Source organism: Streptomyces sp. NPDC058685 (assembly GCF_042714725.1).
In the GTDB taxonomy this organism is placed as follows: domain Bacteria; phylum Actinomycetota; class Actinomycetes; order Streptomycetales; family Streptomycetaceae; genus Streptomyces.
The window spans coordinates 1-57,671 of the sequence record NZ_JBHXSL010000044.1 but is presented as its reverse complement, the minus strand read 5'-3'; the positions used below and the strand labels follow the sequence as shown (position 1 = coordinate 57,671).

Below are 57,671 nucleotides of genomic sequence, written 5' to 3'. Positions count from 1 at the left end.
ACCGACGATCGGGTACCTCTCCCAGATCGCCCGCGCCGCCGAGGACCTCGGCTTCACCGGCGCGCTGACACCGACGGGCGCATGGTGCGAGGACGCCTGGCTCACCACCGCGATGATCAGCCGCGAGACGGAGCGGCTGAAGTTCCTCGTCGCCTTCCGTCCCGGCTTCGTCTCGCCGACGCTCGCCGCGCAGATGGCCTCCACCTACCAGAGGCAGTCGGGCGGCAGACTGCTGCTCAATGTCGTCACCGGTGGTGAGAGCCATGAGCAGCGGGCGTACGGCGACTATCTGAACAAGGACGCCCGCTACGCGCGCACAGGTGAATTCCTGCACATCGTGCGGGACTTGTGGGCGGGCCGGTCGGTCACGCTGGACGGGGAACACCTGCGGGTGACGGACGCGAAGCTGGCCCAGCTGCCGGATCCGGTCCCGCCCGTGTACTTCGGCGGCTCCTCGGCCGCCGCGGGTACGGTGGCCGCCCGTCACGCGGACGTGTATCTGACGTGGGGTGAGCCGCCCGCCGCCGTGGCGGAGAAGATCGGCTGGATCCGCCGGCTCGCGGCACGGGAGGGCCGCACCGTGCGCTTCGGCATCCGGCTGCATGTCATCACCCGGGACACCTCGGACCAGGCCTGGGCGGAGGCCGACCGGCTTCTCGACGGTTTCGATCCGGCGACCGTGCATGCGGTCCAGGACGGGCTGGCACGCAGCGAGTCGGAGGGACAGCGGCGGATGCTCGCACTGCACGGCGGCCGGCGCGACGAACTGGAGATCTCGCCGGGCCTGTGGGCGGGTATCGGTCTGGTCCGCGGTGGTGCCGGTACGGCGCTGGTCGGCAGCCATGACGAGGTCGCCGACCGGATCGAGGAGTACCGGGCCCTCGGCATCGAGGAGTTCGTGCTGTCCGGCTATCCGCACCTGGAGGAGGCCTACTGGTTCGGCGAGGGGGTGCTGCCGCGTCTGCGGTCGCGCGGTCTGTGGACCCACCCGCAGGCACCTGCCGAACAGGCCGTCTCCCAGGTGCCGTTCGCGACGGCCGGGGCCCGCTGACAGCGGAGGGCTGTCGACGCCCCGGCCCGTCAGACCAGGGCCGGGGTCTCGCAGTCCGTGCCGCGGATCTCGTGGAGGTGCAGCTCCACCCAGTCGCGCAGCCGGCCGAGAGGTTCGGCGACACCGCGGCCCAGCGGGGTGAGCGCGTACTCGACGTGCAGCGGCACGGCCGGGTAGACGGTCCGCTCGACGAAGCCGTGCGCCTCCAGCTTCCGCAGGGTGTTGGTCAGCACCTTGGGGCTGACACCCTGGAGCCGCCGCTGTACGGTGCCGAAGCGCTGCGGGCCCTCTTCCAGGGCGCCGATCGCGAGGGCCGACCATTTGCCCGCGAGCAGGTCCAGGACGTCCCGGCACGGGCACAGGGACGCGTACACATCGTGGTCCGCGTGCTGGCCCGTGGTGCAGGGAATGGGCATGGACGTCTCCTCTGTAGGGCCGTGACCTCAATACTTTCTCAGGGATAGTAGACGCCCTTGCGGGATACCACTACCCCGCGGGTAGCTTTCCGGCGTTATCGATCAGCTCGCCGGGCCGTGCGTCCGCACCCCGGCACCTCTCTCAGGAGATGTACATGACCAGCAGCCCGACCATGCGCGCGATCACCCAGGACACCTTCGGCGGTGCTGATGTGCTGCGCCTCGCCGAGGTGGCGCGGCCGGAGCCGCTGCCCACCGAGGTCCTGGTGCGCGTGCACGCGGCCGGTGTGAACCCGGTGGACTGGAAGACGCGCGAGGGCGGCGGCATGGCCGGCGTCCTCGGTGAGGCGCCGTTCGTCCTGGGCTGGGACGTCTCGGGCGTCGTGGAGGCGGTCGGCTTCGGCGTCCACACCCTGGAGGTCGGCGACGAGGTGTACGGCATGCCGTGGTTCCCGCGCCAGGCCGGTGCGTACGCCGAGTACGTGACGGCCCCGGCACGGCAGTTCGTGCGCAAGCCGTCGACGGTCGGCCACGACGTGGCTGCCGCCGTGCCGCTGGCCGGGCTCACCGCCTGGCAGGCCCTGGTCGACGCCGCGCGGATCGAGCCGGGGCAGCGGGTGCTGATCCACGCGGCGGCGGGCGGCGTGGGCCACTTCGCGGTGCAGTTCGCCAAGCACCTCGGTGCGCATGTGATCGGCACCGCGCGCGAGGCGAAGCACGACTGGCTGCGCTCGCTCGGAGCGGACGAGCTCATCGACTACACCGCGGTCCGGTTCGAGGACGCGGTGAAGGACGTGGACGTCGTCATCGATCTGATCGGCGACGGCGTGGAGGAGACCAGCACCCGGTCGCTGGAGACCCTGCGCCCCGGCGGGACGCTGGTCGCCGTGCCGTCGGGCGTCTCCCCCGAACTGGTCGCCGCCGCCGCGGCCCGGGGCCTGGTGGCGAAGCCGTACCTGGTGGAGCCGGACGGCCCCTCGCTCGCCCGCATCGCCGCGCTGATCGACGAGGGCACGGTCCGGGTGGAGGTCGAGGACGTACTGCCGCTGGCGGAGGCGGCAGAGGCGCACCGCCGGGGCGAGCAGGGCCGCACCCGCGGCAAGCTCGTGCTGCGCGTGGCCGGCTGACGGCGGTTCCCGACGGGCTCAGAGCAGGGCGAGCCTGCCGACCAGCTTGCCGACCTGGTTGCGCGGTCCGACGAAGCTGACGGCGAGGTAGGTCAGATCCTCGCTCTTCGTCCCTGCCAGCCGGTCGAGGTATGCGTCGTAGACGCGTAAGGTCTGTGCGGCTTCGGGCATGTCGGCGACGAAGAAGCCTTCCTTGCCGACGGCCCTCTCCCGCAGTTCCCGGACGGTCGCGGCGTCGGCGGCGAGCACGGAGCAGCCCGCCCAGGGCAGACCGGCGTGCGGGGTGCCGGAGCCGTCGCGGCCGTCGTCGCCGAGGAGATCGGGCAGGGCCTTGCCCACCGCCGCGGCCATACAGGCCGCGGCGTTCGCCGCCCTCCCGGCGGGAAGGTCCTCGTCGACGACGACGACCCATTTCAGCGGTGCCCGGCGGGTCGGGATGTCGGTGCGTACGTCGGTGCGGGGCAGCCGGGCGGCCGCCGCGTCGTGGTGATCGGTCATACCGCGAAACGCTAAGCACTCATGCGTACTCTGGGGAGTCCTGCCGAACGTCATCAGGCAAAGGAGAGTATTCATGGAACTTGATGCGCTCGACTGGGCTCTTCTGCGGGAGCTGCAGCACGATGCACGGCAGACGAACCGCGATCTGGCGGCCAAGACCGGTGTCTCCCCCTCCACCTCCCTGGAGCGGGTCAAGTCGCTGCGCGAGCGCGGCGTCATCGGCGGCTATCACGCGGCGCTCGACCTGTCGGCCGTCGGACGGCCGGTGCAGGCCCTGATCTCGGTCCGGATCAGACCGCCGTCCCGTCCGGTCATCGAGGGGTTCCGCGAATGGGCGGCCCAACTGCCGGAGACGATCGGTCTGTTCGTCACGTCGGGGCCGTTCGACTTCCTCATCCATGTCGCCGTCCCCGATGTGAACGGGCTGTACGCCTTCGTCATCGACCGGCTCACCGAGCGCCGTGAGGTCGCGGACGTGCAGTCGACCATGGTGTACGAGCATGTGCAGTCCCGCGCCATCACGGCTCCGGCGGCCCGGCGCCGGACGGGGTGAGCACGAGGCTGCCGGCCCGGAGCTGCTCGGGTCCGCTGCCGTCAGCCGTTCCCCCGGGCAGCGGGTCGGTCAGGAACCGCCCCGCCAGGCGTGCACCTCCTCGGTACCCGCCGAGCTTCCCCAGGTCCAGTCGGCGATCTCGGGCATGTCCGTTCCGTGCTCACGGATCCAGTCGTGATGGCGGCTGCGCATGTCGGCCATCGCCTGGCGCAGCGCGATGAGCCGGACGGAGAGCCCCGGGACGCGGTCCACGACGTCCATCACCAGCCGGTAGCGGTCAAGGTCGTTGCGGACGACCATGTCGAACGGCGTGGTGGTGGTGCCCTCCTCCTTGTAGCCGCGGACATGCAGGTTGGCATGACCCGCGCGGCGGTAGGCGAGGCGGTGGATCAGCCAGGGGTAGCCGTGATAGGCGAAGACGACCGGCCGGTCCCGGGTGAACAGGGCGTCGAACTCGGGGTCCGTCATGCCGTGCGGGTGTTCCTCGTGCGGCATCAGCCGGGCCATGTCGACGACGTTGACCACCCGTACGGCCAGCTCCGGGGCATGGCGGCGCAGCAGTTCCGCGGCCGCCAGCGTCTCCTGGGTCGGTACGTCGCCCGCACACGCGAGCACCACGTCGGGTTCGCGGGTGCCGTCCTCCGTACCGGCCCACGGCCACGCTCCGGCGCCGCGCGCGCAGTGGGCACGGGCCTCCTCCATGCTGAGCCAGTCGAAGGTGGGCTGCTTGCCGGGGACGATGACGTTGACGTAGTCCCGACTGCGCAGGGCGTGATCGGCCACCGACAGCAGGGTGTTGGCGTCCGGCGGGAGGTAGACGCGGACGACTTCGGGGCTCTTGTTGAGGACGTGGTCGACGAAGCCCGGGTCCTGGTGCGAGAAGCCGTTGTGGTCCTGCCGCCAGACATGCGAGGTCAGCAGGTAGTTCAGCGAGGCGATGGGCCGGCGCCAGGTCAGCCTGCGGGAGGTCCGGAGCCATTTGATGTGCTGGTTGACCATGGAGTCGACAATGTGGGCGAAGGCCTCGTAGCTGGAGAAGAGGCCATGGCGGCCGGTCAGCAGATAGCCCTCGAGCCAGCCCTGGCACAGATGCTCGGAGAGGACCTCCATCACCCGGCCGTCGCGGGCGAGATGCTCGTCGGTGGCGTACACCTCGGCCTGCCATGCCTTGGCGGTGACGTCGTACAGGGCTCCGAGACGGTTGGACTCGGTCTCGTCGGGGCCGACGACGCGGAAGTCCCGTCGTTCGGCGGTCGCCCGCATCACATCGGCCAGCAGGGCACCGAGCACCCGGGTGGGCTCGTGGAGCGTGGTGCCCCGCTTGTCGACGGCGACGGCATGCTCTTCGAGGGCGGGCAACGGCAGTTCGCGGACGAGGAGCCCGCCGTTGGCGTGCGGTGTCGCGCCGAGCCGCCGCCCGCCGCCGGGAACGCAGGCGAGCACCTGCGGAACGGGCCTGCCCGCGGTGTCGAACAACTCCTCGGGGCGGTAGGAGCGCAGCCAGTTCTCGAGATGCCGCAGATGCTCGGGGTTCTCCCGGACACCGGACAGCGGCACTTGGTGGGCGCGCCAGGTGTTCTCGACCGGCAGGCCGTCCACTTCCGCGGGTCCGGTCCAGCCCTTGGGCGTACGCAGGACGATCATCGGCCAGTGGGGACGCGCCTGCACGCCGTCCCTGCGGGCGGTGCGCTGGATCTCCTCGATGCGGTTCAGGGCCTTGTCCATCGCCGCTGCCATGGCACGGTGCACGGTCGCGGGGTCGTCGCCCGTGACGTGGAGAGGTTCGTGACCGTAGCCGCGCAGCAGGTCGTCCAGTTCGGCCTCGGGCAGCCGGGCGAGGACGGTGGGGTTGGCGATCTTGTAGCCGTTGAGGTGCAGGACGGGAAGGACGGCGCCGTCGTGGACGGGGTCGAGGAACTTGTTGGAGTGCCAGGACGCGGCGAGCGGCCCGGTCTCCGCCTCTCCGTCGCCGATCACGCACGTCACGACCAGGTGCGGGTTGTCGAAGGCCGCGCCGTAGGCGTGGGTGAGCGAGTAGCCGAGTTCGCCTCCCTCGTGGATGGATCCGGGCGTCTCGGGGGCGACGTGGCTGGGCACCCCGCCGGGGAAGGAGAACTGCCGGAACAGCCGTTCCATCCCCTCCGCGTCACGGCTCACGTCGGGGTACGTCTCCGAGTAGGTGCCCTCCAGCCAGGAGTTGGCGAGGACGGCCGGGCCGCCGTGGCCCGGTCCCCAGACGCACAGAGCGTCCAGGCCGCGGGCCCTGATCACCCGGTTGAGGTGGGTGTGGACGAGGTTCAGCCCGGGTGAGGTGCCCCAGTGGCCGAGCAGCCGCGGCTTGATGTGCTCGGGACGCAGGGGTTCGGTGAGCAGCGGGTTGGCCAACAGGTAGATCTGACCGACGGCGAGGTAGTTGGCTGCCCGCCAGTGGGCGTCCAGGGCAGCCAGTTCCGTGTCGCTCAGAGCTTCCGCGGCGGCGGATGCGGTGGCGTCGTCCATGGGTGTGGGCTCCTGTCGGCGTCAGCTCGCGCGGTCGGGTGCTGCGCCGTGCCAGATCGTGGTGATGTTGCAGAACTCGCGGATGCCGTGGTCGGAGAGCTCCCTGCCGTAGCCGGAACGCTTGGCGCCGCCGAAGGGCAGTGCGGGGTGGGATGCGGTCATGCCGTTGAAGAAGACGCCACCCGCCTCGATGTCCCGCTCGAAGCGGCGCACATCGCTCGCGTCCCGGGTCCAGGCGTTGGAACTCAGGCCGAACGGGGTGTCGTTGGCGAGCGCGACGGCCTCCTCCGCGTCGGCCACCCGGTAGACGGTGGCCACCGGACCGAACGCCTCCTCGCGGTGGATGCGCATGTCCTCGGTCACATCGGCGAGGACGGTGGGCTCGTAGAACCAGCCGCGGTCCTGCCCCTTGGGGCGTCCGCCGCCGCACAGCGCGGTCGCGCCGCGCTCCAGCGCGTCGTCGACGAGTTCCTCCACGTCGGCGCGCCCCTGCTCGGTGGCGAGCGGTCCGACCTGCACGGACTCGTCCATCGGGTTGCCGACGGTGAGTTCGCGCATCCTGGAGGTGAAGCGTTCCACGAAGGCGTCGTAGACGTCGGTGTGCACGATGAAGCGCTTGGCGGCGATGCAGGACTGCCCGTTGTTCTGCACCCGGGCCGTCACGGCCGTGGCCGCGGCACGGTCGATGTCGGCGGACGGCATCACGATGAACGGGTCGCTGCCGCCGAGCTCCAGAACGGTCTTCTTCACCTCGTCGCCGGCGATGGCCGCCACCGATCGGCCGGCGGGCTCACTGCCGGTCAGGGTCGCCGCGGCCACCCGGCTGTCGCGCAGGATGTCCTCCACGGCGCCGGAACCGACCAGCAGGGTCTGGAAGCATCCCTCGGGGTAGCCCGCGCGGAGGAAGAGGTCCTCCATGTACAGGGCGGTCTGCGGGACGTTGGAGGCGTGCTTGAGCAGTCCGACGTTGCCGGCCATCAGAGCCGGGGCGGCGAACCGCATGACCTGCCAGAGCGGGAAGTTCCAGGGCATGACGGCGAGTACGACACCGAGCGGCCGGTAGCGGACGACGACCCGGGAGGCCCCGGAGTCCTGCACATCGGCGGCGTCGGGGTGCTCGTCGGCGAGGAGCTTCTCGGCGTGGGAGGCGTACCAGCGCATCGCCTTGGCACACTTCGCCGCCTCCGCACGGGCCGCCGCGATGGGTTTGCCCATCTCGGAGGTCATGGTGCGGGCGATCTCCTCCTCGTCGTCGCCCAGCAGATCGGCGGCTCGGTCCAGGAGCTGCGCGCGCCGGCCGAAGTCGGTGAGTCGGTGCTCGGCGAAAGCGCTCCTGGCGAGCGCGAGACGCCGTTCGATCTCATCGGCTCCGAGCGCGTCGAAGGTCCTGAGCGTCTCACCTGTGGCCGGGTCGACCGTGGCGATGGGCATGGGCACTGTCCTCCTCGAACTCGGTTCCTCGACACGTGCGCGCTCGGGCCGTCCGGTTGCCGCGGACAGCCTCCCGGCGGGTGTCGGTCAGCTGCCGCCACTCGACAGCCGCAGCTGTACGTCCTTCTCCTGGTCGCCCGCCGCCATGCCCTGCTCCTGCACGGTGAAGGCGGAGGCGAGGGTCTCCTGGATCCGGTCGACGGCCCAGTAGCCGCCCTGGATCTCGGCCTCGACGGGCTCGGACAGCTGTACGGGCCCGGAGGCCGTGTGCGTACCGGAGACGTCGAACGTCGCCGTCCACACGGTCGCGTGATCGCCCGAGACGTACTGGGGCGCGTCCCCGTCATCACGGTCGGACGCGTGCGACTGTCCCAGCGCCCGGAAGACCTTGTCGGCGTCCTCCTTGGCGCATCCGGTGATGCTCACCACGACAGGTGTGGTGCTCTGATCGGCATTGTTCACCGTGATTCCTCGCTCTCCGTGCGGTGTTCGCGGGGGCCCGCCGAGGGCCGACCGGGCAGGGGTTCGCCGGTCGAGGCGCGATGCCTTTGGCGGCGAACCCGAAGCGTGTGGGGCCCGGGGTGGCATGAGGCCGCCGGCGGTGGTGCGGCTGGTGCGGTACAGCGGGGTTCGGCAGTACGGCTTCGGCGCCGATGGCCGTTGGGAGCTGCCGGGTGGGGCACGGAGGGCGGACCGCCGTCCCTCGCGCCGGGTGGTGTCTGACGGCCATGCCGAGCTTGTGGTCCGGCGACCCGCGCCGACGGCTTGTCGGCGGTCGCGGTGTGCGCCGCAGCGCCCATGGCCGGTGAGCGCTCCTGGCGGGGCCGAGGTCGCGTGCCGGGCTCCGGGCGGCGCCGGTCGCCTGCCGCGAAGGGCCGGGCAGATGTGGCCCACGGGCACTGCCGCGGTGAGACGGTACGGACGGCGAGCGTCGCCGTGTCGGCAGCGCGGTCGGCGAACCCGACGGGCCGACGGTGCGGGCGGCGGCCCCCGCCGATTCGGCGACGACGGTACTCGCGGCGAGCACCGGAGCCGAAGAAAGCCGCCCCTGCCCACGCGACACCAGGTGCTTCGCCCCACTCGTGGCCGGCGGGCCCATGGGCCACCGGCCCCCACCACCCGTGCTCACCGACGACGTCAGCTCGATCACCGGCAGCCTGCCGACGAATCTCGCGGGGCCGCCGAAGTCGTCGACCGTCGCGGTCACCGCGAGGGAGAGGGCCGGCCGCACCGGGCCTGTGCCGGGCGAGCCGCCGAGGACGAGGAGTCCTGCGATGTCGCGCGCCGACCGGGCGGGAGCCTCGATCACGGCCCTGCTCCTGCCGAGCGGATCCGATCCCGTGTGCCGCCGGAACACGCCCCGGCTGCGGATCGGCTCGAACACGCCCATCGGATTCCTCTCGCTTTCCTCTTCCTCCGCTGCGGCTGTGGTGCGGGCCGGGAGGGGTGGCGCCCCTCCAGGCTCGCCCGTCTCGGCGCGGGGTGCGAGCCGGGTCAGCCGGATGGCTCGTCGGGAACGGGCTGCTCGGGGTGGACGGAGCCGCTGCGCGGCTCTCCGGTCCGGCCCGCCCCCGACTCGTCCGCGTCCGGCAGGCTCTGATCGGGCTTGTCGTCGTCCTTGCCGCTCCGGCCGCCCTCCCCGTCCTCGGTCTCGTCGGAAGAGGAGCGAGGGAGGTCCAGCGCGTCCTCACCGCCCAGGTCCTGCTGGTCGGGAGGGTCGCGGGGTACGGGCTGGTCGGGCTCGTGATCGCTCTGCACGGGATCCTCCTGCCGACGGTCCGTCATGGTCGTTCCTTTCTGCCGGGCCTGGCGGCCGGCCTGTCGCACGGTCGGCGGGCGGCGGCCTGCCGGACGGACGGTCCGCGTCGCCTGCTCGAAGCAGGCGGCGGCCGCGGTACAGCGATCACGCACCTCGCGTGCCCCTGGCGGCTCGATCCCCGCCCGGGCCGGTGGCGCCGACGGAAAGCGATCACGCACCTCGCGTGCCCCTGGCGGCTCGATCCCCGCCCGGGCCGGTGGCGCCGACGGAAGAGGGAGATCCGGGTCCTCGGTCACCCGGACCGCAGGCGCCACCTCTCCATCGTGTCCCCGCCGCCCGGACCGGGCGCGGGGTGTCGCGACGGACGGCGCATGTGCTCAACTCCTTCTCGTCCTCGGCACCTCGTTGCGCCCGCCGGGTACCCGGATGCCCACGGAATAACGGCCGAAGAAGAAAACGTTCACTGTGCACATACTTGGCTTGCCAGTGCACACCTCGGTTCGTCCGGCAGGGGCCGGGCGAACGCCGCTGTTCCCCCGCGCCTGGCGCAAGCCGCTGGACCCAGTCAGCCCCCGGAGGCCGCCCGCATGCCGCACACGACAACCGAAGAGCCGGTAGCGGCCGAGCCGGGCGGCGGACCGCCCGGCGCAGGGGGACGGGGCATCCGCGGCGTCGTTCCCGTCCTCGCGTTCGCCGGCATCACCGTCGCGGTCATGCAGACCCTGCTCGTGCCCGTCATCAAGGACCTGCCGGTCCTGCTGAGCACCACCCCGGCCAACGCGACCTGGGTGATGACGGCCACCCTGCTCGCCGGTGCGGTGTCGACCCCGATCATGGGACGGCTCGGTGACCTGTACGGCAAGCGACGGATGCTGCTCGCGAGCCTTGCCGTGATGGTTGTCGGCTCGCTGATCTGCGCTGTCACCGACGATCTGGTCACGATGATCGTCGGCCGCGCGCTCCAGGGCTTCGCCATGGGCGCGATACCGCTGGGGATCGGCATCATGCGCGACGAGTTGCCGCGGGAGCGCCTCGGTTCGGCGATGGCCCTGATGAGCTCGTCGATCGGCGTGGGCGGCGGTCTCGCCCTGCCTGCGGCCGCTCTCGTCGCCGAGCACACCGACTGGCACACGCTGTTCTTCGCCTCGGCGGGTCTCGGTCTGCTGTCGATGCTGCTCACCGTGGTGGTGGTGCCCGAGTCCTCGCTGCGCGCCAAGGGCGGCTTCGACCTGGTGGGGGCCCTCGGGCTGAGCGCGGGCCTGGTGTCCCTGCTGCTGCCGATCACCAAGGGCGGCGACTGGGGCTGGGGCTCCCCGACGACGCTGGGCCTGTTCGGCGTCGCGGTGGCCGTGCTGCTCACCTGGGGCGTGTGGGAGCTGCGCAGCTCCGCGCCGCTGGTGGATCTGCGGACCACCGCCCGTCGCGAGGTGCTGCTCACCAACCTGGCGTCGATCATGGTCGGCGTCGCGTTCTACGCCGTCTCGCTGGTCCTTCCCCAACTGCTCCAGCTGCCCGAGTCGACCGGCTACGGTCTGGGCCGCTCCATGGTGGTGGCCGGACTCTGCGTCGCGCCGCTGGGTCTGACGATGATGTTCGTCGCCCCGGTCTACGCACGGATCTCCGCCCGGCGCGGACCCAAGGCGACCCTGCTGATCGGCATGCTGGTCATCGCGATCGGATACGGCGCCGGCCTCGGCCTGATGAGTGCCGCCTGGCAGACCGTCGTCATCTCGGTCGTGCTCGGCGCCGGCATCGGTCTCGCGTACTCCTCCCTGCCCGCCCTGATCATCGGCGCGGTCGACCCGTCCGAGACGGGCGCGGCGAACGGCCTGAACACACTGATGCGGTCGATCGGCACGTCGGTGTCGAGTGCCGTGATCGGCATGGTGCTCGCGCACACCGCCGTCCCGATGGGCGAGGTGCTCGTGCCGAGCATGAACGGCTTCCGGATCTCGTTCCTGATCGCCACCGGCGCAGTGCTCGCCGGGCTGGTGCTGGCCGCGTTCCTGCCCTCGCAGAAGACGTCGGGGCGGCTCACCCTGCGCGCCCGCGGCGACGAGCCGGGCGCCGCTCCCGCGCTCGACGGCGAGGCCGCCGGTGATGCCGGGGCCGCGGGCGTACGGGGTGCTCAGAGGGCCACGCGCGGTGCCGCGGGCGGCTGAGGCCGCCGCCGTACCCAGGCGAGCAGGACGACCGAGGCGACGGCGGCCAGGGCGCACCAGGTGGAGACGAACTCCTCCCGCCACAGCAGGAGGCACACCGCCGCGCCCACCCCCGCCACGACGCCGAGCAGCCGCAGCGCCGTGTCCCGGGCGAGGAGCAGCGCTCCGACGGTCGCGATCAGATAGCCCGCGATGATGAGCGGCGAGCGCGGCAGATCGAGGAGATAGCCGACGGTGTGGCCGCGGATCTCGGCCGTGACCGTCCGCGTGGCCAGGCAGTAGGCGAGAACAGCGGCGGTCGCGAGGCCGGCCGCGAGGGGGACGACGAGCCGCTTGCGCACCTCGGCGGGCTCGGCGAGCAGGACTCCGATCGGTACCCACAGCGGTAGCAGGGGCAGAGCGATGGCGGCCCAGGCGTCGGTCGCCGCACCCGACCCTCCACCGCTGCGCCAGACGAGCGACTCGATGATCTGGTGCGCCCCGAGGAGGAGGGGCAGCGCGGCCAGCGGCAGATCACGGACCCTGCGGACCCGGGTCACGCAGACGACGCCGATCGCGGCGATGCCGGTGCCCGCCACCAGGTCCGCCGTCGCACTCCAGCACATGGGGTAGGTGGTACCCGAGAGGAACGGATTCGTACCCGCGGACCACGGAGCCCGTGGTAATTTCGGTATACCCGTTGTATGCAACCAAGTGGGGGTAGCCGTGGCGTCGGGCCGGGACAAGGCGTACGCGTATCTGAAGGACCATGTCCTCACCGATCCCGACATGCAGGGCACCTTCCTCTCGGAGCAGGACCTCGCCGACCGCATCGGGGTCTCCCGCACTCCCATCCGGGAGGCGCTGCTGCTGCTCGCCGCCGAGGACCTGGTGCGACTGGTGCCCAAGCGCGGCGCACAGGTCGTGCCGCTGACGGGCCGTGAGATCACCGAACTGATGGAACTGCGCGGGATCGTCGAGCGGTACGCGGCCGAGCAGCTCATCTCGCGCGGCGGCACTCCGATGCGGGAGCTGACCGACATCCTGGAGCGCCAGCGGACGCTGAGCACGCCCGACCAGGCCCGGGACTTCATCGCCGTCGACCATCTCTTCCACGCCACGATCGTCTCGGCGGTGGGCAACACGCTGCTGGACCGGCACTACGACGGGCTGCGCAGCCGGCAGATCCGGGCGGGCGTGGTGGCCCTGTTCAACCAGCACGGCCGCCAGGCCGCGGTGCTGGAGGAGCACCGGGCGATCCTCTCGGCGATCGCTTCCGGTGACGCCGAGGCGGCGTGCGCCGCGATCGACACCCACCTGGAGACGACGCTCAAGGTGCTCCTCGCGGGCTAGACCGTGCGTGCGGGGCCCGATCCCGAAGGTCCGGACCCCGCTCCCACCCGACCGGCGTCAGGCGCGCAGTCTGCGGTTGGCCAGGACCGGAATGGCCCGGCGTACCGCCGCGACCTCGTCGGGGTCGATGTCCGCCACCAGCAGACCCGGTCCCGCGTCGAGCCGCTGCCGTACGGTCCCGTCCGGGCCGACGACCGCGCTGTGGCCGATCCCGGTCGGCGCCTTCGAGGTCACCGTCCCGCCGGACGCCACCGGGTCCGCCTGGCCGACGGCCGCGACCCACAGGGTGGCGTCGAGCGCCCGGGCGCGGGTGAGCAGTTCCCACTGGTCACGCTTGCCGGGACCGGCTCCCCAGGACGCGGGCAGCAGGGTGAGCACGGCTCCGGCGTCGGCGTGCGCCCGGAACAGTTCGGGGAATCGGACGTCGTAGCAGGTGGCCAGTCCGACGCGGACGCCGTCGACGTCGATCGTGACCACCTCCGACCCGGCGGCGACGGTGTCGGACTCGGCGAAGCCGAAGGCGTCGTACAGATGGATCTTGTCGTAGGCCGCCTCGACGCCGGGGCCCGTGGCCAGCAGCGTGTTGGTCACCTTTCCGTCGGCGGCCGGGGTGAACATGCCGGCGACCACCACGAGTCCGGCCTCCTCGGCGATCCGCCGGACCTCGGTGGCCCACGGGCCGTCGAGCGGTTCGGCGACCGGGCCGAGGCGGGTTCCGAAGCAGGCCATCGCGGCCTCGGGGAAGACGACGGCACGTGCGCCGGCCTCCGCCGCGCGGTGAGCCTGTTCCCGCAGGACGGCGAGGTTCCGTGCCGGGTCGGGGCCGGTGGTGATCTGGCTCAGGGCGATGCGCATGGAGGTCCTTTCCGGAGTGCTGAGATCAGCCGGCGGTGGTCGTGGCCCGCGAGCCGATGGCCGGCTGCGTGTGCTCCACGGCCCTCGGCGTGTCCTCGTCGTCCGTGCCGTCGCGGCCGAGGAGGAGTCCGGTGACGGTCACGGCGGCGGTCACCGCGACGTACAGAGCCAGCGGGATCCAGCTGTCGTAGGCGTCGAGCAGCGCGGTGAACAGCAGGGGCGCCACGGCACCACCGATCACGCCGGCCAGGGTGTACGCGAGCGAGGAGCCGGTGTAGCGGAGCCGGGGGGTGAACTGCTCGGCGATGAAGGCCGCCTGCGGACCGTACATCAGCGAGTGGAGCGCGAGCGCGACGACCACTCCGACCACGAGCAGCGGCCAGCTGCCGCCGCCGATCATGGGGAAGAAGAGGAACGGCCAGACACCGGCGGCCGCGGCGGACACTCCGTACACCAGACGGCGGTTGACGCGGTCCGAGAGCGCTCCGGCGAGCGGGATCAGGGCGACCTGGAGCGAGGAGCCGATGAGGACGGCCGCGAGGGCGGAGCCGCGGGACATGCCGAGTTCGCCGGTCGCGTAGGTCAGCACGAAGACGGTGAACAGCGCGTAGAGCACATCGGGGGCGACGCGGCTGAGGATCGCCGCGGCCAGGGCGCGGGGATGGGTCGCGAAGACCTCCTTGATGGGCGCCTCCGGGCGGGTCTGCTCGGCCTCCATCGCCTTGAAGACCGGCGTCTCCTCCAGCTTGGCCCGGATCCACAGACCGAAGCCGACCAGCACTCCGGAGAGCAGGAACGCCACGCGCCAGCCCCAGGACAGGAACTGGTCCTCGGTGAGCAGCACGCCGAGGGCGGCGAGCACACCGTTGGCCAGCAGGTTTCCGGCGGGCGGGCCGATCTGGGCGGCCGAGGCGTAGAACCCGCGCTTGCGCGGATCGCCGAACTCGCTGGACAGCAGTACGGCGCCGCCCCACTCACCGCCGACACCGACACCCTGGGCGAAGCGCAGCAGCACCAGCACGATCGGGGCCGTCACGCCGATCGTGGCGTACGTCGGCAGGAGACCGATCAGCAGGGTCGCGGCGCCGATCAGGACGAGGGTGGCGATCAGGACCTTCTTGCGGCCGATCACGTCTCCGAGCCGGCCGAAGACGAAGCCGCCGAGCGGACGGGAGACATAGCCGACCGCGTAGGTGGAGAAGGCCAGCAGCGTTCCGGTCGTGGGGTCACCCGACGGGAAGAAGAGGTCGCCGAAGACCAGGGCCGCCGCCGCGGAGTAGATGGCGAAGTCGTACCACTCCAGGGCGGTACCGGTGAGGCTGGCGAAGAAGGCGCGGCGGACCGCCGACCCGCCGCCCCGGGGCTTGTCGATGCTGGTGCTGGTGCGCTTCACGGTTTCCGTCCTTGTGCGAGGGCGTGATGTCGACCTTCCGGCATACTTCTTGTATACAGGTCGTATGCGCAACCCCCTGGCGCACATTCATCCGCTTCGCTTCCCCCGGTATGGAGAGATCATGGCCCTGCTGAGCTTCGAACTTCCCGACGGATCGACCCGGGAGGTCGACGTCGTCCAGGTGCTCAACGCCGGATACGCCGGCCGCAGCCAGGACGATGTGGCGGCCCATGTGGCCGAGCTCGCCGAGCTGGGCGTGCCCGCCCCCTCGACGACCCCGGCGCTGTACCCGGTCTCCCCCTACCTGGCCCAGCAGACGGGACAGGTGGGCGCGCAGCACGGACGCACCTCCGGTGAGGCGGAGTGGGCTCTCGTCGTCGACCGTGACGGTGAGCTGCTGCTGACCGCCGCCTGCGACCACACCGACCGCGAGCTGGAGGTGCACGGCGTGGCCTGGAGCAAGAACGCGGGCCCCGATGTCCTCGCCCGGCGTGCCTGGCGGCTGGCCGATGTCGAGGACCGGCTCGACACGCTGACCCTGCGTGCCTGGGTGACCCACGACGGCGACGAGCTCCTCATCCAGAACGGCACGCTGGCGGAGCTGCTGACGCCGGCCTACTGGGCGGACGTGCTGCGCGGGCGCGGCGATCTGATTCCGGGCACGGTGCTGATCTCGGGCACGATCCCGATGCGCGACGGCGTGGACCAGTTCGCCGGCCGCTGGCGCGTGGAGCTGGGTGACCCGGCCACCGGCGATGTCATCGACCTCGCGTACGACGTGGTGCCGCTGCCGGTGCCGATCGGCTGAGCGGCCGTACGGGAGGGCGACGGGTCCGAGCGTGGGGCGGGAGGCTCCGGGCGACGGACCCCGGCGGCAGGGCAGCGTCCCCGACGGGCCCGTCAGGCAGGCTCGCCCTTCGGGGGCTCGTGCAGCCCGAAGGGCGATCCCTGATCGTCGTGGCAGAACGTGAACCGGCCGAAGCGGGCCACCGTCTCCTCGTCCCCGCCGACGTCGAAGTCGTCGACGGTGCCCCCGAGTTCGGCGACCCGCGCCAGAGCGGTCCGCATGTCGTCGACGCGGAAGAAGAGGTACGGACCGGCGCCGGGGTCACTGCCGTGCACACCGCCCGGGACGTCCGGGGTGCGGATGGCGTAGCCGCCGCCCTCCGTCGTGCCCTCCTCGAAGGACCAGCCGAAGAGTCCGCCGTAGAACGCACGGGCCTGGGCGGGGTCGCCGACACCCAGTTCGAAGAAGGAGATCTCACCGGTCATAGCGGGCTTCCGCCTTCCTGTGACTGTGCTGTCCACGCTACGGCCGCCGCCGGACCCGCGCACCCGGCTGTCCCCCGGTCCGCGGCGCGTCGTACTCCTCCCCGGCTCGGCCGCCGACCCGACACGAGGCGCACGCGGCACGGACGTTCCCGCACGTCGAACGGCCCGCGGAAATAGGGCATCGCCCGGGAAGGATCAAGAGCGACCGGGAGAGTGCAAGGTCACAGCCTTCTCCTCTGCTGCACAGTTGTGTGCTTGACCTAGCATCTGAGCATGACGGTCCTCCCCGATGACGGGTTCTCACTGGCCGCCGAATTCCCGGATGCCACCCACGAGCAGTGGCAGCAACTGGTCGCCGGCGTGCTGCGCAAGGCAGGCAAGGACACCGCGGACACGGCGGCAGAGGACGCGCTGTCCACAGCCATCGAGGACGGGATCTCCACCCGTCCTCTGTACACCGCGGGCGACGGCGCGTACGACAGCGCCGGCCTTCCCGGATTCGCCCCCTTCACCCGGGGCGGCAGGCCCGAGGGCGGCGCGGTGTCCGGCTGGGACGTGCGCCAGCGGCACGACCGCCCTGATCCGGAGCGTACGAACGAGGCCGTCCTGGCGGACCTGGAGAACGGGGTCACCTCCCTCTGGCTCACCGTCGGGCCGGCCGGTGTCCCGGTCTCGGGCATGGCGACGGCCCTGAAGGACGTCTACCTCGACCTCGCTCCCGTCGTACTCGACGCCGGTGGCGAATTCGACGCGGCGGCACGGGAGTTGCTGCGCATCCACGAGGAGCGCGGACTCGCTCCCGAGGCCGCGCTGGGCAACCTCGGCGCCGACCCCCTGGGGCATGCCGCGCGCACCGGTGCGTACGACGACCTCGCCGGGCACACCGCCGCGGCCGTCGAACTCGCCCGGCTGTGCCACACGACCCGGCCGGGGCTGCGCGCCCTGACCGTCGACGCGCTGCCGTACCACGGGGCCGGCGCGTCCGCCGCGCAGGAACTCGGCTGCTCGCTGGCGACCGGTGTCGCCCTGCTGCGTGACCTCACCGCCGCCGGGCTCTCCGTCGAAGCCGCCTGCGGCCAGCTGGAGTTCCGGTACGCGGCCACCGCCGACCAGTTCCTCACCGTCGCCAAGCTCCGCGCGGCGCGCCGGGTGTGGGCGCGCGTCGCCGAGGCGTGCGGTGCCGGTTCCGCGGGTGCACAGCGCCAGCACGCGGTGACGTCGCCGGTGATGATGACCCGGCGGGACCCGTGGGTGAACATGCTGCGCACCACGGTCGCCTCGCTCGCCGCGGGGGTCGGCGGCGCCGACGCGGTGACCGTGCTCCCCTTCGACCACGCGCTCGGCCTCCCCGACGCGTTCGCCCGCCGTATCGCGCGCAACACCTCGACCATCCTCGTCGAGGAGTCGCACGTGGGCCGCGTGATCGACCCGGCGGGCGGCTCCTGGTACGTGGAGCAGCTCACCGACGAGGTCGCGCAGGCCGCCTGGGCCTGGTTCCAGGAGATCGAGCGGGCCGGCGGGCTGCCCGCCGCACTGCGCTCCGGCCTGGTGGCCGAACGCATCGGCGCGACCTGGGAGAGCCGCAGCGCCTCGCTGGCCAAGCGGCGCGAACCGGTCACGGGCGTCAGCGAGTTCCCCCTGCTCGCCCAGGCACCGGTGGAGCGCGACCCGGCGCCCGCCGCGCCCTCCGGCGGACTTCCCACCGTGCGCCGCGACGAGGCGTTCGAGGCGCTGCGGGCCCGCTCGGACGCGCATCTGGCCGCCACCGGCGCCCGGCCGCGTGTCTTCGTCGCGGCCATCGGCCCGGCGGCCGCCCACACCGCGCGGGTGAGCTTCGCCGCCAACCTCTTCCAGGCGGGCGGCATCGAACCGGTCCACGACCCGGTCTCGGTCGACGCGGCCACGGCCGCCGGGGCGTTCGCCGCCGGCGGTGCGCAGATCGCCTGCGTCTGCTCCAGCGACAGCCTCTACGCCGAGCACGCGGTGCCGGTGGCCGAGGCGCTCAAGGCTGCCGGCGCGCGGCTTGTCCTTCTCGCCGGACGTCCCGGCGACCAGCGTGAGACGTACGAACGGGCCGGGGTCGACGAGTTCGTCGTCGCGGGCGGCGACGCGATCACCGTCCTCACCTCCGTCCTCGACCGGATCGGAGTGGCGTGATGCGGATCCCGGACTTCACGGAGATCGAACTCGGGGCCGGCGGCACGTCGCAGGTCTCCGAGGACCAGTGGCGTACGGCGGTCAAGGAGTCGACCGGCAAGGGCGACACCGACCTGGTGTGGGACACCCCCGAGGGCATTCCCGTCAAGCCGCTCTACACCGGCGGGGATCTGGCGGGGCTGGACTTCCTCGGCACCTACCCGGGCGTCGCGCCGTATCTGCGCGGCCCGTACCCGACGATGTACGTCAACCAGCCGTGGACGATCCGTCAGTACGCCGGGTTCTCCACCGCGGAGGAGTCCAACGCCTTCTACCGGCGCAATCTCGCCGCCGGGCAGAAGGGTCTGTCGGTCGCCTTCGACCTGCCGACCCACCGCGGTTACGACAGCGACCACCCACGGGTGACGGGCGACGTCGGCATGGCCGGTGTGGCCATCGACTCGATCTACGACATGCGCCAGCTGTTCGACGGCATCCCGCTGGACAGGATGAGCGTGTCGATGACCATGAACGGTGCCGTGCTGCCCGTTCTGGCGCTCTACATCGTGGCCGCCGAGGAACAGGGCGTACCGCCCGAGAAGCTGGCCGGGACCATTCAGAACGACATCCTCAAGGAGTTCATGGTCCGCAACACCTACATCTATCCGCCCGGGCCCTCGATGCGGATCATCTCGGACATCTTCGCGTACACCTCGCAGAAGATGCCGCGGTACAACTCCATCTCGATCTCGGGCTATCACATCCAGGAAGCCGGGGCCACGGCCGACCTGGAGCTGGCGTACACCCTCGCCGACGGCATGGAGTACCTGCGCGCGGGTATCGGCGCCGGTCTCGACGTGGACGCCTTCGCACCCCGGCTGTCGTTCTTCTGGGCGATCGGCATGAACTTCTTCATGGAGGTCGCCAAACTGCGGGCGGCGCGCCTGCTGTGGGCGAAGCTGGTCAAGACGTTCGACCCGAAGAACGCCAAGTCGCTGTCGCTGCGCACCCATTGCCAGACCTCGGGCTGGTCGCTGACGGCGCAGGACGTCTTCAACAACGTCACGCGTACCTGTGTCGAGGCCATGGCGGCCACCCAGGGACACACGCAGTCGCTGCACACCAACGCGCTCGACGAGGCGCTGGCGCTGCCGACCGACTTCTCCGCGCGCATCGCCCGCAACACCCAGCTCCTGCTCCAGCAGGAGTCCGGGACCTGCCGGGTCATCGACCCCTGGGGCGGCAGCGCGTACGTCGAGAAGCTCACGCACGACCTCGCCCGGCGGGCCTGGCAGCACATCGAGGAGGTCGAGGCGGCCGGCGGCATGGCGCAGGCCATCGACGCGGGCATCCCCAAGCTGCGCGTCGAGGAAGCGGCCGCCCGTACACAGGCCCGTATCGACTCGGGACGCCAGCCGGTCATCGGCGTCAACAAGTACCGCGTCGAGACCGACGAGGAGATCGACGTCCTCAAGGTCGACAACTCCTCGGTGCGCACCCAGCAGGTGGAGAAACTGCGGCGGCTGCGCGCGGAGCGCGACGAGGGCGCCTGCCAGGACGCGCTGCGGGCGCTCACCGCGGCCGCCGAGTCCGGTCCGGGCGCGGGCCTGGAGGGCAATCTGCTGGCCCTGGCGGTCGACGCGGCGCGTGCCATGGCGACCGTCGGCGAGATCTCCGACGCCCTGGAGAAGGTCTACGGGCGCCACTCGGGACAGATCCGTACGATCTCCGGTGTGTACCGAAACGAGGCCGGGACGTCACCGGCGGTGGAGCGGACCCGGACGCTGGTCGAGGAGTTCGAGGAGGCCGAGGGCCGTCGCCCGCGCATCCTGGTGGCCAAGATGGGCCAGGACGGGCACGACCGCGGCCAGAAGGTGATCGCGACGGCCTTCGCCGACCTCGGCTTCGACGTGGACGTGGGCCCGCTGTTCCAGACGCCGGCCGAGGTCGCGCGCCAGGCGGTGGAGGCGGACGTCCACATCGTCGGTGTCTCCTCGCTCGCCGCGGGGCATCTGACGCTGGTGCCCGCGCTGCGGGAGGAACTGGCCGCGGAGGGCCGCGAGGACATCATGATCGTGGTGGGCGGGGTGATCCCTCCCCAGGACGTCCCGACCCTGCTGGAGGCGGGCGCGGCAGCCGTGTTCCCGCCCGGCACGGTGATCCCCGACGCCGCGCAGGACCTGGTGAAGACGCTGGGCGCCGCGCTCGGCCACGAGTTGTGAGCTCATGCCACCGACGATCGACATCGACAGTTACGTCAAGGGCGTACGTGAGGGGTCGCGCGCGTACATCGCGCGCGCCGTCACGCTCGTGGAGTCCACCCGCGCCGATCACCGGACGCTGGCGCAGCAACTGCTCACCGAGCTGCTGCCGTACGCCGGTTCGGCCCGGCGGGTGGGGATCAGCGGGGTGCCCGGGGTCGGCAAGTCCACCTTCATCGACGCGCTCGGCACGCTGCTGACCGGGCTGGGCCACCGGGTCGCGGTCCTCGCCGTCGACCCGTCGTCCAGCCGTACCGGCGGCTCCATCCTCGGCGACAAGACGCGGATGGAGCGCCTGTCGACGGACCCTGCGGCGTTCGTACGTCCCTCCCCCACGTCGGGCACGCTCGGCGGTGTCGCCAAGGCGACGCGCGAGACCATGATCGTGATGGAGGCGGCGGGCTACGACGTGGTGCTGGTCGAGACGGTCGGCGTGGGCCAGTCGGAGACGGCCGTGGCCAACATGGTGGACACCTTCCTGCTGCTCACCCTGGCGCGCACCGGCGACCAGCTCCAGGGCATCAAGAAGGGTGTGCTGGAGCTGGCCGACGTGATCACGGTGAACAAGGCCGACGGACCGCACGAGCGGGACGCCCGCTCCGCGGCACGTGAACTCGCGGGCGCGCTGCGACTGATGCACCCCGCCGACGCGGCGTGGACTCCCCCGGTGCTGTCCTGCAGTGCGCGCGAGGGCACGGGCCTGGACACGGTGTGGGAGCGGATCGAGCAGCACCGCTCGCTGCTGGACTCCACGGGGCGCCTCGCGGCGAAGCGCCGTTCCCAGCAGATCGACTGGGCATGGACGATGGTCCACGACGGCCTGCGCGACCGCCTGCGCGCGCATCCCGAGGTACGGGCACTCGCGCCCGATCTCGAACAGCAGGTCCGGGAAGGGCAGCTGACGGCGACGCTGGCGGCGGAACGCATTCTGGACGCGTTCTGGAAGCCGCAGGCGTAGGGCTCCCCGGCGCGCGCCGGGCCGCAGTCGCTTGCACGCGGCAAGCGGGGGTCGCGGACGGCGGGCCGGGGGTATTCGCGGGGCGGGGAGGCGGTTGGTCCCGTGCGCCGGGCCCGGAGCGGTGGTCGACCGAGGGCGGGTGCGGTGATCCCGGTCGCCGAGCCGGTGCGGCCGTCTCGACCGCCGGGCCCAGTGGTGTCCGGTCGCCGTGAGGTGGTCGTGGGCGCGAGCATGGGCGCCGCCGAGCGTCAGCCCGGAACAGTGGTCCCAGGCACGGCTCCCGGTTGTGGTCCCCGCACGCGCGGTGGACGTGGCCACGGGCGGCGGCGCGGAGAGGCGGTCGTGGGCGGGCACGAGCCCGCAACACCTGTCCCGGGCGCCGACCCGGAGCGTTGCCCTCGGACGGCGGAGCGACAGCGGCGGCGGGCACCTGCCCATGGTGGCCGCGGGCGCGAGCCGCAGCATTGGTGTCGAGCGTCAGCCCGGAACAGGGGTCCCAGGCAGGGCCTCCCGGTTGTGGTCCCCGCGCCCGCGGTGGTCGCGGGAACCACAACCGGGGCGTCGGTCCCGGGCGCCGGCCGGGAGAGGCAGTCGCGGGCGGGCACGAGCGCGCAGCGCCGGTCTCGGGCGCGAGCCCTGGGCGGTTCCCGGTGCGGCCTCGGAGCAGTGGTCCCCGTACAGAGCCGAGGACTTGTGTCGCGCGCGGGCTCAGAACGGCGTCGTCCGGCGCGGGCGCCCGCCCACCGCGGGAGCGGCGAGCACCGGCGGATGCGGTGGCCCCGAGCGCGAGCCCGCAGCACCGGCCGCGGGCGCGAGCCCGCGCGGCGACCCCGGCACGCGGCCGGAAGAGTGGTCCCGGAGCCCAAGCCGGAGTCGCGGGCGCGTGCCGGCGCGGTGGCCCCGGCACGCGGCCGGAAGAGTGGTCCCGGGCGCCGGCCCGCAGAGGCGGTCGCGGGCGGGCGGGCACGAGCCCGCAGCACCTGTCCCGGGCGCGGGCGCCGGCCCGGCGGTCTCGGGCACGCGGCAACAGCGCCGCGCGGCGGAAGGCTCACGCCCCCCTCCGCCTCACCTCACCGACCCGACGCCTTCGCGCCGCCCGTCTCCCCGACCTTGATTCCCGAGCCGACCACCCGCGCCGTGATGCCCTCCTTCTCCACCCTGATGTCCTGAAGTCGCAACTCACGCAGCGACGAGGGCAGTTCGAAGGACAGAGAGAGCCGTTCCGACAGCTCCGGGGGCCTCAGCGCGAGCAGGCCCTTGATCAGGGCGGGGTCGATGCCGACCTTTTCCAGGAGTTCCGGGTGGGCGACCACCACGTCGACGAGGTTGACCTTCATCAACTGCTCGGCGAATTTCGGGGCGCCCGTCAGCCGGTTCAGTTCCTTCTCGCTCGCCAGCGCCCGGCGCACCTGCGCGTCGCTGACGCCGAGTCGTTCGACGATCGCCGGCACGGAGAGCAGCGCCTTGGCGCGGGCGGCCTCGCGGCTGATGAGGTCGGCCGTCTCGCGGTGCAGCCGCAGGCCGGAGTGTTCGGGGTCCTTGCCCGGCCGGTAGACGGCGACGCCCGGGATGTCGAGCTGCATGCCGTCGATGGTGGTGGTGAGGGCGCGGCCGTTGTCGCGGGTGAGACGGGCATGCGCCCGGACGCTCAGATCCTGTCCGGCGACGGCGAGTTCACCGTTGACCCGGACGGCGTCGTCGCCGCTGCCGGTGAACGTCAGCTGGGAGGCACCGAGTTCGCGATTGAGATCGTCGAAGGAGAGCAGGACCTCGCCGTCGAGACGGCCGATGACCGCACCCTGGATCGAGGTGGGAGCGTCGCCGACGATGCGGACGTCTCGCACGCTGGCCCGTACCTCGGCCAGCGAGACACGGTCCGCCGAGACGTCCGGGACGGTGACGTCGACACGGTCGACGCGGTCGCCGAGCACCTGGGTGAGGAACGGGAAGCCGTGGATGTCCACGTCCGGCCGGGTGGCGAGACCGAGCGATTTCTGTAGCTTGTCGGCGGCCTTGCTCTGCGCGTACGACTCGGCGAGCCGGTCGGCGAGCAGCAGACAGACGGCGAACAGACCCGTGACCAGGACCAGCTTCACCAGGGCGGGCAGCGCTGCGAAGCGGCTCCTGCCGCGGTGGTTGGGCGGCTGCCAGTCGTCCTCGTCGTCCGTGTCGGACCGCAGTCCGAGCTCCAGCGGATCCCTCGGAACGTAGTCGGTGTAGTCGGGCTCCGGATCTGCCAGTTGAGCGAGTTCCTCGTACGGATTTCGCGAATGCGTCGATATGCGTGTGGGGGGTCGCATCGGCTCATCCCACCATGCGGGCCACCCTCGAACGCAAGTCCGGCCGCCCTTACGTAGGGGTTTGAGACAAAGATCGGCGCTGCGGCGGCGCCCGGACCTCCCACGACACCAATAATCTGTGTCCATGGTCACGTCGCACGTTCTCACATGGGAAGTCACCCAGAGCCGCGGATACGAGACGGCGTGGGTGGATCTCGGGCATGCGGATCTGCGGGCGCGGGGCCGCGCCGTCGGCATGGTGCCCGAGCCGTACTGGGTCTCCTACGAGCTGGAGACCGACGCGGGCTTCGTGACCCGCGAGCTGCGGGTGACGGTCGAGTCGGCCGACGGGGTGCGCGCGCTGCGGCTGCGACGGGACGGCGGCGGCGCGTGGCAGGCGAACGGAGAGCCGCTGCCCGGGCTCGACGGCGCGCTCGACTGTGATCTGGCGCTGTGTCCGCTCACCAACACGATGCCGGTGCTGCGCCATGGACTGCACACCTCCGCGGGTGAGCAGAGCCTGGTGATGGCGTGGGTGTCGGTGCCCGATCTCACCGTGCACGCCTCCCCGCAGACCTACACGCACCTCGGCCCCGCGGAGCACGGCGCGCGCGTCCGGTTCGTCTCGGAGGACTTCCGCCGCGACGTGGAGTTCGACGCGGACGGATTCGTCGTGGACTATCCCGGACTGGCGCGCCGCACGAGCGCGCGTCACAGCGACCGCAGCACCCACGACCAGGTGTAGGTGCCGGCCCCCACGAGATACGGCGGCAGGGTGTCGGGCCCGCAGGAGGCGGTGCCGAGTCCGCGGTGGGCCGCGTCGATGCGGACCACGGGGCACGGGCGTGGCACGAGCTCGTCGTGGTGGGCGGCTTGGGCGAGATCCTGGTCCCGGTAGCGCCCCACTCCCACCTGCCGTGGGCTGTCCAGCCGGACCGCGAGGCCCGGTCCGCCGTCCGCGGGCCGCAGGGCGAAGCCGCGGACGCCATGGCGGCCGCCGCTCTCCTGGGGCCGCAGATACGGGGTGAACAGCGCGTCGATGTCCGCTCCGTACCACCCGACGGGAGCCGCGCGGCGGTCGGGGTAGGACTCCCAGGGGCCCTGCCCGTACCACTCGATCCGGTCCAGCCCGGCGACCGTCTCGAAGACCGAGCCGACGCGGGCGACATCCGAGAGGCCGTCCGGCAGCACCGCCCTCTCCTCGATGAGCAGTCCGTCCGGGACCGGCGTGAGGATCTGCTCGTGCACGACGGTCCCGGCGCCGGTGTCGTACGCCGAGCGCACCGACACCTTGGCGCCCTCACGGCTCACCGACAGCGGCTTGCGGACCGGGGCGTCCAGGCCGAGTTCGCGCCACAGGTCCGCGGCTCCGCCGAGCAGATCGTTGTCGGTCGGCGCACGCCACAGGTTCAGAACGGGCGGCGCGGTGAGCAACGGGTGCAGAAGAAGTCCGTCGTCGTCGACCTCGGCACGACCAGGGGCTGGGGTGGTGTCGAACGGTACGGTCCCGCGCTCGCGCAGCCGGATCTGCGGTGTGCAGATCTCGGTGCCGCGCGCCGCCCAGGGTTCGTCTTCTGCCGTGGTGACCCGCAGCGTCAGCCAGGTCTCCCCGCCGTCGGCGGGCAGCGCGGTCGTCAGTTCGGCCGGCACGGGGAGTTCGGCACAGCCGCCGGGCGGCAGGGCCGGCAGCGCCGCCGGGGCGGTGGTCTCTCCCCCGTCCTCGCAGGACAGCAGCCACTCGCCCGTCAGCCACGACAGGTCCCTGAAGTGCTGGTGGTTGTGGACGGTGACCGTCCGGCCGTCGTACGACAGCCTTACGGGCGCGGCCAGTTCGCGGTGCTCGTACATCGCCGGCTTCGGCGTGCGGTCGGGGAAGAGCAGCCCGTCCGCGCAGAACGCGCCGTCGTTCGGAGTGTCACCGAAGTCGCCGCCGTACGCCCAGCGGTGGCCCTCCCCCGCCACGCCGTCCGCGTAGGCGCCGGCCCCGGCCCGTCCGGCGGGCCGGCCGTCGGACAGCCGCTGGAGGATGCCGTGGTCCCACAGCTCCCAGATGAAGCCGCCCTGGAGACCGGGCGTGGACTCGATGGCGGCCCAGTGGTCGGCGAGAGTGCCGTTGCTGTTGCCCATGGCGTGCGAGTACTCGCAGAGGATCAGCGGCTTGGTCTGGGTGCCGGAGCGCGCGTGCGCGACGATCTCGTCGAGGGAGGCGTACATGGGGCAGACGATGTCGCTCGCGATCCGCGTCGACGACCAGTCCGTCTTCGCGGCACCCTCGTACTGGAGGGGGCGCGTCGGGTCATGGCGGCGCAGCCAGCCGGCGGCGGCGTCGTGGTTCGCGCCGTAGTCGCTCTCGTTGCCGAGCGACCAGACGACGACACTCGGGTGGTTCCTGTCGCGCAGCACCATGCGGGAGACGCGGTCGACGAAGGCGGGCAGATAGCGCGGGTCGTCGGCGATCTCGTGGGCGTGATCGTGGCTCTCGATGTCGGCCTCGTCCACGACGTACAGGCCGAGTTCGTCGGCGAGGTCGAGCAGCGCGGGGTCGTTCGGGTAGTGGGAGGTGCGCACGGCGTTGAAGCCGAAGCGCTTCACCGTCGCCAGGTCGGCGCGCATCTCCTCCACGGTGAGGGTGCGGCCGGTGAGCGGATGGAAGTCGTGCCGGTTGACTCCGCGGATGAACACGCGCTCGCCGTTGACGAGCAGGTCCCGGCCGCGGATCTCGATGTCACGGAAGCCGATGCGGTGCCGCGAGCGGTCGGCGACGGTGCCGTCGGCCCGGTGGAGCCGCACGGTCAGCCGGTGGAGCGCGGGTGTCTCGGCCGACCACGGCCGTACGCCGGTGACCGTGGCGCTCAGCCGGGCCTCTCCGAGGAACTCCGAGACGCGCTCGTCGTCCCGCATCGCCGCGTCGAAGGCGGTGTCCTGGGCGAGTTCGCCCCAGCCCTCCAGCTCGCCGCTGACGAACCAGCCCGGCGGGAGCGCTCCGCCGGCCAGGCGCACCTTGCAGTCGATCCGCAGCGCACCGTCGCGGCCGGCCCGTACGGCGACATCGGCGAGGTGCAGCGGATCGGTGGCGTAGAGCAGGACGGATCGGGTGATGCCGCCGTGCCACCACTGGTCCTGGTCCTCGATGTGGGAGCTGTCGGACCACTTCACGACGGTGAGGCGCAGGGTGCTGCGCTCTCCGGGACGCACCACGTCGGTGAGGTCGAACTCGCTCGCCAGATGGGAGTCCTTGCCGATGCCGACGGCCTGCCCGTCGACCTCGACGATCAGCACGCTCTCGGCGGCGCCGACCTGGAGGACGATCCTGCGGCCCGCCCAGTCGGCGGGAATGTCGATGTCGCGCTCGTGGACACCGGTGGGGTCGGCCGCGGGCGATGCGGGCGGATGGTGCGGCCAGGGCATCGTCACATTGGTGTAGTGGGGCAGATCGGGCGCCCCCGCGTCCTGCATGGTCCAGACGCCGGGCACCTCCAGGGACGACCAGTGGTCGGCGAGCGGGGCGTCGGGCGCGGGCAGCAACTGGAAGCGCCAGATGCCGTCGAGGCAGATGCTGCCGGGGCGGCGGTCCACGGCGTGCATCGGCAGCCGGCGCCAGGAGGTGATCTCGGGCGATTCCCACGGACGGAGCGGCAGCATCAGCGGATGGCTCCCTTGGCCAGGTCGGCGATCATCTGTCGGGCACCGATCAGGAAGATGATGAGCAGCGGGATCAGCGCGAGGACCGCACCGGCCATGACCATGCCGTAGTCGGTGTTGCCGTGCACGCTGTTGAGCTGGGACAGGGCGACCTGGAGGGTCACGTTGTCGGGATTGATGAGGGAGATCAGCGGCCACGCGTAGTCGTTCCACTGTGACATGAAGGTGAAGATGCCGAGGAAGGCGAGTCCGGGCCGCACCACCGGCAGTGCCACGTGCCAGTACTGGCGCAGGAATCCGCAGCCGTCGAGCCGGGAGGCGTCCATCAGTTCGTCGTGGATCGCTCCCCTCATGTACTGGCGCATCCAGAAGATCCCGAAGGCGTTGGCCGCGGCGGGGACGACGAGTGCGGTCAGGGACCCGATCCAGCCCAGCTTCGCCATGATGACGAACTGCGGGATGGCCTGGAGCTGGGCCGGCACCATGAAGATGCCCATCATCAGCACGAACAGCACCCGGCGGCCGGGGAAGGCGAACTTCGCGAAGACGAAGGCTGCCAGCGAGTCGAAGAACAGCACGAGCACGGTCACGGACCCGGCGACGATCAGCGAGTTGAGCATCGAGCCGAAGAAGTCGATGTTGTCGAAGAGGTTGCGGACGTTCTCGCCGAAGTGCGAACCGGGCAGCAGTTTCGGCGGGTACTGGAAGATCTCGCTGGACGTGTGCGTCGACATGACGATCGCCCAGTAGAACGGCAGCAGCGAGAGGATCACGCCGATGAGGAGCGATCCGTGGAGGGCGACTCCCGGGGCACGGGCGCCCTTGACGGCCTTGTCACGGTGCACGGCGGGCCCCTCCTACTTTTCCCTGCGCGCGACCAGGCGCCAGTTGACGATCGAGAAGATGACGACGACGAGGAAGATGCCCCAGGCGACGGCGGCCCCGTAGCCGAAGTCGTTGTTGTCGAAGCTCTGCTGGAAGAAGTAGAGGACCATCGTCTGGCCCGCGTTGTCGGGACCGCCCGCGAACGTCGAGGTGTTGGACGTCGTGGACAGCAGCACCTGCGGCTCGGAGAAGGACTGGAGCCCGGTGATGGTGGAGACGACGAGGGTGAAGAGGATGACGGGGCGCATCAGCGGGACGGTGATCCGGAAGAAGGTCTGCACGGGGTTCGCGCCGTCGACCCGGGCCGCCTCGTACAGCTCGCCGGGGATGGTCTGCAGGCCCGCGAGGAAGATGATCGCGTTGTAGCCGACCCACTGCCAGCTCATCAGGGCGGCGATGGAGACCTTGATGCTCCACGGTGTCTGGAGCCAGGCGACCGGGTCCAGGCCCAGTCCCTGGAGTACGGCGTTGACGAGACCGAAGTTGGTGGAGAAGACCGAGCCGAAGACGATGGCGACGGCCACGACGGAGGTGACGTTCGGCACGAAGAAGGCGAAGCGGTAGAAACTCGTCAGCCGCTTCGCGGAGTTGATCATCACCGCGACGAGCAGCGCCAGGAAGAGCATGGGGAAGGTCGCCATCGCCCAGATCACGAGGGTGTTGCCCAGCGCGTTCCAGAACTGTGTGTCGGAGAGCAGATAGCGGTACTGGGCGAGGCCGGCGAACTCCATGGAGCCGAGGCCGTCCCAGCGGTGGAACGAGAGGTACAGCGAGAAGCCGACGGGGATCAGGCCGAACGCCAGGAAGATCAGGTAGAACGGCGATATCGCGGCGTACAGCCGCCAGTGCCGGAGCACCGAGCGGGCCTTGGAGCGCGGCGGCCGCTCGGGCGGGGCGGGCCGGTTCGCGGTCGCCCGGTCGAGGGCGGGTGCGGTGGTCACACGCTCACCCCCAGGTGGTCGGCTATGCGGCGGCAGGTCTTCATGGCGTCCTTCCAGGCGCGCTTCGGATCCTTGCCCGCCTGCGAGACACGGGTCAGTTCGTCCCTGATGGGCTGACCGAGGGCCACGTCGTACGGGCTGTTGTAGGCGACGGGGATCTTCTCGGCGGCCGGTCCGAAGACGTCGACCGTGCGCTGGCCGCCGAAGAAGGGGTCGGGGTCGAGCATCGCCTTCTGCCGGTACGACGCCGGGGTCGAGGGGAAGAGGCCGGCGTCGACGAAGCCCCGCGTCTGGTTGTCGGCCCCGAGGAGCCAGGTGATGATCTCGAAGGCCTGCTCGCGCTCCCGGCACGCCTGGGTGATCGACAAAAACGAGCCGCCGTCGTTGGCGGGGCCGCCGGGCATCTGCGCCACGCGCCATGTCCCCTTGGTCTTCGGCAGGTTGAGCTTCAGGTCGCCGCCGACCCAGGAGGCGCCGAGCTGGTCGGGCAGCAGTCCCTTCTCGGTGGCGGCGATCGCGTCGGGGGTGCCGGAGAGCATCGGGGAGACGAGGCCCCGGCGGCGTGCTTCGAGCGCCAGGTCCCAGGCGCGGCGGACATGTTCCCCGTCGCCGATGAAGTGGCGGTTCTCGTCGACGAAGCGCCGGGTGCCCTGGCCGATCGCGTAGTTGTAGACGGCGATGATGTCGACGACCCAGTACGCGCCCTTGATCTTCCTCTGCAGTGTCTCGCCCGTCGCGAAGTACGCCTCCCAGGTCGAGGTCCGGGCGGACACCTCGGCGGGGTCGGTGGGCAGTCCGGCCGCCTCGAAGGTGTCGGCGCGGTAGAACTGACCGACGGGACCGGCGTCGATCGGGAAGCCGATCAGGCTGCCGTCGGGCGCGGTGCCGGCGTCCCACTTCCAGGGCAGGTACTGGTCCTTGAACTTCTCGGCGCCGAGGGTGCGCAGGTCCACGAACTGGTCGGCGTTCGGGAGGTAGGACGCCATGTCCTCCCCCCGCAGACCCGCGATGTCGGGGATGTACGCCTGCCCGGTCATCGTGGTCATCAGCTTGGAGCGGTAGTAGCCGCCGATCTGGACGGGTCGCAGCGACACGTCGGTGAAGCGGCGCTCGGCGTCGGCGACGACCTTCTCGCTCAGTCCCCCGGACCAGTACCAGAGGGTCATGGTGCGGCCGGTGGAGCCGCGGGGGACGGCGCAGCCTGCCGCGGTGGAGCCGAGCGCGGCGGCGGCCGTGGTGGCCAGCCCTGCGCGCAGCAGCCCTCTTCGGGAGAGGTGCACTGCTCCTACCGCCTTTCGGGGTCGGTGTGTCCGGACGGATGGTCAGCGGGGGGTGACGGGCGCCTCGTGCGGGGCCGGGCCGGGGTCGGCGGGCAGCCGGTCGGCCAGGAAGGCGTAGTCGCGGGCGAGCCCGGGGGTGCGTGAGCCGGTGGTGTGCCACCAGTGGGCGATGCCGTGCAGGCCGGGTGCGGCGAGCGCGCCGGTGCGGCGTTGGACGGAGAGGCCGGCGGCGAGGGTGGCGAAGCGCAGCCGGTCGGCGAGGGGCCAGCCGCCGAGGCTCGCGGCGACGAAGCTCGCCCCGAACACGTCGCCGGCTCCGGTGGCGTCGATGGCAACGATGTCGAGGGCCGGGACCTCGGCGTACTCCCCGGTGAGCTGGTCGACGGCGAGCGCGCCCTCGCGTCCGCGGGTGATCACGGCGACGGGGGTCAGTTCGGCGAGCGCACCGAGCGCGGCGGCCGGGGTGTCGGTGCGGGTGTAACTCATGGCCTCCGTGTCGTTGGGCAGGAAGGCGTGGCAGAGGGAGAGCTGGTCCAGCAGCTCGCCGGACCACTGTTCGCTGGGGTCCCAGCCGACGTCGGCGAAGATCAGGGTGCCGGAGGCGGCGGCCTTGCCGAGCCACTCCTGGCGTTCGGCGCCGAGATGCACGAGTGCGGTGCGGGCGGGCGGCGGGTCGGGCAGCAGCTGGTCCTGTGTGTACGGGGGCGGTGTGCCGTGGGTGACCAGGGCGCGGTCGTGGCCGTGGGCGAGGGAGACGGTGACCGGTGTGTCCCAACCCTCGGCCGTGCGGGAGCTCGTGAGGTCGATGCCCTCCTGCCCGGCGAGGGTCTCTCTGAGCTGTCTGCCGTACAGGTCGTCACCGAAGACGGTGGCGAGCGAGGTGGTGAGTCCGTGGCGGGCGGCCGCCACGGCGAGGTTGGCGATCCCGCCCGGGCCGCAGCCCATCCCGCGGGTCCAGATCTCCTCCCCCGGCGTGGGCGGCTTGCCGAGGCCGGTGAGGACGATGTCGTGGAAGAGCAGGCCGGTCAGGAGGACATCGGCCCTCGGCTCCTCGTCCACGCGCCCGCCCTCTCGTCAAAGACCTGCAAGCTGTGCACAGGATCGTGCGCCCGACGAACAGAATTGGCAAGAGTTGAGCACGAAGATGCATGGAAATGCTTGAGATTGACGAGTAGCGTGCCCGGTGTGCTGGCTGAGCGACGACATCAACTCATCCTGCGGGCCCTGAGATCAGGCGGCCCCGCAGCCGTAACCGACCTGTCCGAGCAGCTGGGTGTGAGCGCCGCCACCGTCCGGCGGGACCTGGTCAAGCTGGAGGAGGAGGGTCTGCTCACGCGGGTCCACGGCGGGGCCGCCGTGGACGAGGGCGATCAGCCCTTCGCCGAGGTCGCGGAGATCCGGGTGCCGGAGAAGGACGCCATAGCGGTGCGCGCCGCCGCGATGGTCGAGGACGGACAGTCCGTGCTCCTCGACATCGGCACCACGGCCTACCGGCTGGCCCGGCAGCTGCGGGGCCGCCGGCTCACCGTGATCACCAGCAATCTGGTGGTGTACGAGGAGCTGGCCGACGACACCGGCATCGAGCTGATACTGCTCGGCGGCATGGTCCGCCGGGAGTACCGCTCCCTGGTCGGCTTCCTCACCGAGGACAATCTCCGCCAGTTGCACGCGGACTGGCTCTTCCTCGGCACGAGCGGCATCCGCCCGAACGGCCACGTCATGGACACCACCGTCGTCGAGGTCCCGGTCAAGCGGGCGATGATCGCGGCCGCCGACGCGGTGGTCCTGCTCGCCGACGCCGGCAAGTTCCCCGGCACCGGCATGGCCAGGGTGTGCGGCCCGGACGCTCTCGACACCGTGGTGACCAACACCCCCGCGGACCCGGCGACCGGCGCCGCCTTCGACGAGGCAGGAGTGAAGGTGGTGGAGGTATGAGGCTCACGATCCTCGGCGGTGGCGGCTTCCGGCTGCCACTCGTCTACGGCGCCCTGCTCGGCGACCATGCCGCCGGCCGGGTCACCGACGTCGTCCTGCACGACCTGGACGCGGGCAGACTCACCGCCATCGCGCGGGTCCTGGCCGACCAGGCGGCCGGGGTGCCCGACGCACCGCGGGTCACCGTCACCACGGACCTCGACGAGGCGCTGCGCGGGGCCGACTTCGTCTTCTCCGCCATCCGCGTGGGCGGGCTGGAGGGCCGCGCCGCCGATGAGCGCATCGCCCTGGCCGAGGGAGTGCTCGGGCAGGAGACCGTCGGGGCCGGCGGCATCGCGTACGGTCTGCGGACGGTTCCCGTCGCCGTCGACATCGCGCGCCGGGTCGCGAGACTCGCGCCGGACGCCTGGGTCATCAACTTCACCAACCCGGCGGGGCTGGTCACCGAGGCCATGGCCCGTCACCTGGGCGACCGGGTCATCGGCATCTGCGACTCACCGGTGGGCCTCGGCCGACGGGTGGCGCGCGCCCTGGGCGCCGACCCGGACAGCGCCTGGATCGACTACGTGGGCCTCAACCACCTCGGGTGGCTGCGCGGACTGCGCGTCGAGGGCCGCGACGAGCTGCCCCGGCTGCTCGCCGACACCGCGCTGCTCGGCTCCTTCGAGGAGGGCAAGCTCTTCGGCCCCGACTGGCTCCAGTCCCTCGGCGCCATCCCCAACGAGTATCTGCACTACTACTACTTCAACCGCGAGGCGGTGCGCGCCTACCAGGAGGCGAAGCAGACCCGCGGTGCGTTCCTGCACGAGCAACAGGCCCGTTTCTACGCGGAGATGGAGCGGCCGGACGCCCCCGCGCTGGAGACCTGGGACCGTACGCGCGCCGAACGCGAGGCGACGTACATGGCGCACAACCGCGAGGCCGCGGGGGCCGGCGAGCGGGACGCGAGCGATCTCGAGTCGGGAGGCTACGAGCAGGTGGCGCTCGCACTGATGCGCGCGATCGCGCACAACCAGCGCACCACGCTGATCCTCAACGTCCGCAACCGGACGACCCTGTCCGTGCTGGACGCGGACGCCGTCGTCGAGGTCCCCTGCTTCGTCGACGCGAACGGCGCGCATCCGGTCTCGGTCAGTCCGCTGCCCGCCCATGCCACGGGCCTTGTCCTCGCCGTCAAGGCCGTGGAACGTGAGGTGCTGGCCGCGGCCGACAGCGGGTCACGGGCGGCCGCCGTCAAGGCCTTCGCCCTCCATCCCCTGGTCGACTCCGTGACCGTCGCCCGCCGTCTCGTCGACGGATACACCGGCGCCCATCCCGCACTCGCGTATCTGACGTAGGAGCCGAACATGCACGACGAACGCCGCCGTATCGAGGAACGTGTCGAGCGGATCCTGGAGCAGCGCATCCGGCACGCCGTCCATGCCGACGCGGTGCCCTTCACGATCGAGGCCTGGGAGGCGCCGGGCGAGCCGGTGCCGTTCGAGGAGGCCGCGGCCCAGTCGTACGAACCGTTCGTGACGGGCACACCGTGGGGTCCGCCCTGGGGCACCACCTGGTTCCGGGTGCGCGGCGAGGTCCCGGCCCGGTGGGCCGGCCGCCGGGTCGAGTCCGTCTTCGACCTGGGCTTCGTCGGCGACTGGCCGGGCAACCAGGCGGAAGCTCTGGTGCACACGGTGGACGGGACCCCGCTGAAGGCGGTCAACCCGCAGAACCAGTACGTCCCGGTCGCGCGCCCGGCCGCCGGCGGCGAACGGGTCGACTACCTCATCGAGGCCGCCTCCAACCCGGACATCCTGGCGAACGACTTCCGCGGCCCGACCCCGCTCGGCGATCCGGCCACCGCGGGCCGTGCGCCGCTCTACACCTTCGCCCGCGCGGACCTCGCCGTGCTGGACGAGAACGTGTGGCACCTCTCCCTCGATCTCCAGGTGCTGCGCGAGCTGATGCTGGAGCTCGGCGACCACGAACCGCGCCGCCACGAGATCATGCACGCCCTCGACCGCGCGCTCGACGCACTTGACCTGGACGACATCCCGGGCTCGGCGGCGGACGTACGGGAGCTGTTGCGGCCGGTCCTGGCGCGGCCCGCACACGCGAGCGCGCACACGATGTCGGCGGTCGGCCACGCCCATATCGACAGCGCCTGGCTGTGGCCGATCCGTGAGACCAAGCGCAAGGCGTCGCGCACGTTCTCCAATGTGACCGCCCTGGCGGAGGAGTACGAGGAGTTCGTCTTCGCCTGCTCCCAGGCGCAGCAGTACGCCTGGGTGCGCGAGAACTACCCGCGGGTGTGGGAGCGCATCAAGAAGGCCGTCGCCGACGGACAGTGGGCTCCGGTCGGCGGCATGTGGGTGGAGTCCGACGGCAATCTGCCCGGCGGTGAGGCCATCGCACGCCAACTCGTGCACGGCAAGCGGTTCTTCATGGAGCACTTCGGCATCGAGACCAGGGGCGTGTGGCTGCCGGACTCCTTCGGCTACAACGCGGCATACCCCCAGCTCGCGAAGCTCGCCGGCAACGAGTGGTTCCTCACCCAGAAGCTGTCGTGGAACCAGACCAACAAGCTGCCCCACCACACCTTCTGGTGGGAGGGCATCGACGGCTCGCGGATCTTCACGCACTTCCCGCCGGTGGACACCTACAACGCCGAGTTCTCCGGCAAGGAGATGGCCCACGCGGTCCGCAACTACCAGGACAAGGGCGGCGGTACGCGCTCGCTCGCGCCGTTCGGGCACGGCGACGGCGGTGGCGGTCCCACCCGGGAGATGATGGAGCGCGCCCGGCGGCTCGCCGACCTCGAGGGTTCGGCCAAGGTGCGCGTCGAGCACCCGGACGCCTTCTTCGAGGCGGCCCGGGCCGAGTACCCGGACGCGCCGGTGTGGTCGGGTGAGCTCTATCTGGAGCTGCACCGCGCCACGTACACCTCGCAGGCGCGCACCAAGCAGGGCAACCGGCGCAGTGAACACCGGCTGCGGGAGGCGGAGTTGTGGGCGACGGCCGCCGCCCTGCGGGTCCCCGGCTACGACTATCCCCACGAGTGGCTGGACCGGCTGTGGAAGACGGTCCTGCTGCACCAGTTCCACGACATCCTGCCCGGCTCGTCGATCGCCTGGGTGCACCGCGAGGCGGAGGCGGAGTACGCGCGGGTCGCCGGGGAGCTGGAGGCGCTGACCTCCGAGGCGCTGGCCGCGCTGGGCGAGGGCGCGCCGCAGGTGTTCAACACGAGCCCGCTGGACCGTGCCGAGGTGGTGCGGACCCCGGACGGCGGCCTGACGTACACCGAGGTGCCCGGCGGCGGAAGTGCCGCGCTCGGGACGGGCACGGCCCCCGGGCCGGTCACGACGACGGACCGGGTGCTCGACAACGGCCTGGTGCGGGTCGAGTTCGCGGCCGACGGCACACTCGCCTCCGTACGTGACCTGGTGGCGGGCCGCGAGGTGCTGGCCGGGCCCGGCAATCTGCTGCGGCTGCACAGCGACCTGCCCAACTACTGGGACGCCTGGGACATCGACAAGCACTACAGGAACCGCTTCACCGATCTGCTCGACGCCGAGTCGGTCACGGTCGTGGAGTCGGGGCCGCTGCTCGGCGCGGTGCGGATCGAGCGGGCCTTCGGCAAGGGTTCCCGTATCACCCAGACGGTGACGGTCCGGGCGGGGAGCCGGCGAATCGACGTGGAGACCGACATCGACTGGCACGAGGCCGAGAAGATCCTCAAGGCCGCCTTCCCCGTCGACGTCCGTGCCGACCGGTCCACGGCGGAGATCCAGTTCGGGCACGTGCACCGGCCCACCCACACCAACACCAGCTGGGAGGCGGCCCGTTTCGAGGTCTACGGGCACCGCTGGGTGCATGTCGCGGAGCCCGGCTACGGCGTCGCCGTCATCAACGACTCGACGTACGGGCACGACGTCTCACGGACCACCCGCGAGGACGGCGGCACGACGACCACGGTCCGCCTCAGTCTGGTCCGCGCGCCGCGCGTCCCGGACCCCGAGGCCGATCAGGGACGCCACCGCTTCACCTACGCCCTGCTGCCCGGGGCGACGGTGCAGGACGCGATCGCGGAGGGATACGCGCTCAATCTGCCGCTGCGGGTGGCCGAGGCCGGGCCGGTCGCTCCGCTGGTGACCAGTGACAACCCGGCCGTCACGGTGGAGGCGGTCAAACTCGCCGACGACCGCTCGGGCGATGTCGTGGTGCGGCTCTACGAAAGTCTCGGCGGGCGGGCAGGGGCGACGCTGCGCACCGGATTCGCCCTCGCCGGGGCGCAGGTGAACGACCTGCTGGAGCGGCCGTTGGCCGATGAGGCGGTGTCCTGCGACGGGGACACGGTGACGCTGACCCTGCGCCCGTTCCAGATCCTGACGCTGCGGCTCGCCCGCGCCTGAGGGGAACGGACCTCATCCGCACCTTCCCCACCCGGGAAGGTGCGGACGAGGACGGGTCCGGCTGCCGCGGGCCTCACTCGGCGCGCGGCTCCGGGGTCTTCTCCGGGTCGTCGAAGGAGGCGAGGTAGCTGGCGGCCATGTCCTTCTCCCCCAGGCCCCGGTCGACCAGCCGCTCGAAGCGCTCGGCCCCGGCGCGGGCGACATCCAGGGCGACCCCGCGCCGCTCGCCGGCCTCGACGATGAGGCGCGCGTCCTTGAGGGCGTTGTCGACGCTGAAGCTGGGGGTGAAGTCGCCGGCCAGGATCGACTCGGTCTTCAGGCGCAGATAGCCGTTGTCCAGCGGTCCGCCGGACACGCTGTCGAGGAAGGCCCGGGGGTCGACACCGAGGCCGTGGGCCAGGGCGATCGCCTCGGCGGCGGCGTGGTTGAGGGCGGCCACCCAGCTGTTCAGGACCAGCTTGAGCTTGCTGGCGCCGCCGTCGGAGCCGTCTTCGCCGACCCATGTGGTGCGCCGTCCGACGGCGTCGAAGACGGGAGCGAGCGCCGCACGAGCGCTGTCCGGACCGGCCGCCAGCACGAGGAGTTCGCCCGCTTCCGCCGGCTGCTTGGTGCCGAGTACGGGGGCGTCGACGAAGGCCAGCCCGTGCTCGCGTGCGAAACCGGCCAGCTCGGCCGTGGCGGCGTCCCCGACCGTCGCCGACTGGGCCCACACCGTGCCCGGAGCGAGGCCGTCGGACGCCTCCCGCATGGCCGCGAGCACCCGCGGGCCGTCGTTGAGCACGGTGAGCACCACATCCGCGCCCCGGACGGCGTCGGCCGGGGAGTCGGCGCAGTAGGCCCCGTCGGCGACGAGGGCCTCCGCCTTCGCCCGGGTGCGGTTCCAGGCGCGGACGGCCAGCCCGCCGCGCAGCAGGTTCCGCGCCATGGCGGCACCCATGATCCCGGTGCCGAGCACCGCGACCGTCGTGGGTGTGCCGTCGCCGCGTGAATCGCCTTGAGCTGAGGGCATGGTCACGCACATCGCCTTCCGTCGTCGGGGGGTTCGACGGTGCGAGGGTAACCAAGGAACCGGCCCTGCCGCGGTGACGACGCGTCAGCGGCGCCGGGAGCGTGGCCGGTTCTGCCTGTGCGGTCTACCGGTCGACGGCCGGCCTCCGATAGAGGTTCATCCGCGCCGCGCCCGACACCGGTCCGCGGAGAACTGTGGAGGCCTGCCTTGATCCGAGGACGGAGCAGTATCGACCTGGACCGGAGCCGGTTCGACGACATCCACGACCGGCCCGACCCCCGCGCGCACGTCCAGCGGCTCGCCCGGCTGTCGTACGAGACACCGCACCACGCACAGCGGGTCTTCCGCGAAACGATCGCCGAGCGCGCGTCGGCCCACGGCAGCGGGCCGTTCACGGTTCTCGACCTCTGCTGCTCGTACGGCATCAACGCGGCGCTGCTCAACCACCATGTGACGCTTGCCGAGTTGTACGAGCACTGGACCCGCCCGGACGCACAGAGACTGACCCACGCCGAACTCGTCCGGTGCGACCGGGAGTTCTTCGCCCTGCGGCGCAGATCGGACGCGGTCCCGGTGGTGGGAGTCGACATCGCGGGCAACGCCGTCCGGTACGCCCAGTCCGTGGGGCTGCTGGACGAGACGTACACCGAGAATCTGGAGTGCTGTCCGCCCAGCAGACATCTGCGGCGCGCGATGGCCGGCACGGGGCTGATCACCGTCAGCGCAGGCATCGGTCATGTCACCTGGCGCACGTTCGAGACACTGCTGCGCTGTGCGCAGGTCCCGGTGTGGGTGGGCGCGTTCGTGCCGCGCACCGTGGCGTACCGGCCGGTGGCCGAGCGACTGTCCCGCCACGGCCTGGTCACCCGGACGGATACCGGGCGCACCCACCCGCGGCGTCTGTTCACCGGCCCGGCGGAACAGCGCCGCGTCGTCGAGCGGGCCCTGCGGGGCGGTCACGACCCCTCCGGGCTGGAGACGCGCGGTCGCTGCCACACGCATCTGCACCAGTCCCGCCCGGCCGCTGCCTGGGCGCATACCGGGACGAAAAGTTAGAATTCGAGCATGGGAGAGCGGCCCGTAGCACCGACTGCGCCCGAACTTGTCCTCGAAACAGACGCGGGCTCCACGGTGATGAGTCCGAGCCGGGACTACCACGTCGGGCGCGACCCCTTGAGCGACATCGTGCTGGACGACGACCGGGTGTCGTGGCACCACGCGGTGCTGCACGCCGACGACGGTCACTGGACCGTCTCGGACGAGGGCAGCACCAACGGGACCTATGCCGACGGCCGGCGCGTCGATGACCAGTGGGACGTCGGGCCGGGCAGCGTGCTGCGGTTCGGCCATGCGGTCGACGGCGCGCGTGCCGTGCTGACCGGGCAGGCTTCACCCGAGCCCGTGGCGGACCCCGTGTCCGTGGCGGAGCCCGTGTCGGAGCCCGAGCCCGTGCCCGAGCCCGTGTCCGAGCCCGTGGCGGAGCCCGTGTCCGGGCCCGTGTCCGGCGGGCGGGACAGGCCCTCGGCGGTCTCGATGCCCCGGGCGACCGGCACCTTCCGGCAGCCGACCAGTGTGCGACCGCTTCCGACCCGCACCGTCCGTATCGGCCGGGGCGACGACAACGACCTGGTCATCGACGATCTGGTGGTCTCACGCCACCACGCCGAACTGCGGGCGCACTCCGACGGCACCTACGAGATCGTCGACATCGGCTCCCACAACGGCACCTTCCTCAACGGACAGCCGGTCGAGAGCGCCCGGATCGGACCGGGTGACATCGTCGGCATCGGCCACTCCGCGTTCTGCCTGGTGGGCGACCAGCTCCAGGAGTATGTCGACACCGGCGAGGTCTCCCTCGACGTGCAGGATCTCGCGGTCACCGTGGACCACGGACGCAAGACACTCCTCGACCACGTCTCGTTCCCGGTCGGCGAGAAGTGCCTGCTCGGCGTGGTCGGCCCGAGCGGCGCCGGCAAGTCCACCCTGCTCAACGCGCTCACCGGCCTGCGGCCCGCCGACGAGGGGACCGTCCTGTACGACGGGCGCGATCTGTACCGGGACTTCGCCGAGCTGCGCCAGCGCATCGGTCTCGTGCCGCAGGACGACATCCTGCACACCCAGCTGACCGTGCGCCGAGCCCTCGGCTACGCCGCCGAACTGCGCTTCCCCCAGGACACCGGGAAGGCCGAGCGTCTGGCCCGGGTGGAGGAAGTGGTACGCGAGCTGGGCCTGGAGGAGCGTGCGGACCAGCCGATCCACAGTCTGTCCGGCGGCCAGCGCAAGCGTGTGAGCGTGGCGCTGGAACTGATGACCAAACCCTCGCTGCTCTTCCTCGACGAGCCGACGTCCGGGCTGGACCCCGGCATGGACCGTTCGGTGATGCACATGCTGCGCGGCCTGGCCGACGACGGGCGCACCGTCATCGTGGTCACGCACAGCGTGCTCAGCCTGGACGTGTGCGACCGGCTGCTCGTCCTCGCGCCCGGCGGCCGGATCGCCTATTACGGGCCGCCCGACGAGGCACTGCCGTTCTTCGGCTTCGAGCAGTGGCCGGAGGCCTTCGAGGCGTTCGAGAACGACCGGGACCGCGACTGGGCCGGTGCGTACCGGGACTCGACGCTCCAGCGGCGGTACATCGCGAACGCCTCCCCCCAGCCCCACCAGCCGCAGGAGTCGGCGGCCGCCTTCGTGGCGCCGCCCAAGGCCCAGAGCTGGGGATCGCAGCTGAGGACGCTGGTGCGCCGGTACGCGGCGGCGCTCTCCGCCGACCGCACCTTCCTGGTGATCATGATCGCGCTGCCGTTCGTGATGGGCGCGATGGCCCGTGCGCTCGCCGGCAGCCGCCTCACCCAGGAGACGGCGATGAACGCGCTGCTCATCCTGTGTGTGGGCGGCGTGCTGATCGGGGCCGCCAACGCGGTGCGGGAGCTGGTCAAGGAACGGGTGATCTACCGGCGGGAGCGAGCCGTCGGACTGTCCAGATCCGCGTATCTGATGTCCAAGGTCGTCGTGCTGGGCACGGTGACCGTGCTCCAGGCCGTGGTCCTGACCCTGGTCGGCCTGGTCGGCGTCGCCCCCAACGCGCCGGGCGGCAAGGGAGTGCTGCTGCCACCCCTCGTGGAGATCACCCTCGCGGTCGCCGTGCTGTCGTTCACGGCCATGATGCTCGGCCTGCTCGTCTCCGCCGTGGTGCGCAAGGAAGAGGTCACCATGCCTCTGCTGGTGCTCCTCGCCATCGTGCAGGTGGTGTTCTGCGGGGCCCTGCTCAGGCTGAGCGGGCTGCCGGTGATCGAGCAGCTGGCCTGGTTCATCCCCTCGCGCTGGGCGCTGGGAGCGATGGCCGGCACCGTCGGACTGTCCCGGATCGTGCCCGGCGACCTCACGGCGGACCCGCTGTTCGAGCACTCGGCGGGCGTGTGGCTGCTGAACATGGGAATGCTGCTGGTGCTCTCTCTGATCTTCGGCTACGCCGTCCTGCGGCTGCTGCGCCGCCACGAGCCCGCCGTCATGCGGAAGTAGGGCGAAGCCACCATGACCATCGAGGACTTCCGTCCGACACATGTCGTCCCCCGGGACGGTCTGCCCGCCTGGGAGGAGCCGGACGTGTCCCGGCCGACGGCGCCCCTGGACGCGCTGCTCCCGGTGCGGCTGGTCGACCGGCGGGGCGACTGGGGCCGTATCGAGTGCGCCAACGGCTGGTCGGCCTGGGTGGACGGCCGGCTGCTGGTCTCCGTACCGCAGGAGCCCCCGGCCACCGGGCAGCCCCTCACCCGCACGGCCGATCCCCGCCCGCTGCTGACCCGGGCCGGGGAGTCACTCGGTAGGTACCGGCGCGCGGCCGAGGAGCTGGCGACCGGACGGACCGACGGGGAGACGTTCCGCCGCCGGACCCGGGGACTGCGGGTCGGCATGGTGGTGGACGGAGAATCGGTCTGGTTGTACGACTCCGAGCACGAGCGCTGGGTGTACTGCGACGGCGCCCGGCTGAGCACGTTCGCGACGGCTGCCGGGCCGGAGGAGTCGGCCGGCCCGGCAGCTCGGGCGGCCGCGCCACCGGAGCCCACCCGCGTGGTGGACCAGGCGGAGGCCCGGCCGGAGGCGGCGGCACCGGCGCAGGCCGGGCCGGAGGCGGCGGGACCGGCGCAGGCCGGGCCGGAGGCGGCGGGACCGGCACCCGCTCGGGCTCAGCCGGAAACCGCAGGACCGGCGGAACCGGCGCAGGCCCGGCCGGAGGCCGCGAAGCCCGCCGAACCGGCACCCGCTCGGGCTCAGCCGGAGGCGGCCGAGCCGGCCAGGGTGCCTCCGGAGCCCACGCGTGTCGTGACCCCGGCGCCCGCGCCCGCGGAAGCGACCCGGGCCGTCGAACCGGCGCAGGCACAACCGCGGGTCCCGGACGACCCGGTCCCGAAGGACGGCGAGGAGACCCGCCGCGTACCGCCCGCCGACGACGATCCCGTACCGCCCGCCGACGACGATTCCGATCCACCCGCCCGGCCGGGTGACCGGTGATGGCGAGAAGTCCGCGCGACACCGGTCTGCCGACCGGGAGGCCGTCCGACCTGGTCGGACAGCAGATCGCGGGCTACCGCGTGGAGAAGGAGATCGGGCGCGGCGGAATGGCGGTGGTGTACCGCGCCCGCGATCTGCGGCTGGATCGTACGGTCGCGCTGAAACTGCTCGCGCCCGAACTCGCGCGCAACGACACCTTCCGCCGGCGGTTCACCCATGAGTCGCGGGTGGCCGCGGCCATCGACCACCCGCACATCGTCCCGGTCTTCGAGGCGGGCGAGACCGAAGGCGTTCTCTACATCGCGATGCGCTATGTGGCCGGGCAGGACCTGCGGGCCCTGCTCGACCGCAAGGGGCCGCTGCCGTTCGCCACCGCCGGCCGGATCGCCGCGCAGGTCGCCTCGGCCCTGGACGCCGCACACACGCACGACCTGGTGCACCGGGACGTGAAGCCCGGCAACATCCTCGTCGCCGAGGGCACGGACAGCGACCACCCCGAGCACGTCTATCTCACCGACTTCGGGCTGACGAAGAAGTCGCTGTCGCTGACGGGGTTCACCTCGGTCGGGCAGTTCGTGGGGACGCTCGACTATGTGGCGCCCGAGCAGATCTCCGGCCGGCCCGTCGACGGCCGGTGCGACGTCTACAGCTTCGCCTGCGTGGTCTACGAGACCCTCGCCGGGGTGCCCCCCTTCCAGCGCGACGACGACATGGCGCTGCTGTGGGCGCATCAGTTCGATCCGCCGCCGCCGCTGACGTCGAAGCGTGCCGGGCTGCCGGCCGCGGTGGACGGCGTCCTGGCGAAGGCGCTGGCCAAGAGCCCGGACGACCGCTACGGCTCCTGTCTGCAGTTCGTGGCGTCGCTCCGGGCCGCTGCGAGGAGCGGGACCGAGGCGGGGCATCCGCCGGCCCACGGGGATCTGGCCGCGGTCGCGGGGGCCGTGGATCCGGGCCCGCCTCCCCCGCCGCCGAGCTGGGCCATCCCGGTGTTCCCCGGGCTCCCGGCCTGAGGCCGGATCGGTGGAGGCAGCAGGGCAGGGCCCGTCCCGGTCTCAGACGTCGGTCGTCCCGACCTCGCCGCGCCGGTGGACACGCAGGGCCGGAAGACTGCCCAAGAAGCCGGTGACCAGTCCCCACAGGGCGGCGAGCCCCAGGGCGGACCACAGCCGCGGCCGCAGGAACACATCACCGCCGAGACCTCCGTCGATGTCCCCGATGCCCAGCAGCGACAGTCCGTAGTGCGCGGTCAGCCGGGCGACGAGGCAGACGGTCAGCACCGTGAGGACGAGCGCCACGGCCATGTGCACGGCGTGCTGCCACGGTCGTACGCGGGCGGGTGAACGCACGGCCATCAGGAAGGCGGCGGTCAGCAGCAGAACGGCGGCCACGACGAGCAGCCACCAGGCGCGGCTGTCCCGCTCGGTGAGCGAGCTCAGGTTGACCGTGGAGCCGCCCGGCGTGCGCAGCACTTCGTCGAGAACCTGCGGCACGGGCAGCCCGAAGGGGCCCTCGACCTTGCCGTCCCAGGTGGCGCCGAGTCCGACGGTGAAGGCGATCCAGGCGAGGTTGGGCAGCCCGAGCAGGATCACGGCGAACGTCTCGGCGGGGTGCCCCCGGCTCGCCGCGACGACGAGACCCACGACGACGCCCACGACGACATAGGCGAGCAGGAGGACGACCATGGCGAACGCCGCCGGGCGCACCGACTCCTGAAAACGCAGCAGACGGCCGGGCAGCGGTGCCCTGCGCGACACGAGTACGGCCAGCAGAAGGACGCCCGCGAGCCACACCAGTCCCAGGACGACGGTGACGGGGATGTTCGCGCGGAAGCCGACCTGTGGGGCGGAGTCGAGCAGGTCACCGATGTCGGCGACGGTTCCTTCACCGAGGGAGACGGCGAAGGAGTGCCGGGCGAAGGCCGCGAGGGCGATGAGGGCGATCGCCCACAGCACGGCGAGCCGGGCGGCCCAGCCGAGCAGCTCGCGGGCACTCGCGACGGCCCGGTGTCGCAGAGGACGCAGAAACCCCTCGGCGATGGCCACGGCACCCGCCAGCGTCACCGAGAGGGGCAGCACGGTGAGTCCCGCGCTGGTCTCGGCGATGAGCCCGGCGTCTCCGGAGAGTTCGACGGAGCCGCCGACCGCCATGACGACGACCGCCGCGACGACGGACGGAAAGGCGCCTCCGGGCAGATCGGCGGCGCCTGCGGCCCACAGCCCGAGGGCGGCCGTGACGAGGAGGGCGACCACGCCGCCGAGCACTGCCACCAGTGCTCGGCCCCAGCCGTGCGAGGCACGGGCGGGCCGGTCGCGGTCGTGGATCTCCTCGTGGCTCACGCTGCCACGCTAAGCAGCCGAGCGGCCCTCCGCCCGCCGGGAGGGCCGACCGCGTCAGCTTGCGAGCCGTGCGGAAGCGGAGCACACAATGGTCGTGAAGTGCCCTGAAATGTCTTCAACGGAATATGTAGGGCATTTCCACTCCGCTTGACGTCCTCATCGTGGGAAGAAGAGCCCGTGAGCGCCGAACAGCCACCGTCCGAACGCCCCACAGGTCCACCGTCGGGCCCTCTGTCCGGACCGTCGCGGGGACCCACGCCGCCACCCGGCCCGCCTCCCGGCCCGTCGAGCGGTGGCGGTCCGGGCGGTGGCGGTCCGGGCGGACCCGGCGGAACGGGCGGCTCCGACACTCCCGCGGGAGGACCCGGCGACGGCGGGCAGCGCCCGTGGTGGCGCTCCGTACCCAAGGTGGCCACGATCGCCGTCGCGCTGGTGGCCGCCGTGGCGCTGATCGTCGTCTTCACCCGCCCCGACGGAGGTTCCGGCTCCGGGAGCGAGGTGTTCCTCCAGGCCGCGGGCACGGCGGGCCCCGACCCCTACACCCCCTCCACCGCACGCGAGGACGCGCCCACGGACGAGTCGGCGCAGCCGACCGCGACCGCGAGGGCGGCCAACCAGACGCAGAGCGTGGTCGGCTCAACTCCCGGCCTGTACGGGGGGACCCGTAAGGTCGCCAGCTGCAATGTCGAGCAGCAGGTCACGTACCTGACCGACAATCCGGCCAAGAACACGGCCTTCGCGTCGGTCGTGGACGTCGAACCCGGCGCCGTACCCGCGTATCTCCGCTCGCTGACACCCGTCCAGCTGCGGCTGGACACCCGCGTCACCAACCACGGCTACCGGGACGGCAAGCCGACCAGCTACCAGGCGGTGCTCCAGACCGGCACGGCCGTCCTCATCGACGACCGCGGCGTGCCCACGGTGCGCTGCGCCTGCGGCAACCCGCTCCAGGAGCCCAAGGAGCTGAAGGGCACACCGAAGCGCACGGGCGACGCCTGGCCCGGGTACCGGCCGGGGAAGGAAGTGATCGTCGCGCCCGCGCCGCAGCCGGTCAAGGAGTTCGTGGTCTTCGACGGCGAGAACGACGACTGGTTCGAACGACCCGCGGGTGGCACCGGCGGCAGCGACAAGAAGACGGCGCCCCCGAAGAAGCCGCTCCCCTCGGCACCCACACCGGGCACCTCCCCCTCGGGCTCGTCCGGGTCCGCGTGTCCGTCGCCGGGCGGGAAGTGCCCGCCGTCGTCGCCCGATTCGCCGCCCTCGAACCCGCCGGACTCACCTTCGGAGCCCCCGCCCTCGCAACCGCAGAGCCCCGAACCCCCGCCCACCCAGTCCCCGGAGCCCCCACCGCCACCCCCGCCGCCGCAGTCCGACTCGGCGGACACGGGCACCACCGCGTCGGCACCGGACAGCGCAGCGCCGGCCCCGGCCGGTTAGCGGTGAGGCCGGGGGCCCTCGGCGACGGACCGGCTAGCCGAGTTCGAGCGAGGTGACCCCGAACATGCGCTCCGAACCCACCTCCGGCGCCCGTCCGTTGTACATCCGGACGGTGACCGACCGGGGCTCCAGGCCCCGTGCCGCGGCGAGTGCGACGGCGTCCTTCCGGGCTTCGGGTACGTCGAGCGCGACCTGCTCGTCCGGGCCGAGGTGGGCGGTGAGCGTGTCGAACAGCGCCTCCGCGTCCTCGGGGGTGTCGGCGAACAGCGGGCCGACGCGGTGGCCTTCGAGGGCGGGGCGGATCACTCCGTAGCCGGTGACCCGGCCGTCCCGGAGCCGCGCGTACGCCCGGTGGCCGGCCGCGGTCAGCCAGCGGGAGACGAAGTCCCGTCGGTCGGCGGGGAAGCACTCCCGGTCGTACGCGGCGATCGCGTCCAGGTGCTCCGGAGCCACGGGAACCACTCCCGGTGCCGGCGTGCCGGATCGGGCGGGGCGGCCGCCGTAGCGGATGTTCTCGCCGACCGCGGTGAAGCCGGATCGCCGGTAGGTCGCCTGCTGGGCCGGTACCGCGTCGAGGCCGACGACGCGGTCGCCGGCGCGCGGGAAGGCGGCCTGCCAGGTGGCGAGGCCGAGGCCCTTGCGGCGGTGCAGGGGGTGCACGAGGTAGTAGCCGAGAAAGGCGTAGCGGTCCGAGTAGATGACGATCGAGACCGCGGAAACGATCGTGTCGCCGAGCCGGCCGACGAAGAAGCCCGCCGGGTCGGTGGGGTGGTAGCAGGCCACGTCGCCGTTGCCCGGGTTCCACCCTTCGTCGGCGGCCCAGCGGGCGACCAGGTGCCAGTCCTCCGACGATGCGGCGCTGACGGTGAGTTCACCGGCGCCGGGCGCCGCGCCGGGTGTGCTGCCCGGGCCGGCCGAGGGCGACCGGGGGGATTCGTCGTGAGGGTTCATGAGCTTGCGCACCTTTCGTGCCGTACAGCTGCGGATCGTGCGAACAGGTGGGCCGTGCGGGCTTGCGGCCCCGGATCGGCCCCGGGTCAGATCAGGTCCATGGCTGCCACCTCGTCCGGGCTGCCGTAGCTGACCGGGCCCTGGAAGCGGCGCCGTGCGGTGGCGAACCACCAGACCGTGGCGATGAGGAGGACGACTCCGAGGGCGATCGGGGCGTAGTTGAAGGTGGTCCCCGTGATCGGGGAGACCTGCGGGAGCATGAACAGCACGCTGCTGAACACGATCCAGGTCACGGCCACCCGCGCGACGGGCCTGCCCCAGCGCCCGAGGCTCCAGGGACCGGCATCGAAGTCGTCGCCCAGGCGCAGACGCAAGAAGATCGGTACGCCGTAGGCGAGATACAGCCCGACCACATTGACGCTCACAATCGCGGTGAACGCCGTGTGCGACCACCACGCCGGAATGATCAGGACGAGGGAGCAGGCGGCCGCCAGCCACACCGCCTTGACGGGCGTGCGGGTCCGCGGGGACACCGAATGCCACAGCCGCGATCCGGGCATCGCGCCGTCCCGCGAGAAGGCGAAGATCTGCCGCGTATTGCTGGTCATGTTGGCCAGCCCGCAGAACAGCATGGCGCCGATCACGATGAGCAGGAGCAGCTTTGCGGTGCCCGTTCCGAGGCCGTCGACGAGAATCTGCACCGGCGGTGCGGAAGCACTCGCTGTAGCCGCATAATCGCGGATCGCGTACACCAGGGCGAGCATGAGGACGAGTCCGGCGACCGCCGAGCATCCGATGGCCCGCATGATGCCTCTGGGGGTGTTGACGGTCGCCTTCACCGTCTCTTCCGACATGTGGAAACTGCCGTCGAAGCCGGTGAACGTCCAACTGGTCACCAGCAGGCCGAGCATTGCGGCGTACACACCGTTGCTGAAGCCGGTGTTGTTCACGAAATGCGTGACGAACGACGGCGACTGATGGTGCGTCGGTATGAAGGCGAGACACAGCACGATCACCACCATGCCGATCAGCAGCCACCACACGGAGATCCGGTTCAGGGCGGCGACCAGTTGCACGGTGTAGGTGTTCGCCAGCGCCTGGAGCAGCACGATCAGGGCGGTGATGAGCACCGTCCGCTGACCGGTGATCTCGTAGCCGGGCCACTGCATGACGACGAACGCCTGGATGAAGGTGGCGGCCGCGTACCCCGTGGCGGCCGTGCCGCCGACCTGCCCGACGAAGTTCAGCCAGCCGGTGTACCAGGACCAGGCGCCGCGGTGGCGTTTGGCGAGCTTGCCTGCCGAGAAGTAGAGCGCCCCGCTCGTCGGATACGCGGACGCGATCTCCCCCATCGCGGCGCCGACGAACAGCACCATGACGGACACGCCTATCCAGCCCAGGACCAGAATGCGCGGGCCGCCGGCGCCCATGCCGAATCCGAAGGCGGAGAAGATTCCGGAGATGATGTTGATGATGGTGAAGGAGATGGCGAAATTGTCAAAGGCACGGAATCGTCGGGTGAGCTTTCGTGGATAGCCCATGGCGTGCAGGGTCGCGTCGTCGTCGAGAGCGACGGCTCCGTCATGGCGATGACGGTTCTTCAATCGGGGTGGGGACGTACGCTCGGACACAACTGCGCCCTTTCCCTGAGGGATTGGAAGAAGGAGTCGAAGAAGAAGGAGTCGAAAGGGGCGGGATCGGCCGGGAGGAATTCAGGCGGCATTCGGGATGGGAAGCCCGCAGGTGCGTCTCGCGCGGGTCAATTGCTCGCCCGGCGCACCGAAGACACTCCATGGCATACGCGACGCATAGGGTCCCATCGCGGTGAGGACTTCCCGCGCCTCGAATTCGCGCTTCGCCATGTAGAGGGCGTGCGCCAGATACGACAGGTCCAGGACCGGGGTGAAGCGGTAGTCGGACGTGCGGGGGAACCAGTGGTGGTAGAGCCCCATCGAGGTGGCCAGCCACTGGGGCTGGCGCCAGGTGCGGTCGGCGAGCAGGGCGGAGGGGTCGTACTCCTCGACCAGGGCGACCAGGGGCAGCAGCCGCAACGGGGATGCGGCCGGGGCACGGTGGCTGAGGAACGAGGCGACGTCCCAGCGCGCGCTGGCCGTTCCGCCGTGCCGGGTGAAGAAGAAGGACAGGAAGCGGTGATGGGCCTCACGGTTCCAGGGGTCGAGCCGCAGTACACGGGAGAACAACTGCCAGGGGCCGGGCGGCGCGGTCAACAGGCCCTGTGGGGCCGGGTCGAGGGGCCGCCGGACACGGGCCAGGGCCAGTTGCGCCACCCAGGGGGTGGGGTCCTCGGGCAGCAGCTGCGCCGCCCGATCGCAGGCGCCGTTCGCGATGCCGACCAGAGTGCCGGTGCGCCGGTCCTGCGCGTCGGCCGAGCGCAGCGCGCGGAGCATCGCCACCCGCGCCCACAGCAGCGCCGACTCGGGGCCCGGCTCCTCGGCGAGCCAGCGCTCGGCGAGGTCCGAGTCGGCCGCCTCGGACGCCAGCACCAGTGAACGGTGGGCGCGTACGTCGAAATCGTCGCGCGAGTCCCTGAGCACCTCGTGGGCACTGAGATAGCGGCCGGCTTTCACATCGACGCAGGCACGGGCCAGTTGACGGTCGTCGGCCGCCGGATGCCAGACGTACTGCCCCTCGAACGAGCCAGCGGCCACGATCCCCCTCCGTCCCCCGCAGACGACACTGACGCACTCTCACACGCATTCCGGCCAGGCGGAATTGAGCCGGTCTCCCCCGCGATAGATCACCGACAGCGGGCCACACCCTACTCACCATCAAGTGACGGAGAAAACACTCGTTCGGAGGAACTGGCGTGTCGCCATTCCCGCCGCGCCCCGAAGGCCCGACGACTGGCATATGCGAAACGCGCTCGACGGGTGACCGGAGGACCGAACTTGTTGAATCCTCCATCATTCTTGGGATACCGGACGCATTCCCCGCCGGCCTTCCCCGCTCAGCCGAATGACCGGTACGCCCTCGTCAGGACCGCACGGGCTCGCTCGTCCGTGCGATGCCGCGACACCTCGGCCGCGGACGGTCGTTTTGTTCTGCATGATCACTGCCCGACGCGCAACGCTCATTTCATCGGTCTGTATCGCTGCCGCCCTCGCGACCGGCCTGACGCCCGGCAGCGCGAGCGCTCAATTCGCTCCCGACACCGTCACCGTGGACGGGATCGGCCTGATCGCGGCGGACGGAACGCTCACGCTGAGCGGCACCTACCGCTGCTCGTCACTGCGCACCGGCCCGATCGTCATCAGCTCCAAGGCAACCCAGGGCGACACCCAGGTCGGCATCGGCAGTACCACGGCGATCTGCGACGGCCAGGAGCGGGAATGGCGCAACACCGGCAACCACATGGGGCTGCTGGCAACCGGGGCCGCGCAGGGCGAGGCCTCGCTCATCGCGCTGGACACCTCGGGCGGCTTCATCCCGATCCCCGTCACCCTCACCACCCAGCGCGGTGATCTGACCCTCCAGAACGGCTGACTTCCGGTCGATTCCCCGGCGCCCCGCGCACCGCAGCGACAGCGGGCGCGGGGCCTTCCCCCTGTGACCAGGGCATTCCGGAGCGTCGCCGACAGGCGGACACATCAGTACGTCCCACCCTCTTGACAACGATGTCAGCCAGTGGTCCAGTCCTCCAGCATCAAGGCATTGACGAGGAGGCGGCACAGCGATGGCACTCGGAACCACATCCGCGGCGCTCCGGCCCCACCGGCACCCCCGCGGCGCACATGCCGTCGCCCTGTTGCTCTCGCTCCTCGAACGCGCCCCGGCCACCGCCGGCACCCCGGGTCGAGCCGCGGCCGGCCATGAGGACCGCGCGCCGCGACTGCTCCCGCGGCCCCGATCGGTGCAGAAGCGATCTGAGACCATCCGCCTTCCGGCGGCGGTGACCCTCGTCCGCGGGGCGTCGACCGACGCCGCCGCCCTGGCCGTCGTCGAGGAGGTGCTCCAGGACGCGGGCGTCCGCACCATCGGCCGGTCGGACGACCACGCGCCCCCGCACGACCGCTTCGCCGTCCATGTCGGCGGCCACCGGGAGAACGAGGCAACGGCCGACGCACTGAGCGCGCTCGGCGTCCAGGGCGCCGAGACCATGGCCGCCGAGGGATACGTCCTCGCCGTCGGCGCGGGCCGGGACGGTCGCCGTCACATCGTGCTGAGCGGCGCGGACCCCACGGGCACGTACTACGCGGCCCAGACACTGCGCCGGCTGGTGCGCGGGCCGAGGCTGCGGGGAACGGTGATCCGCGACTGGCCCTCCTTGTCGCGGCGCGGAGTTGTCGACGTCTCGCCGAACCCGCCGTGGTCGCATCAGCGCCGCCGCGCCGACCTGGAGTGGCTGGGCAGGCACAACGTGAACACGTACCACTACGCGCCCGCGGACGACCCGTACCGGGGACGCGAGCATCCGCCCGGCGAACTCGCCCGTATCGCGGAGCTGGTCGGGCACGCCCGGGCCCACCACGTGGAGTTCGGCTACGTCCTGGCCCCTGACCGGCCGGGGGATCCCGCCCCGGGTGAGCTGACCGCGAAGGTCGCAGCCCTCAGGACCATCGGTGTCCGCAGCTTCGTCATCGGCTTCGACCACTGCGCCGGCGGGCAGCCCGACGGCGCGATGGGCACGGAGCCCACGGCCATGGCGCACGCTCAGGCACGTCTGGCCAACGCCCTCCACGCGGGGGGCGCCCCGTACCCGGGAGAGGCACCCCTGCAGATCGTGCCCACCGCCATTGAAGGCCCGGGGCAGGACGACTATCTGCGCCGGCTCGCGCAGGAACTCGATCCCGACACCGTCGTCCAGTGGACCGTCGGAGGCGCGGTACCTGGGCACCGGCGGCAACTGGCCACCGCACGCGAGATCTTCGGACGGCGACTGCTGGTGCGGGACTCCGGACCGGTCGGCGGCGCACTGGGCGGACTGTCGCTCGGCCCCTACGCGGGGCACGGCCCGGGTCTCGCCGAGGAGGCGCTCGGTCTGGTCACGGTCCCGGCGCCACGGGCCTCGCGGATCGCCCTCTCCGGGTTCGCCGACTACGCCTGGAACACCGGCGACTACGACCCCGAACGGTCCTGGTCGGCCGCGCTCGACGAGCTGACCGGCGGGGACGAGGCCGCCGTCGGCGCCCTGCGCGCCTTCGCCGGCCTCCACCGCACCGGCGGGGCGACCGCTCGTCAGGGCGGAGAACTCGCCTCCGCCGTCGCGGAGTTCCGTCGTGGCGGTCACGCGTCTCCGCTCCGGAAGGCGCTGCGTGCGGTCCACGAAGCGCCCGCGGTGCTCCGCGACCGCTTACGGGACCCCGCTTTCCTCGCCGGCCCGGGGCCATGGCTCGACGCCGTCGAGGCATGGGGCGAAGCAGCCCTGACGGCGCCGGCGTCGACGACCGGGCACCGCACCCACCGCGGTGCGGGCACCACCCTCCGCGGTGCGGGCACCGGTGGGCCTCACCTCTCGCCCGTCCCCCTCCCCGAACGCGAGCAGCCCTTCACCGAGCCGGGGCCGCGGGCCGGGACACCGGTCGAACGCGGCCCGGTCCGGGCGGAGTTCGTGCTCCCCGCGCCGGAGGAGGCTCCCCTGCGCCCGGGACCCGGCCCGACCGGGAACGAGGTCCGCCGTCCGCGTCCGGGCCGGACCTGCGAGACCCGGCCGCCCGCCGACGGCCGGGCGTGAGCGGGCCATTGACAGGTTCCGATGACCATGAAAGCTTTCCCGCACTCGAATCGGACAACGTTGTCAGCAAGGGGCGCCCAGATGCGAGAGTCGGCCGTTCGGATGCGCACGAGAACCGCCCGGTTGCTGGCGGCCGTTCTGCTCGCCGGCGGGCTGTCCGGCCCTGCGGGCTCGGCCGTGGCCGCCGGGGCACCAGCCGTCGCGGACGACCCGGCCGCGCTCGTCAACCCGTTCGTGGGCACGCAGAACTTCGGCAACACCTTCCCCGGTGCGAGCGCCCCGTTCGGCATGGTGCAGGTCAGCCCGGACACCGGCGGTCAGGGCGGCTACGACTACCAGCAGAACAAGATCCACGGCTTCAGCCAGACCCATCTGTCGGGCGTGGGCTGCGGGGTGGCCGGTGAGCTGCCGATCATGCCGACCACGGGTGCTGTCGAAAGCGTGAACCCCGACGAGTACCGCTCGGAGTACTCGCACGACGACGAGCAGGCGGAGCCGGGCTACTACCGGGTGAAGCTCCGGTCCTACGGGATCGACGCCGAGCTCACCGCGACGCAGCGGACCGGCTGGCAGCGCTACACGTTCCCGTCCACGGGCGATGCCAACGTTCTGTTCAACACCGGCAGGGCCAACCAGAAGGTGTACGACTCCGAGGTCCATGTGATCGGCGACCGGACCGTCGAGGGCCGTGTCGACGCCGGCAACTTCTGCGCGGGCAAGGACCGTCACACCGTCTACTTCACCGCCACCTTCGACCGCCCGTTCAGGACGCAGGGCACCTGGCGCGGTGCGACCCCCACGCCGGGCGGCAGGGACGCCGCCGGCGAGGGGGGCAACGGCGCCTGGGTGACCTTCGACGCGAGCGCCGACAAGGACGTCGTGGTGAAGGTCGGCCTGTCGTACACCGGGATCGAGGGTGCCCGGAAGAACCTGGCCGCGGAGACGAAGGACTCGTACGACTTCGATGCCACGCGCGCAGCCCTGCACAGCACCTGGCAGAAGCAGTTGAGGTCCGTCCGGATCGGTGGCGGCACGCGCGAGCGGCAGAGTGCCTTCTACACCGCGCTCTATCACGCGCAGTTGCACCCGAACGTGGCCGGCGACGTGGACGGCCGCTATGTGGGCTTCGACCGCACGTCCCATACGGCGGACGGCTACACGCCCTACCAGAACTTCTCCCTGTGGGACACCTACCGGCCGCAGAACCAACTGCTGGAGCTCCTCCAACCCGGTGTGGCCCGCGAGGTCGCCCTGAGCGTCGTCGCGATCGGCAGGGACGGCGGCTGGCTCCCCCGCTGGGCGCTCGCCAACAGCGAGACCAACATCATGACCGGCGATCCGGTGACCCCGTTCCTCGTCGAGGCCTGGTCCAAGGGGCTCCTGTCCGGCCACGAGAAGGAGACCTACGCGCTGCTGCGGAAGAACGCCACCGCCACACCGCCCGCCGATTCCCCCTACAACGGCCGCTCGGGCGTGGACTTCTACAGCGAACGCGGCTACATCCCGTCCGGCCTCGGACTCGGCAAGGACTGCGCGGACAAGGGCGGCGACAACGACTGCGACCACCCCGCGTCGGCCACACTCGAATACGCGGCGGCCGACGCCTCACTGGCCCTGATGGCGAAGGGGCTCGGACACGGCGCCGACGCGCGGATGTTCGCCGGCCGGGGGCAGTGGTACCGCAATCTGTGGGACTCCTCCATCGGCCAGTTCCGGCCCCGCACGTCGCAGGGCACCTGGGTGACCCCCTACGATCCGGTGGAAGCGGGCCATCAGTTCCACGAGGGCGGTGCCTATCAGTACCAGTGGCTGGTGCCCCAGGACCCGGCCGGGCTGGTCGGTCTCATGGGCGGCAGGAAGGCCACGGAGAAGCGCCTCGACGCCTTCTTCGTCCATGACAAGCTGCTGACCGACCCGGCCGGGACCGCCCGCAGCGACTGGATCTCGCAGCCGTACGACTACTACGGCAAGCCGACCTACAACCCCAACAACGAGCCCGATCTGCACGCCCCGTACATGTATCTGTGGGCGGGCGCGCCCGCGAAGACGGCGACGGTCACCCGGGCGGCGATGACGCTGTTCACCACCGGGCCCGACGGTATGACGGGCAACGACGACCTGGGCACCATGTCGGCCTGGTACGTGTTCTCGTCGCTCGGGCTGTATCCGGTGATGAGCGGTGCCGATCATCTGGCCCTGTCCAGCCCGCAGTTCGAGTCGGCGGTGGTCACGGTCGGCCGGTACGGCCGGCAGCGGGGCGGCACCCTGCGGATCACCGCTCCCGGCGCGAGTGACGAACGCCGTTATGTGCAGTCCGTGGCTCTCGACGGCGCGCCGGTCGGCCGGACCTGGCTGGACTGGGACGACGTCGCCGACGGCGGCCGTCTCGACCACCGGCTCGGCACGGCCCCGTCCGCGTGGGGTACGAGCCCGGGCGCCGAACCGCCGTCCGTCAACGCCGGGGGCGGCGCCGACCGACGCCGTCGACTGGACGCCTCGCTGCGGACCGCCGCCGACGTCGTACCGGCCGGGGGCAGCGGGCAGACGGCGCATCTGGCGGTGGACGTCCTCGCACAGTCCCCGGGGGACGTCCGGGCGACCGTCGGTGTCCGGGCTCCTGCCGGGTGGTCCGTGCGGGCGGCATCTCGGCTCACGCTGAACTCACGTCATCTGCCGGTGCAGAAGACGGTCCCCATCGCGGTCGGGGTGCCCGCCGGGACGCCGACGGGCTCCTATCCCGTACGGATCACGGTCACCGCGCCGGGCATGGCCGCGGTGGTCCGCAGCGCCACGGTCGAGGTGCGTCCGGCCGCGTCGTGCGCGGCTGAGGGCGGGTCCACCTGCGCGGTGGATCTGACGGGCGCGCTGAACCATGACGGCACGGCGACGACGGACCAGTCCGGCCAGGGTGACTTCGACGGGGGCGGCTGGAGCTACGACGCCGGGCTGCTGCCCCCCGCCGGGCCGGTCAGCTGGAACGGCACGACGTACCGGGCGCCCGACCCGTCGGGGACCGCGCCGAACTTCGTCGAGGCCCGCGGCCAGACGCTGTTGCTGCCCTCCGGGGCCCGGTCGTCGCTGCGCCTGGTGGCCGCCTCGCACAACGGTCCGGTGACCACCTCGCTGACCGTGCGCTACACGGACGGCAGTACGGCGCAGGTGCCGGTGACGATCGGCGACTGGGCGGGCTCCGCCCCGGCCGGCAGCAGCGTGGTACTCGACATGCCGCACCGGATCAAGGCCGGGCAGGGCGTCGACGGGCCGCCGGTACGGCTGTTCGGCGACTCCGCGACACTCGACAGCACCAGGTCGCCGCGCTCGGTGACGCTCCCCGACGATGCGCGGGTCGAGGTGTACGCGATCACCCTGACGTGAGCCGCTCTGCGGCCGTCCGCCGCGCTCACCCCCGCCCACCGGCACCCCCCACCTCGCACCACCCGGACCGATTTCCGAGGTAGAGCACATGAGCAGCAGAGCAGCACCGGCGGACACCGACCGTTCCGTGCCCGTCGCCGAAGCGCCGGGCCGGCGCAGGTTTCTCGGGACGGTGGTGGCCGCGACGGTCACGGCCGCCTTACCGGCGACCGCGCATGCCGCGCCGCGCGGGCCGCGGCGACTCTTTCTGGGCACCTACACCTCCGTCGCCGGTGGCGGCGCCGGCATCGGTCTCGCGGCGTACGACGACACGACCGGGCACATCACCGCGACCGGCACGGTCACCGGTGTCGGCGACCCCTCGTTCCTGGCACTCCACCCCTCCGGCGGCACGCTCTACACGGTGAACGAGCGGGAGGACGGAGCGGTGACCGCGATCCGGCTCTCATCGGACGGCCGGCACCAAGTACTCGGCAGCCGCGCCACCGGCGGCGCCGGCCCCTGTCATCTGTCCGTGCATCCGGGCGGCAACTGGCTGCTCAGCGCCAACTACACGTCCGGCAGCGTCACCGTGCACCCGATCGAGGCGTCCGGCGCGCTGGGGGCCCGCACGGCCCTCGTCACGCACTCCGCACCGCCGCCCGGCCCCGGCCAGGCGGGACCGCACGCGCACCAGATCATCACCAGCCCGGACGGCGGTCATGTCCTCGCCGTGGATCTGGGCACCGACACCGTCTACACCTACCGGCTCGACACCACGCGCGGCACACTCACCGCGGTGTCACGGGCAACGGTCCGGCCGGGTGCCGGACCGCGCCATCTCACCTTCCATCCCTCGGGCCGCTCCGCGTACGTGGCCAACGAGCTGGACAACACGGTGGCCGTCTGCGGCTACGACCCGGCCACGGGCACGCTGACCCCGGGCGCGCCGCAACCCACCGGGACGGGCCCGGGAACGAGCCATCCGGCGCAGCTCGCGGTGACCCGCGACGGCCGGTTCGCGTTTCTCGCCAACCGTGGGCACAACAGCCTGACGCGCTATGCCGTGGAGGACGGTGGAGCGCGGCTGCGGCTGCTCGGCACCGTCCCGGTCGGCGGCGACCACCCCCGGCACATCGCCCTGTCGCCGTCGCAGAATCTGTTGTTCGCCGCCAACCAGCGCTCCAGCACGGTGTCCGTGTTCCACGTCGATCGGACGACCGGAGAACTGCGGCCTGCGGGAAGCCCCTTTCGCTTTCCGGTAGCGGTCTGCGCGCTACCGCTGTAACCCATGCGGCAGCACGCCCCCGTGCTCGTGCCTCGGGGG

The 57,671-nt window shown here is 71.8% G+C and carries 43 protein-coding genes (1 of these 43 running past the window's edge); 22 read left to right on the top strand and 21 right to left on the bottom strand.

Features of this window, described 5'->3' with window-relative positions; all coding sequences use genetic code 11:
- Positions 1 to 1,051: the 3' portion of an LLM class flavin-dependent oxidoreductase gene (locus ACFWU3_RS28070; RefSeq protein WP_384443260.1), read on the top strand. Its footprint begins 104 nt before the window's first position; the window shows 1,051 of its 1,155 coding nt (coding positions 105-1,155); the start codon falls outside the window, past its left edge; the stop codon is at positions 1,049 to 1,051.
- A 29-nt stretch (positions 1,052 to 1,080) separates the two neighbouring features.
- Here the strand turns inward: ACFWU3_RS28070 and ACFWU3_RS28065 are convergent, their stop codons facing one another.
- A complete protein-coding gene (locus tag ACFWU3_RS28065; RefSeq protein ID WP_352204745.1) occupies positions 1,081 to 1,467 on the bottom strand; it encodes a helix-turn-helix domain-containing protein in 387 nt (128 codons plus the stop codon).
- A gap of 155 nt (positions 1,468 to 1,622) precedes the next feature.
- Between ACFWU3_RS28065 and ACFWU3_RS28060 the strand changes: the two genes are divergently transcribed.
- Complete coding sequence (locus ACFWU3_RS28060) at positions 1,623 to 2,594, top strand: NADP-dependent oxidoreductase (RefSeq protein WP_384443257.1); 972 nt, start codon at positions 1,623 to 1,625, stop codon at positions 2,592 to 2,594.
- An 18-nt stretch (positions 2,595 to 2,612) separates the two neighbouring features.
- Here the strand turns inward: ACFWU3_RS28060 and ACFWU3_RS28055 are convergent, their stop codons facing one another.
- Positions 2,613 to 3,092 carry a DUF2000 domain-containing protein gene (locus tag ACFWU3_RS28055; RefSeq protein ID WP_384443254.1) on the bottom strand — a complete coding sequence of 160 codons (480 nt, stop codon included), beginning with the start codon at positions 3,090 to 3,092 and terminating at the stop codon, positions 2,613 to 2,615.
- Between the two features lie 73 nt (positions 3,093 to 3,165).
- Between ACFWU3_RS28055 and ACFWU3_RS28050 the strand changes: the two genes are divergently transcribed.
- Positions 3,166 to 3,645, top strand: a complete 480-nt coding sequence (locus ACFWU3_RS28050; protein WP_313947848.1) for an Lrp/AsnC family transcriptional regulator — start codon at positions 3,166 to 3,168, stop codon at positions 3,643 to 3,645.
- A gap of 69 nt (positions 3,646 to 3,714) precedes the next feature.
- Here ACFWU3_RS28050 and ACFWU3_RS28045 read toward each other — a convergent pair whose 3' ends face one another.
- From ACFWU3_RS28045 to ACFWU3_RS28030, 4 genes are all read right to left on the bottom strand, one after another.
- A complete protein-coding gene (locus ACFWU3_RS28045; RefSeq protein WP_384443251.1) occupies positions 3,715 to 6,144 on the bottom strand; it encodes a phosphoketolase in 2,430 nt (809 codons plus the stop codon).
- Positions 6,145 to 6,165: 21 nt separating this feature from the next.
- Positions 6,166 to 7,575, bottom strand: coding sequence for an NADP-dependent succinic semialdehyde dehydrogenase (locus ACFWU3_RS28040; RefSeq protein WP_384443248.1), 1,410 nt, complete (start codon positions 7,573 to 7,575; stop codon positions 6,166 to 6,168).
- Between the two features lie 87 nt (positions 7,576 to 7,662).
- The gene (locus tag ACFWU3_RS28035; RefSeq protein ID WP_384443245.1) at positions 7,663 to 8,037 is read right to left on the bottom strand and encodes a hypothetical protein; all 375 of its coding nucleotides are present in this window, start codon (positions 8,035 to 8,037) and stop codon (positions 7,663 to 7,665) included.
- Between the two features lie 1,032 nt (positions 8,038 to 9,069).
- Positions 9,070 to 9,360: a hypothetical protein gene (locus tag ACFWU3_RS28030; RefSeq protein ID WP_384443242.1), complete on the bottom strand. Its 291-nt coding sequence runs from the start codon at positions 9,358 to 9,360 to the stop codon at positions 9,070 to 9,072.
- Between the two features lie 561 nt (positions 9,361 to 9,921).
- On the opposite strand from ACFWU3_RS28030, the gene ACFWU3_RS28025 reads away from it, so the two are divergent.
- Entirely contained in the window at positions 9,922 to 11,496 is a 1,575-nt protein-coding gene (locus tag ACFWU3_RS28025) for an MFS transporter (protein WP_384443239.1), read from the top strand.
- On the opposite strand, the gene ACFWU3_RS28020 is transcribed toward ACFWU3_RS28025, so the two are convergent.
- Positions 11,463 to 12,101, bottom strand: a complete 639-nt coding sequence (locus ACFWU3_RS28020) for a DUF6629 family protein (protein ID WP_384443236.1) — start codon at positions 12,099 to 12,101, stop codon at positions 11,463 to 11,465. The two genes, ACFWU3_RS28025 and ACFWU3_RS28020, sit on opposite strands and share 34 nt — an antisense overlap.
- Positions 12,102 to 12,201: 100 nt before the next feature.
- On the opposite strand from ACFWU3_RS28020, the gene ACFWU3_RS28015 reads away from it, so the two are divergent.
- Positions 12,202 to 12,828, top strand: a complete 627-nt coding sequence (locus tag ACFWU3_RS28015) for a GntR family transcriptional regulator (protein WP_384443274.1) — start codon at positions 12,202 to 12,204, stop codon at positions 12,826 to 12,828.
- Between the two features lie 57 nt (positions 12,829 to 12,885).
- Here the strand turns inward: ACFWU3_RS28015 and ACFWU3_RS28010 are convergent, their stop codons facing one another.
- Positions 12,886 to 13,683 carry a carbon-nitrogen hydrolase family protein gene (locus ACFWU3_RS28010; RefSeq protein ID WP_384443233.1) on the bottom strand — a complete coding sequence of 266 codons (798 nt, stop codon included), beginning with the start codon at positions 13,681 to 13,683 and terminating at the stop codon, positions 12,886 to 12,888.
- A 25-nt stretch (positions 13,684 to 13,708) separates the two neighbouring features.
- Positions 13,709 to 15,076, bottom strand: coding sequence for an MFS transporter (locus ACFWU3_RS28005; RefSeq protein WP_384443230.1), 1,368 nt, complete (start codon positions 15,074 to 15,076; stop codon positions 13,709 to 13,711).
- Between the two features lie 121 nt (positions 15,077 to 15,197).
- Here ACFWU3_RS28005 and ACFWU3_RS28000 point away from each other — a divergent pair, with 121 nt between their 5' ends.
- Positions 15,198 to 15,884, top strand: coding sequence for a DUF2848 domain-containing protein (locus ACFWU3_RS28000; RefSeq protein ID WP_384443227.1), 687 nt, complete (start codon positions 15,198 to 15,200; stop codon positions 15,882 to 15,884).
- 92 nt (positions 15,885 to 15,976) lie between these two features.
- Here the strand turns inward: ACFWU3_RS28000 and ACFWU3_RS27995 are convergent, their stop codons facing one another.
- Positions 15,977 to 16,348 carry a VOC family protein gene (locus tag ACFWU3_RS27995; protein WP_328859813.1) on the bottom strand — a complete coding sequence of 124 codons (372 nt, stop codon included), beginning with the start codon at positions 16,346 to 16,348 and terminating at the stop codon, positions 15,977 to 15,979.
- 273 nt (positions 16,349 to 16,621) lie between these two features.
- Here ACFWU3_RS27995 and ACFWU3_RS27990 point away from each other — a divergent pair, with 273 nt between their 5' ends.
- From ACFWU3_RS27990 to meaB, 3 genes are read left to right on the top strand one after another with little or no spacing between them, the layout of a single operon-like run.
- Entirely contained in the window at positions 16,622 to 18,505 is a 1,884-nt protein-coding gene (locus ACFWU3_RS27990) for a methylmalonyl-CoA mutase family protein (RefSeq protein ID WP_384443224.1), read from the top strand.
- The gene (scpA, locus tag ACFWU3_RS27985; protein ID WP_384443221.1) at positions 18,505 to 20,706 is read left to right on the top strand and encodes a methylmalonyl-CoA mutase; all 2,202 of its coding nucleotides are present in this window, start codon (positions 18,505 to 18,507) and stop codon (positions 20,704 to 20,706) included. Before ACFWU3_RS27990 ends, scpA begins: the two co-directional genes overlap by 1 nt.
- A gap of 4 nt (positions 20,707 to 20,710) precedes the next feature.
- On the top strand, positions 20,711 to 21,703 hold the full coding sequence (gene meaB / locus ACFWU3_RS27980; RefSeq protein ID WP_384443218.1) for a methylmalonyl Co-A mutase-associated GTPase MeaB: 993 nt from the start codon (positions 20,711 to 20,713) through the stop codon (positions 21,701 to 21,703).
- Between the two features lie 1,070 nt (positions 21,704 to 22,773).
- On the opposite strand, the gene ACFWU3_RS27975 is transcribed toward meaB, so the two are convergent.
- Entirely contained in the window at positions 22,774 to 24,003 is a 1,230-nt protein-coding gene (locus tag ACFWU3_RS27975; RefSeq protein ID WP_384443216.1) for a DUF2993 domain-containing protein, read from the bottom strand.
- A 124-nt stretch (positions 24,004 to 24,127) separates the two neighbouring features.
- On the opposite strand from ACFWU3_RS27975, the gene ACFWU3_RS27970 reads away from it, so the two are divergent.
- Positions 24,128 to 24,727: a putative glycolipid-binding domain-containing protein gene (locus ACFWU3_RS27970; RefSeq protein ID WP_384443213.1), complete on the top strand. Its 600-nt coding sequence runs from the start codon at positions 24,128 to 24,130 to the stop codon at positions 24,725 to 24,727.
- On the opposite strand, the gene ACFWU3_RS27965 is transcribed toward ACFWU3_RS27970, so the two are convergent.
- Genes ACFWU3_RS27965 through ACFWU3_RS27945 form a run of 5 tightly spaced genes read right to left on the bottom strand, consistent with a single transcriptional unit; the run spans position 24,694 to position 31,789 of the window.
- Positions 24,694 to 27,624, bottom strand: coding sequence for a glycoside hydrolase family 2 TIM barrel-domain containing protein (locus ACFWU3_RS27965; RefSeq protein ID WP_384443210.1), 2,931 nt, complete (start codon positions 27,622 to 27,624; stop codon positions 24,694 to 24,696). The genes ACFWU3_RS27970 and ACFWU3_RS27965 overlap by 34 nt on opposite strands.
- Positions 27,624 to 28,469 carry a carbohydrate ABC transporter permease gene (locus ACFWU3_RS27960; RefSeq protein WP_384443207.1) on the bottom strand — a complete coding sequence of 282 codons (846 nt, stop codon included), beginning with the start codon at positions 28,467 to 28,469 and terminating at the stop codon, positions 27,624 to 27,626. The genes ACFWU3_RS27965 and ACFWU3_RS27960 overlap by 1 nt, the downstream gene beginning before the upstream one ends.
- Positions 28,470 to 28,481: 12 nt before the next feature.
- Positions 28,482 to 29,450, bottom strand: coding sequence for a carbohydrate ABC transporter permease (locus tag ACFWU3_RS27955; RefSeq protein WP_384443204.1), 969 nt, complete (start codon positions 29,448 to 29,450; stop codon positions 28,482 to 28,484).
- Positions 29,447 to 30,730 carry an ABC transporter substrate-binding protein gene (locus ACFWU3_RS27950; protein WP_384443201.1) on the bottom strand — a complete coding sequence of 428 codons (1,284 nt, stop codon included), beginning with the start codon at positions 30,728 to 30,730 and terminating at the stop codon, positions 29,447 to 29,449. The genes ACFWU3_RS27955 and ACFWU3_RS27950 overlap by 4 nt, the downstream gene beginning before the upstream one ends.
- 42 nt (positions 30,731 to 30,772) lie before the next feature.
- Positions 30,773 to 31,789, bottom strand: a complete 1,017-nt coding sequence (locus ACFWU3_RS27945) for a PfkB family carbohydrate kinase (RefSeq protein ID WP_384443198.1) — start codon at positions 31,787 to 31,789, stop codon at positions 30,773 to 30,775.
- On the opposite strand from ACFWU3_RS27945, the gene ACFWU3_RS27940 reads away from it, so the two are divergent.
- The 3 genes from ACFWU3_RS27940 to ACFWU3_RS27930 are packed head-to-tail and all read left to right on the top strand — an operon-like array spanning position 31,739 to position 37,056.
- A complete protein-coding gene (locus ACFWU3_RS27940) occupies positions 31,739 to 32,665 on the top strand; it encodes a DeoR/GlpR family DNA-binding transcription regulator (protein WP_384443195.1) in 927 nt (308 codons plus the stop codon). The genes ACFWU3_RS27945 and ACFWU3_RS27940 overlap by 51 nt on opposite strands.
- Entirely contained in the window at positions 32,662 to 34,002 is a 1,341-nt protein-coding gene (locus ACFWU3_RS27935; RefSeq protein ID WP_384443192.1) for a 6-phospho-beta-glucosidase, read from the top strand. The genes ACFWU3_RS27940 and ACFWU3_RS27935 overlap by 4 nt, the downstream gene beginning before the upstream one ends.
- A gap of 9 nt (positions 34,003 to 34,011) precedes the next feature.
- Positions 34,012 to 37,056, top strand: coding sequence for an alpha-mannosidase (locus ACFWU3_RS27930; RefSeq protein WP_384443189.1), 3,045 nt, complete (start codon positions 34,012 to 34,014; stop codon positions 37,054 to 37,056).
- 73 nt (positions 37,057 to 37,129) lie between these two features.
- Here the strand turns inward: ACFWU3_RS27930 and ACFWU3_RS27925 are convergent, their stop codons facing one another.
- Positions 37,130 to 38,065, bottom strand: coding sequence for an NAD(P)-dependent oxidoreductase (locus ACFWU3_RS27925; RefSeq protein WP_384443186.1), 936 nt, complete (start codon positions 38,063 to 38,065; stop codon positions 37,130 to 37,132).
- Positions 38,066 to 38,272: 207 nt separating this feature from the next.
- On the opposite strand from ACFWU3_RS27925, the gene ACFWU3_RS27920 reads away from it, so the two are divergent.
- The 4 genes from ACFWU3_RS27920 to ACFWU3_RS27905 are packed head-to-tail and all read left to right on the top strand — an operon-like array spanning position 38,273 to position 43,584.
- Complete coding sequence (locus tag ACFWU3_RS27920) at positions 38,273 to 39,121, top strand: hypothetical protein (protein WP_384443183.1); 849 nt, start codon at positions 38,273 to 38,275, stop codon at positions 39,119 to 39,121.
- Between the two features lie 9 nt (positions 39,122 to 39,130).
- Complete coding sequence (locus ACFWU3_RS27915; RefSeq protein WP_384443180.1) at positions 39,131 to 41,584, top strand: FHA domain-containing protein; 2,454 nt, start codon at positions 39,131 to 39,133, stop codon at positions 41,582 to 41,584.
- A gap of 12 nt (positions 41,585 to 41,596) precedes the next feature.
- Entirely contained in the window at positions 41,597 to 42,574 is a 978-nt protein-coding gene (locus tag ACFWU3_RS27910) for a hypothetical protein (RefSeq protein ID WP_384443177.1), read from the top strand.
- On the top strand, positions 42,574 to 43,584 hold the full coding sequence (locus ACFWU3_RS27905; RefSeq protein WP_384443174.1) for a serine/threonine-protein kinase: 1,011 nt from the start codon (positions 42,574 to 42,576) through the stop codon (positions 43,582 to 43,584). Before ACFWU3_RS27910 ends, ACFWU3_RS27905 begins: the two co-directional genes overlap by 1 nt.
- 42 nt (positions 43,585 to 43,626) lie before the next feature.
- Here the strand turns inward: ACFWU3_RS27905 and ACFWU3_RS27900 are convergent, their stop codons facing one another.
- Positions 43,627 to 44,910, bottom strand: coding sequence for a streptophobe family protein (locus ACFWU3_RS27900; RefSeq protein WP_384443171.1), 1,284 nt, complete (start codon positions 44,908 to 44,910; stop codon positions 43,627 to 43,629).
- A 177-nt stretch (positions 44,911 to 45,087) separates the two neighbouring features.
- Between ACFWU3_RS27900 and ACFWU3_RS27895 the strand changes: the two genes are divergently transcribed.
- Positions 45,088 to 46,347: a DUF6777 domain-containing protein gene (locus ACFWU3_RS27895; protein ID WP_384443168.1), complete on the top strand. Its 1,260-nt coding sequence runs from the start codon at positions 45,088 to 45,090 to the stop codon at positions 46,345 to 46,347.
- Between the two features lie 33 nt (positions 46,348 to 46,380).
- On the opposite strand, the gene ACFWU3_RS27890 is transcribed toward ACFWU3_RS27895, so the two are convergent.
- The 3 genes from ACFWU3_RS27890 to ACFWU3_RS27880 all read right to left on the bottom strand — a co-directional run bounded on the left by ACFWU3_RS27890 (position 46,381) and on the right by ACFWU3_RS27880 (position 49,967).
- Entirely contained in the window at positions 46,381 to 47,298 is a 918-nt protein-coding gene (locus ACFWU3_RS27890; RefSeq protein ID WP_384443165.1) for a GNAT family N-acetyltransferase, read from the bottom strand.
- Between the two features lie 86 nt (positions 47,299 to 47,384).
- Positions 47,385 to 48,929, bottom strand: a complete 1,545-nt coding sequence (locus tag ACFWU3_RS27885; RefSeq protein WP_384443162.1) for an amino acid permease — start codon at positions 48,927 to 48,929, stop codon at positions 47,385 to 47,387.
- An 81-nt stretch (positions 48,930 to 49,010) separates the two neighbouring features.
- The gene (locus tag ACFWU3_RS27880; protein WP_384443159.1) at positions 49,011 to 49,967 is read right to left on the bottom strand and encodes a hypothetical protein; all 957 of its coding nucleotides are present in this window, start codon (positions 49,965 to 49,967) and stop codon (positions 49,011 to 49,013) included.
- 397 nt (positions 49,968 to 50,364) lie between these two features.
- Here ACFWU3_RS27880 and ACFWU3_RS27875 point away from each other — a divergent pair, with 397 nt between their 5' ends.
- The 4 genes from ACFWU3_RS27875 to ACFWU3_RS27860 all read left to right on the top strand — a co-directional run bounded on the left by ACFWU3_RS27875 (position 50,365) and on the right by ACFWU3_RS27860 (position 57,632).
- Entirely contained in the window at positions 50,365 to 50,802 is a 438-nt protein-coding gene (locus ACFWU3_RS27875; RefSeq protein ID WP_384443156.1) for a DUF6299 family protein, read from the top strand.
- Between the two features lie 190 nt (positions 50,803 to 50,992).
- Positions 50,993 to 52,990 carry a beta-N-acetylglucosaminidase domain-containing protein gene (locus tag ACFWU3_RS27870; protein WP_384443153.1) on the top strand — a complete coding sequence of 666 codons (1,998 nt, stop codon included), beginning with the start codon at positions 50,993 to 50,995 and terminating at the stop codon, positions 52,988 to 52,990.
- A gap of 102 nt (positions 52,991 to 53,092) precedes the next feature.
- Entirely contained in the window at positions 53,093 to 56,365 is a 3,273-nt protein-coding gene (locus tag ACFWU3_RS27865) for a GH92 family glycosyl hydrolase (RefSeq protein ID WP_384443150.1), read from the top strand.
- Between the two features lie 88 nt (positions 56,366 to 56,453).
- On the top strand, positions 56,454 to 57,632 hold the full coding sequence (locus ACFWU3_RS27860) for a lactonase family protein (RefSeq protein ID WP_384443147.1): 1,179 nt from the start codon (positions 56,454 to 56,456) through the stop codon (positions 57,630 to 57,632).
- The last annotated feature ends 39 nt before the right edge of the window (positions 57,633 to 57,671 follow it).

Coding starts and splice junctions, on each gene's coding strand:
- ACFWU3_RS28065 (WP_352204745.1), bottom strand. CDS start 1,467: ATGCCCATTCCCTGCACCACGGGCCAGCACGCGGACCACGATGTGTAC.
- ACFWU3_RS28060 (WP_384443257.1), top strand. CDS start 1,623: ATGACCAGCAGCCCGACCATGCGCGCGATCACCCAGGACACCTTCGGC.
- ACFWU3_RS28055 (WP_384443254.1), bottom strand. CDS start 3,092: ATGACCGATCACCACGACGCGGCGGCCGCCCGGCTGCCCCGCACCGAC.
- ACFWU3_RS28050 (WP_313947848.1), top strand. CDS start 3,166: ATGGAACTTGATGCGCTCGACTGGGCTCTTCTGCGGGAGCTGCAGCAC.
- ACFWU3_RS28045 (WP_384443251.1), bottom strand. CDS start 6,144: ATGGACGACGCCACCGCATCCGCCGCCGCGGAAGCTCTGAGCGACACG.
- ACFWU3_RS28040 (WP_384443248.1), bottom strand. CDS start 7,575: ATGCCCATCGCCACGGTCGACCCGGCCACAGGTGAGACGCTCAGGACC.
- ACFWU3_RS28030 (WP_384443242.1), bottom strand. CDS start 9,360: ATGACGGACCGTCGGCAGGAGGATCCCGTGCAGAGCGATCACGAGCCC.
- ACFWU3_RS28025 (WP_384443239.1), top strand. CDS start 9,922: ATGCCGCACACGACAACCGAAGAGCCGGTAGCGGCCGAGCCGGGCGGC.
- ACFWU3_RS28020 (WP_384443236.1), bottom strand. CDS start 12,101: ATGTGCTGGAGTGCGACGGCGGACCTGGTGGCGGGCACCGGCATCGCC.
- ACFWU3_RS28010 (WP_384443233.1), bottom strand. CDS start 13,683: ATGCGCATCGCCCTGAGCCAGATCACCACCGGCCCCGACCCGGCACGG.
- ACFWU3_RS28000 (WP_384443227.1), top strand. CDS start 15,198: ATGGCCCTGCTGAGCTTCGAACTTCCCGACGGATCGACCCGGGAGGTC.
- ACFWU3_RS27995 (WP_328859813.1), bottom strand. CDS start 16,348: ATGACCGGTGAGATCTCCTTCTTCGAACTGGGTGTCGGCGACCCCGCC.
- ACFWU3_RS27990 (WP_384443224.1), top strand. CDS start 16,622: ATGACGGTCCTCCCCGATGACGGGTTCTCACTGGCCGCCGAATTCCCG.
- scpA (WP_384443221.1), top strand. CDS start 18,505: ATGCGGATCCCGGACTTCACGGAGATCGAACTCGGGGCCGGCGGCACG.
- meaB (WP_384443218.1), top strand. CDS start 20,711: ATGCCACCGACGATCGACATCGACAGTTACGTCAAGGGCGTACGTGAG.
- ACFWU3_RS27975 (WP_384443216.1), bottom strand. CDS start 24,003: ATGCGACCCCCCACACGCATATCGACGCATTCGCGAAATCCGTACGAG.
- ACFWU3_RS27970 (WP_384443213.1), top strand. CDS start 24,128: ATGGTCACGTCGCACGTTCTCACATGGGAAGTCACCCAGAGCCGCGGA.
- ACFWU3_RS27965 (WP_384443210.1), bottom strand. CDS start 27,624: ATGCTGCCGCTCCGTCCGTGGGAATCGCCCGAGATCACCTCCTGGCGC.
- ACFWU3_RS27935 (WP_384443192.1), top strand. CDS start 32,662: ATGAGGCTCACGATCCTCGGCGGTGGCGGCTTCCGGCTGCCACTCGTC.
- ACFWU3_RS27930 (WP_384443189.1), top strand. CDS start 34,012: ATGCACGACGAACGCCGCCGTATCGAGGAACGTGTCGAGCGGATCCTG.
- ACFWU3_RS27925 (WP_384443186.1), bottom strand. CDS start 38,065: ATGCCCTCAGCTCAAGGCGATTCACGCGGCGACGGCACACCCACGACG.
- ACFWU3_RS27915 (WP_384443180.1), top strand. CDS start 39,131: ATGGGAGAGCGGCCCGTAGCACCGACTGCGCCCGAACTTGTCCTCGAA.
- ACFWU3_RS27910 (WP_384443177.1), top strand. CDS start 41,597: ATGACCATCGAGGACTTCCGTCCGACACATGTCGTCCCCCGGGACGGT.
- ACFWU3_RS27905 (WP_384443174.1), top strand. CDS start 42,574: ATGGCGAGAAGTCCGCGCGACACCGGTCTGCCGACCGGGAGGCCGTCC.
- ACFWU3_RS27890 (WP_384443165.1), bottom strand. CDS start 47,298: ATGAACCCTCACGACGAATCCCCCCGGTCGCCCTCGGCCGGCCCGGGC.
- ACFWU3_RS27875 (WP_384443156.1), top strand. CDS start 50,365: ATGATCACTGCCCGACGCGCAACGCTCATTTCATCGGTCTGTATCGCT.
- ACFWU3_RS27870 (WP_384443153.1), top strand. CDS start 50,993: ATGGCACTCGGAACCACATCCGCGGCGCTCCGGCCCCACCGGCACCCC.
- ACFWU3_RS27865 (WP_384443150.1), top strand. CDS start 53,093: ATGCGCACGAGAACCGCCCGGTTGCTGGCGGCCGTTCTGCTCGCCGGC.
- ACFWU3_RS27860 (WP_384443147.1), top strand. CDS start 56,454: ATGAGCAGCAGAGCAGCACCGGCGGACACCGACCGTTCCGTGCCCGTC.